At 69.0% G+C, this 56,025-nt stretch carries 53 protein-coding genes (2 of these 53 only partly in view); 25 read left to right on the top strand and 28 right to left on the bottom strand.

The genetic code is table 11. The annotated features are described in order from the left end of the window. Positions 1–252, bottom strand: partial view of a L,D-transpeptidase gene (locus tag OHA61_RS14060; protein ID WP_406303337.1) — the 5' portion only. The gene continues 327 nt to the left of window position 1, outside the view; the window shows 252 of its 579 coding nt (coding positions 1–252); it begins with the start codon at positions 250–252; its stop codon lies off the left edge, out of view. Between the two features lie 61 nt (positions 253–313). Between OHA61_RS14060 and OHA61_RS14065 the strand changes: the two genes are divergently transcribed. Next, positions 314–598, top strand: a complete 285-nt coding sequence (locus OHA61_RS14065) for a hypothetical protein (RefSeq protein ID WP_406303338.1) — start codon at positions 314–316, stop codon at positions 596–598. 196 nt (positions 599–794) lie between these two features. Here OHA61_RS14065 and OHA61_RS14070 read toward each other — a convergent pair whose 3' ends face one another. The 4 genes from OHA61_RS14070 to OHA61_RS14085 are packed head-to-tail and all read right to left on the bottom strand — an operon-like array spanning position 795 to position 2,225. Then, on the bottom strand, positions 795–1,244 hold the full coding sequence (locus tag OHA61_RS14070) for a hypothetical protein (RefSeq protein WP_406303339.1): 450 nt from the start codon (positions 1,242–1,244) through the stop codon (positions 795–797). After that, entirely contained in the window at positions 1,241–1,555 is a 315-nt protein-coding gene (locus OHA61_RS14075) for a hypothetical protein (protein ID WP_406303340.1), read from the bottom strand. Before OHA61_RS14075 ends, OHA61_RS14070 begins: the two co-directional genes overlap by 4 nt. A 56-nt stretch (positions 1,556–1,611) precedes the next feature. Then, positions 1,612–2,022, bottom strand: a complete 411-nt coding sequence (locus tag OHA61_RS14080; RefSeq protein WP_406303341.1) for an ATP-binding protein — start codon at positions 2,020–2,022, stop codon at positions 1,612–1,614. Next, complete coding sequence (locus OHA61_RS14085) at positions 2,022–2,225, bottom strand: hypothetical protein (protein WP_406303342.1); 204 nt, start codon at positions 2,223–2,225, stop codon at positions 2,022–2,024. The genes OHA61_RS14080 and OHA61_RS14085 overlap by 1 nt, the downstream gene beginning before the upstream one ends. A 176-nt stretch (positions 2,226–2,401) precedes the next feature. On the opposite strand from OHA61_RS14085, the gene OHA61_RS14090 reads away from it, so the two are divergent. Together OHA61_RS14090 and OHA61_RS14095 are read left to right on the top strand one after the other, a co-directional pair. Continuing rightward, a complete protein-coding gene (locus OHA61_RS14090; protein ID WP_406303343.1) occupies positions 2,402–3,256 on the top strand; it encodes a helix-turn-helix domain-containing protein in 855 nt (284 codons plus the stop codon). Then, positions 3,237–3,536 carry a DUF397 domain-containing protein gene (locus OHA61_RS14095; protein ID WP_406303344.1) on the top strand — a complete coding sequence of 100 codons (300 nt, stop codon included), beginning with the start codon at positions 3,237–3,239 and terminating at the stop codon, positions 3,534–3,536. Before OHA61_RS14090 ends, OHA61_RS14095 begins: the two co-directional genes overlap by 20 nt. Before the next feature lie 68 nt (positions 3,537–3,604). Here the strand turns inward: OHA61_RS14095 and OHA61_RS14100 are convergent, their stop codons facing one another. The 4 genes from OHA61_RS14100 to OHA61_RS14115 form a co-directional block, all read right to left on the bottom strand. Further along, positions 3,605–4,147 carry a hypothetical protein gene (locus OHA61_RS14100; protein ID WP_406303345.1) on the bottom strand — a complete coding sequence of 181 codons (543 nt, stop codon included), beginning with the start codon at positions 4,145–4,147 and terminating at the stop codon, positions 3,605–3,607. Between the two features lie 127 nt (positions 4,148–4,274). After that, a complete protein-coding gene (locus tag OHA61_RS14105) occupies positions 4,275–4,817 on the bottom strand; it encodes an SMI1/KNR4 family protein (protein WP_406303346.1) in 543 nt (180 codons plus the stop codon). 472 nt (positions 4,818–5,289) lie between these two features. Next, on the bottom strand, positions 5,290–5,937 hold the full coding sequence (locus OHA61_RS14110) for a response regulator (protein WP_406303347.1): 648 nt from the start codon (positions 5,935–5,937) through the stop codon (positions 5,290–5,292). Beyond that, a complete protein-coding gene (locus tag OHA61_RS14115; RefSeq protein ID WP_406303348.1) occupies positions 5,934–7,079 on the bottom strand; it encodes a sensor histidine kinase in 1,146 nt (381 codons plus the stop codon). The genes OHA61_RS14110 and OHA61_RS14115 overlap by 4 nt, the downstream gene beginning before the upstream one ends. A gap of 230 nt (positions 7,080–7,309) precedes the next feature. Here OHA61_RS14115 and OHA61_RS14120 point away from each other — a divergent pair, with 230 nt between their 5' ends. After that, positions 7,310–7,756, top strand: a complete 447-nt coding sequence (locus tag OHA61_RS14120; RefSeq protein WP_406303349.1) for a DUF6326 family protein — start codon at positions 7,310–7,312, stop codon at positions 7,754–7,756. A gap of 83 nt (positions 7,757–7,839) precedes the next feature. On the opposite strand, the gene OHA61_RS14125 is transcribed toward OHA61_RS14120, so the two are convergent. The 3 genes from OHA61_RS14125 to OHA61_RS14135 form a co-directional block, all read right to left on the bottom strand. Next, positions 7,840–8,238: a transposase gene (locus OHA61_RS14125; protein ID WP_406303350.1), complete on the bottom strand. Its 399-nt coding sequence runs from the start codon at positions 8,236–8,238 to the stop codon at positions 7,840–7,842. Positions 8,239–8,625: 387 nt separating this feature from the next. Next, positions 8,626–8,820: a hypothetical protein gene (locus OHA61_RS14130; protein WP_406303351.1), complete on the bottom strand. Its 195-nt coding sequence runs from the start codon at positions 8,818–8,820 to the stop codon at positions 8,626–8,628. 338 nt (positions 8,821–9,158) lie between these two features. Then, positions 9,159–18,287 carry a DNRLRE domain-containing protein gene (locus tag OHA61_RS14135; protein ID WP_406303352.1) on the bottom strand — a complete coding sequence of 3,043 codons (9,129 nt, stop codon included), beginning with the start codon at positions 18,285–18,287 and terminating at the stop codon, positions 9,159–9,161. Between the two features lie 359 nt (positions 18,288–18,646). Here OHA61_RS14135 and OHA61_RS14140 point away from each other — a divergent pair, with 359 nt between their 5' ends. Then, positions 18,647–19,144, top strand: coding sequence for a hypothetical protein (locus OHA61_RS14140; protein ID WP_406303353.1), 498 nt, complete (start codon positions 18,647–18,649; stop codon positions 19,142–19,144). A gap of 28 nt (positions 19,145–19,172) precedes the next feature. Here OHA61_RS14140 and OHA61_RS14145 read toward each other — a convergent pair whose 3' ends face one another. Then, on the bottom strand, positions 19,173–19,757 hold the full coding sequence (locus OHA61_RS14145) for a hypothetical protein (RefSeq protein WP_406303354.1): 585 nt from the start codon (positions 19,755–19,757) through the stop codon (positions 19,173–19,175). 330 nt (positions 19,758–20,087) lie between these two features. Continuing rightward, entirely contained in the window at positions 20,088–20,852 is a 765-nt protein-coding gene (locus OHA61_RS14150; protein ID WP_406303355.1) for a DUF4328 domain-containing protein, read from the bottom strand. 179 nt (positions 20,853–21,031) lie between these two features. Here OHA61_RS14150 and OHA61_RS14155 point away from each other — a divergent pair, with 179 nt between their 5' ends. Further along, on the top strand, positions 21,032–21,274 hold the full coding sequence (locus tag OHA61_RS14155; RefSeq protein ID WP_406303356.1) for a FitA-like ribbon-helix-helix domain-containing protein: 243 nt from the start codon (positions 21,032–21,034) through the stop codon (positions 21,272–21,274). A gap of 46 nt (positions 21,275–21,320) precedes the next feature. On the opposite strand, the gene OHA61_RS14160 is transcribed toward OHA61_RS14155, so the two are convergent. Beyond that, a complete protein-coding gene (locus OHA61_RS14160; RefSeq protein ID WP_406307355.1) occupies positions 21,321–22,868 on the bottom strand; it encodes a beta-N-acetylhexosaminidase in 1,548 nt (515 codons plus the stop codon). A gap of 338 nt (positions 22,869–23,206) precedes the next feature. On the opposite strand from OHA61_RS14160, the gene OHA61_RS14165 reads away from it, so the two are divergent. From OHA61_RS14165 to OHA61_RS14190, 6 genes are all read left to right on the top strand, one after another. Next, a complete protein-coding gene (locus OHA61_RS14165) occupies positions 23,207–23,743 on the top strand; it encodes a 2-oxo-4-hydroxy-4-carboxy-5-ureidoimidazoline decarboxylase (protein WP_406307356.1) in 537 nt (178 codons plus the stop codon). 167 nt (positions 23,744–23,910) lie between these two features. Beyond that, positions 23,911–24,291, top strand: a complete 381-nt coding sequence (gene sdhC, locus OHA61_RS14170; RefSeq protein WP_324972748.1) for a succinate dehydrogenase, cytochrome b556 subunit — start codon at positions 23,911–23,913, stop codon at positions 24,289–24,291. Between the two features lie 8 nt (positions 24,292–24,299). Next, positions 24,300–24,791 carry a succinate dehydrogenase hydrophobic membrane anchor subunit gene (locus OHA61_RS14175; protein WP_266486806.1) on the top strand — a complete coding sequence of 164 codons (492 nt, stop codon included), beginning with the start codon at positions 24,300–24,302 and terminating at the stop codon, positions 24,789–24,791. 20 nt (positions 24,792–24,811) lie between these two features. Further along, on the top strand, positions 24,812–26,566 hold the full coding sequence (gene sdhA / locus OHA61_RS14180) for a succinate dehydrogenase flavoprotein subunit (RefSeq protein WP_324972753.1): 1,755 nt from the start codon (positions 24,812–24,814) through the stop codon (positions 26,564–26,566). Further along, positions 26,566–27,324, top strand: a complete 759-nt coding sequence (locus OHA61_RS14185) for a succinate dehydrogenase iron-sulfur subunit (RefSeq protein ID WP_361902513.1) — start codon at positions 26,566–26,568, stop codon at positions 27,322–27,324. Before sdhA ends, OHA61_RS14185 begins: the two co-directional genes overlap by 1 nt. Before the next feature lie 134 nt (positions 27,325–27,458). After that, the gene (locus OHA61_RS14190; RefSeq protein ID WP_266486803.1) at positions 27,459–27,998 is read left to right on the top strand and encodes a hypothetical protein; all 540 of its coding nucleotides are present in this window, start codon (positions 27,459–27,461) and stop codon (positions 27,996–27,998) included. A 75-nt stretch (positions 27,999–28,073) separates the two neighbouring features. Here the strand turns inward: OHA61_RS14190 and OHA61_RS14195 are convergent, their stop codons facing one another. Further along, positions 28,074–28,517, bottom strand: coding sequence for an Lrp/AsnC family transcriptional regulator (locus tag OHA61_RS14195; protein ID WP_406303357.1), 444 nt, complete (start codon positions 28,515–28,517; stop codon positions 28,074–28,076). A 77-nt stretch (positions 28,518–28,594) separates the two neighbouring features. Here OHA61_RS14195 and OHA61_RS14200 point away from each other — a divergent pair, with 77 nt between their 5' ends. Next, positions 28,595–29,524 (top strand): SMP-30/gluconolactonase/LRE family protein, encoded by a 930-nt coding sequence (locus OHA61_RS14200; RefSeq protein WP_406303358.1) that lies wholly within the window; start codon positions 28,595–28,597, stop codon positions 29,522–29,524. Here OHA61_RS14200 and OHA61_RS14205 read toward each other — a convergent pair. Next, entirely contained in the window at positions 29,454–30,008 is a 555-nt protein-coding gene (locus OHA61_RS14205) for a MarR family winged helix-turn-helix transcriptional regulator (RefSeq protein WP_406303359.1), read from the bottom strand. The genes OHA61_RS14200 and OHA61_RS14205 overlap by 71 nt on opposite strands. Before the next feature lie 93 nt (positions 30,009–30,101). On the opposite strand from OHA61_RS14205, the gene OHA61_RS14210 reads away from it, so the two are divergent. The 5 genes from OHA61_RS14210 (at position 30,102) to OHA61_RS14230 (ending at position 35,583) form a co-directional block, all read left to right on the top strand. Further along, positions 30,102–31,358, top strand: a complete 1,257-nt coding sequence (locus OHA61_RS14210) for an MFS transporter (protein WP_406303360.1) — start codon at positions 30,102–30,104, stop codon at positions 31,356–31,358. Continuing rightward, complete coding sequence (locus OHA61_RS14215; RefSeq protein WP_406303361.1) at positions 31,355–33,868, top strand: DUF4132 domain-containing protein; 2,514 nt, start codon at positions 31,355–31,357, stop codon at positions 33,866–33,868. The genes OHA61_RS14210 and OHA61_RS14215 overlap by 4 nt, the downstream gene beginning before the upstream one ends. A 142-nt stretch (positions 33,869–34,010) precedes the next feature. Continuing rightward, positions 34,011–34,454 carry a hypothetical protein gene (locus tag OHA61_RS14220; protein ID WP_389372569.1) on the top strand — a complete coding sequence of 148 codons (444 nt, stop codon included), beginning with the start codon at positions 34,011–34,013 and terminating at the stop codon, positions 34,452–34,454. 5 nt (positions 34,455–34,459) lie between these two features. Next, positions 34,460–34,867, top strand: coding sequence for a thiol-disulfide oxidoreductase DCC family protein (locus tag OHA61_RS14225; protein WP_406307357.1), 408 nt, complete (start codon positions 34,460–34,462; stop codon positions 34,865–34,867). 11 nt (positions 34,868–34,878) lie between these two features. Next, entirely contained in the window at positions 34,879–35,583 is a 705-nt protein-coding gene (locus OHA61_RS14230) for a TetR family transcriptional regulator (protein ID WP_406303362.1), read from the top strand. Positions 35,584–35,629: 46 nt separating this feature from the next. On the opposite strand, the gene OHA61_RS14235 is transcribed toward OHA61_RS14230, so the two are convergent. Next, entirely contained in the window at positions 35,630–38,083 is a 2,454-nt protein-coding gene (locus OHA61_RS14235) for an MMPL family transporter (RefSeq protein WP_406307358.1), read from the bottom strand. Between the two features lie 159 nt (positions 38,084–38,242). Here OHA61_RS14235 and OHA61_RS14240 point away from each other — a divergent pair, with 159 nt between their 5' ends. Continuing rightward, the gene (locus OHA61_RS14240) at positions 38,243–38,929 is read left to right on the top strand and encodes a response regulator transcription factor (protein ID WP_361902498.1); all 687 of its coding nucleotides are present in this window, start codon (positions 38,243–38,245) and stop codon (positions 38,927–38,929) included. Then, positions 38,926–40,446: an ATP-binding protein gene (locus tag OHA61_RS14245; protein ID WP_406303363.1), complete on the top strand. Its 1,521-nt coding sequence runs from the start codon at positions 38,926–38,928 to the stop codon at positions 40,444–40,446. The genes OHA61_RS14240 and OHA61_RS14245 overlap by 4 nt, the downstream gene beginning before the upstream one ends. A gap of 15 nt (positions 40,447–40,461) precedes the next feature. Here the strand turns inward: OHA61_RS14245 and OHA61_RS14250 are convergent, their stop codons facing one another. From OHA61_RS14250 to OHA61_RS14260, 3 genes are all read right to left on the bottom strand, one after another. Further along, entirely contained in the window at positions 40,462–42,015 is a 1,554-nt protein-coding gene (locus tag OHA61_RS14250) for an ABC transporter substrate-binding protein (protein ID WP_406303364.1), read from the bottom strand. Positions 42,016–42,183: 168 nt separating this feature from the next. Beyond that, entirely contained in the window at positions 42,184–43,596 is a 1,413-nt protein-coding gene (locus OHA61_RS14255) for a metallophosphoesterase (protein WP_406303365.1), read from the bottom strand. Positions 43,597–43,607: 11 nt separating this feature from the next. Continuing rightward, positions 43,608–43,859 (bottom strand): SCO4848 family membrane protein, encoded by a 252-nt coding sequence (locus tag OHA61_RS14260; RefSeq protein ID WP_361902486.1) that lies wholly within the window; start codon positions 43,857–43,859, stop codon positions 43,608–43,610. A 121-nt stretch (positions 43,860–43,980) separates the two neighbouring features. Between OHA61_RS14260 and OHA61_RS14265 the strand changes: the two genes are divergently transcribed. Continuing rightward, positions 43,981–45,189 carry a D-alanyl-D-alanine carboxypeptidase family protein gene (locus OHA61_RS14265; RefSeq protein WP_406303366.1) on the top strand — a complete coding sequence of 403 codons (1,209 nt, stop codon included), beginning with the start codon at positions 43,981–43,983 and terminating at the stop codon, positions 45,187–45,189. Here the strand turns inward: OHA61_RS14265 and OHA61_RS14270 are convergent. Continuing rightward, the gene (locus OHA61_RS14270; protein ID WP_406303367.1) at positions 45,085–46,092 is read right to left on the bottom strand and encodes a YihY/virulence factor BrkB family protein; all 1,008 of its coding nucleotides are present in this window, start codon (positions 46,090–46,092) and stop codon (positions 45,085–45,087) included. The two genes, OHA61_RS14265 and OHA61_RS14270, sit on opposite strands and share 105 nt — an antisense overlap. Positions 46,093–46,318: 226 nt before the next feature. On the opposite strand from OHA61_RS14270, the gene OHA61_RS14275 reads away from it, so the two are divergent. Further along, on the top strand, positions 46,319–47,074 hold the full coding sequence (locus OHA61_RS14275; RefSeq protein WP_406303368.1) for a decaprenylphospho-beta-D-erythro-pentofuranosid-2-ulose 2-reductase: 756 nt from the start codon (positions 46,319–46,321) through the stop codon (positions 47,072–47,074). A gap of 15 nt (positions 47,075–47,089) precedes the next feature. On the opposite strand, the gene OHA61_RS14280 is transcribed toward OHA61_RS14275, so the two are convergent. The 3 genes from OHA61_RS14280 to glyA all read right to left on the bottom strand — a co-directional run bounded on the left by OHA61_RS14280 (position 47,090) and on the right by glyA (position 50,225). Beyond that, a complete protein-coding gene (locus OHA61_RS14280; protein ID WP_406303369.1) occupies positions 47,090–47,671 on the bottom strand; it encodes a 2'-5' RNA ligase family protein in 582 nt (193 codons plus the stop codon). Positions 47,672–47,797: 126 nt separating this feature from the next. Continuing rightward, positions 47,798–48,811, bottom strand: a complete 1,014-nt coding sequence (gene trpS / locus OHA61_RS14285; protein WP_406303370.1) for a tryptophan--tRNA ligase — start codon at positions 48,809–48,811, stop codon at positions 47,798–47,800. Positions 48,812–48,956: 145 nt separating this feature from the next. Beyond that, positions 48,957–50,225, bottom strand: a complete 1,269-nt coding sequence (gene glyA / locus OHA61_RS14290; RefSeq protein ID WP_406303371.1) for a serine hydroxymethyltransferase — start codon at positions 50,223–50,225, stop codon at positions 48,957–48,959. A 326-nt stretch (positions 50,226–50,551) separates the two neighbouring features. Between glyA and rocD the strand changes: the two genes are divergently transcribed. Beyond that, positions 50,552–51,757, top strand: coding sequence for an ornithine--oxo-acid transaminase (rocD, locus tag OHA61_RS14295; protein WP_328670297.1), 1,206 nt, complete (start codon positions 50,552–50,554; stop codon positions 51,755–51,757). A gap of 7 nt (positions 51,758–51,764) precedes the next feature. On the opposite strand, the gene OHA61_RS14300 is transcribed toward rocD, so the two are convergent. Together OHA61_RS14300 and OHA61_RS14305 are read right to left on the bottom strand one after the other, a co-directional pair. Continuing rightward, complete coding sequence (locus tag OHA61_RS14300) at positions 51,765–52,946, bottom strand: glutathionylspermidine synthase family protein (protein WP_406303372.1); 1,182 nt, start codon at positions 52,944–52,946, stop codon at positions 51,765–51,767. Positions 52,947–52,962: 16 nt separating this feature from the next. Continuing rightward, positions 52,963–53,268 carry a hypothetical protein gene (locus OHA61_RS14305; protein ID WP_324972811.1) on the bottom strand — a complete coding sequence of 102 codons (306 nt, stop codon included), beginning with the start codon at positions 53,266–53,268 and terminating at the stop codon, positions 52,963–52,965. Positions 53,269–53,392: 124 nt separating this feature from the next. Here OHA61_RS14305 and OHA61_RS14310 point away from each other — a divergent pair, with 124 nt between their 5' ends. Beyond that, the gene (locus tag OHA61_RS14310) at positions 53,393–54,247 is read left to right on the top strand and encodes a hypothetical protein (RefSeq protein ID WP_406307359.1); all 855 of its coding nucleotides are present in this window, start codon (positions 53,393–53,395) and stop codon (positions 54,245–54,247) included. A gap of 248 nt (positions 54,248–54,495) precedes the next feature. Here OHA61_RS14310 and OHA61_RS14315 read toward each other — a convergent pair whose 3' ends face one another. After that, positions 54,496–55,896, bottom strand: a complete 1,401-nt coding sequence (locus OHA61_RS14315; protein WP_406303373.1) for a PLP-dependent aminotransferase family protein — start codon at positions 55,894–55,896, stop codon at positions 54,496–54,498. A 47-nt stretch (positions 55,897–55,943) separates the two neighbouring features. Between OHA61_RS14315 and OHA61_RS14320 the strand changes: the two genes are divergently transcribed. Next, positions 55,944–56,025 carry the beginning of a carboxymuconolactone decarboxylase family protein gene (locus OHA61_RS14320; RefSeq protein WP_406303374.1) on the top strand. 419 nt of this gene lie beyond the right edge of the window, so the window shows 82 of its 501 coding nt (coding positions 1–82); it begins with the start codon at positions 55,944–55,946; the stop codon falls past the right edge of the window.

Consider the following 56,025-nt stretch of genomic DNA (forward strand, 5'->3'; position numbering starts at 1 on the left):
CGTGTACGGCATGCTCGTGCCGCCGGACTCGACGCCGAAGCCCTCGGTGATGGTGTACGTGCCCGAGGGCGTGGTGTACGTGCCCTGCCTGCGGGTGGATCCGTCGACGATGCCGTTCGACCCGACCCGCCCGCTGGCGGAGATGACGGACTTCCAGCCGGACGAACCCTTCGCCCAGGCCGTGACGGTTGCGTAGGAGCCGCTGGCCTTGACGGTGATGACCTGGGTGGCATTGCTTACGTCGACGCGCACGGGGAAGTTGGGGGCGTGGGCCGTCGGGGCCGCCTGAGCCGTCCCCGTACCGCCGTTCCCGGTGGCACTTGAGCCGCTGGCCGCCGGCTTCACGCTGCCGGACGGCTTCGAGGAAGCGGAGGCGGAGTTGGAGGGCGAAGCAGACGCCGAGGCGGACGCGGATGCGGACCCGCTCGGCGACGCGGACGAGGCGGGCGCGTCCGACGTCACGCTGGTGGAGGTGGCCGCGGCGGCGTCGGCGGCCGGGGCCTCCTGGCCCTGGTGCCCGCAAGCCGTGGCCAGGAATATCGCGCCGGTGGCAGCCAGTGCGGCGGAGAAGTTACGGGACGAGGGCAGCACGAAGTAACCCTTCAGGGTGACGGGCAGGACGCGACGGCCGGAACGGCACGGCGAAGTATGGCCGGTTTATATCAGGTCGACGCCGGAATGCGAACTGGCGGACCATTCCGACGAATCACCCTGGGGGCCTCGTCGTCGGGGCGGCCTGGCACGTCCGTAGCGCCCGCCGACGCCCTCGACCAGCCCGGCAGTTGTCGCTTGGTTCAGATACGTACGGGAATGATCGACGCCGCGCCCGGTAGCTGATCCAGATACGCCTGGATGTCCCCGGGGTCGGATGTAGCGACGATCGCCGCACCGATCTGCAGCGCGGTGAGCGCGACCAGCCCGTCGACAGGATCGGGCCGCTTCTTGGCAGGAAGCTCCGCCCTCCCGATGAGCTCGCCCACGCGCCGCCATTCCGTGTCCGTGTAGCAGCACACCACCGCACACTCCTTGAGCGCTCTGGCGAGATGAGCCCGTGCAGCCCCGCCCCGCCAGGCTTGCGCGACCACAGGCGCCGGCACCACAGGGAGCCCGTTCCGGCTGAACGCCCGGTGCCTGGCGAGAGCAGGTCCGGGCCTTTTGTCGGCGAGAGCGATGAGCATCCCGGCGTCGTAGACGACATCGCCGAGGCCGCCAAGGTCAGGACAGGTGGGACAGCCCAGGTTCACGCAGCGGCCCCGCGTCGGCGCGCGGCGGACGCGGCACGGGCCGCCGCGATCTCGGCCTCGATACGGGCCAGCTCCTCCGCATCGACGTCCCCGTCGGGCGGCCAGGGAAGCTCGTCAGCCTCCGCCTCTACCTCGGCGATCGCGGCATCGATGTCGGCGAAGGACTCCGCTATCCGCGCCAGCCGGACAGCCTCCTTGCGGCCCGCCATGACCAGAAACGCGGAGACGTCGAGGCCATTCTCGGCGGCGACCGCCCTGATGCGCTCGGCGTCCTCGGGGTCGAGGCTGATCGAAATCCGGGTCTTCGCCATACGACGACAGTATCACGACGTATTACGCCTGCGCCTGCGGGGACTGCCGGCAGCGATCAGCTTCCGATCACCCCGACGACCATTCCTCGCGAACCATCATGAATGCCCTGTAACTCGCACCACACGGTCTTGCTGCCGGGCCCCTGCTCCACACCCCACCTCAGGGTCACGGCGTCGAGCAGGGCGAGGCCGCGGCCGGTCTCATCGTCGGCGGCGGCCTTGGGCAGGAGAGGCAGGGCCCGGGGGTCGGGGTCCGTGACCTCCAGTCGCGTACGGCCCTGCTCACAGACCACACGGACGGTCACGGGGACGCCCTCCCCGAGATGGCGGACGACGTTCGTGAGCAGCTCGCTGGCGTACAGCTGGAGGTCGGCGCAAGGACCGCCCATGTACGCACGCAGGGCCCGGCGGACCTCGGGCACGTCCTTCGGGGTGGCGAGTAGGTCCAGGGTGAGCGGTAGTCGCATTACGCAACTCCCTTGCGCAGGGCGGCGACCAGGCCGCGCGCGGTGGCCAGGTTGCAGTTGCCCAGCGCGATGAGGGGCGGGGTGCGATAGCTGGCGGCGAAGTTCGGCAGGTCGACGCCAAGGGACGGCAGCGTGATGCCGTGGGCGGCGAGGGCGGCCCGCAGCTCCTCGGCGCAGTCCTGAACGTCGGGGTGGTCGTGCATGGGTGTCACACCTTCCAGTGCGCTCTGTGACGAACTCCTCACACTCTGACGCCGGTCCGCGTACCGTGAAAGAGGTCCGGGCTCCCGGCCCTGAACTGCGGTAATGCGCACCGGGGTTGGTATCGGCCGGGGAAACGCCGGGAAGCGGACGGTAACGGCACCAGGGGCGGTGAACGATGGGACAGCGCAAGGACATCGACGGGTCGGCAAGCGTCCCCACCTTCTACGGCAAGGAGTTGCGCTGGAAACGGGAGGAGGCGGGTCTCACCCTCACGCAGCTGGTCGAGGGCAGCTTCTACGGCCCAAGCCACCTGAGCGAGATCGAGCGGGGCGAACGCCGCATGCCGGCGGAACTGGCCGAGCACGTGGACAAAGCGCTGGGGACGGACGGCTTCTTCAAGCGCCGCTGCGAGGACGTACGGAAGGCGAAGAGGCGAGGCCACGCCAGCTACTTCGAGCGCGTGCTGGAGGCGGAGAAGCACGCGGAGACCATCGAGGAGTGGTGTCCGACGCTGATTCCGGGCCTGTTACAGACGGATACGTACGCGCGGGCGGTCGTGCGGTCGGCGCACCCGCTGGCGCCCGACGACGAGGTGGAGGAGAAGGTCAGCGCGCGGATGGCCCGCGCCCGGCTCTTCGAGGACGACCACAAGACCCCGGAGTATTGGGCGATCCTTCCCGAGTCGCTACTGCGCCAGCCGATCCTTCCGCCGGAGCAGACGACCGAACAGTTGGAGCGGATCGTGGCCTTGGCGAGGCGCCGCCGGATCGTTCCACAGATCCTTCCGTGGAACCGTGGACCGCATCCCCTCATGCTCGGCACGGCCATGATCATGACCTTCCCTGATGCCCCGCCCCTCGTCTACACAGAGGCTCAGTACAGCGGTGACACCATCGACGATCCGGCCCTCGTGAAGCAGTACCGCAAGGCATACGATCGGCTCAGGGCCGCCGCACTGCCGCCGGAGGCGTCCCTCGACCTGATCGAGCAAGCGGCTGAGGATGACCGAAATGGCAAGCAACGGGATTGACTTGAGCACCGCTGTCTGGCGCAAGAGCAGCCACAGCAACGGCGACGGCGGGAACTGTGTCGAGGTCGCCGAGGCGTTCCCCGGGGCCGCCCACTGGCGCAAGAGCAGCCACAGCAACGGCGACGGCGGGGACTGCGTCGAGGTGTGCGACGCCCACACTGGCATCGTCCCCGTCCGCGACTCCAAGGTCCCGAGCGGCCCGGTCCTCACGATCACGGCCCCGGCCTGGACGTCCTTCGTCACGTCCCTCAAGTCCGCCGCGGCCGCGCAGGCATCGTAGGACCTGCCCCGCACCGAAAATGGACGGGCCGCCAGACACTCTGGCGGCCCGCCGCATCGAAGTCCGGTTCAGAAGGTCCGGTAATAGGGCGTCTCGATCGTCGCCGCGACACTGAATGCGGAGAACTCGGCTTCCGTGAGTACACGGTAAACAAATTCCGAGGCGGTCATGCCAAAACGCTGGAAAGGCTCCAGCGGGTCCACTCGCGCCACCACGGGCCACGTCGACGGATCCTGCGACGTGTCGGCCAGCCAGTAGTACTCCTCCTCGATGAAGGAGTAACCCCACTGCACAAGGCCCTTGCCCTTGCCCTTGCTCTCGTCATTCGCCCCGAGGATCCCAAACGGTTCGAAAATCCGTCCGTTGTCGGGATTTCCCCGAACGGACCTGCGCAAGGACTCGTAGTTTGCGAGCACCGACTCCGTATCCCCTTGTGCTTCCAGCACCAGAACATGGTCACTGAAGGCGCCCCACTCCGCGAAGCGCCGACGTAGTTCCTTGAAATCAGCCGGCAGACGGGCGCCCAGGGCCCGTTCGGTACCGGACCAGTCGAATTCGACGGGTTCGGCGCTCCAACCAGTCACCGCCACGAGGGGATCAACCCACTCCATGTGCACCCCTTCGCATGACGGACCAACCGACGACGCTTTCGAACCTTCTCCGCGGCAAGAGCCCACCGCGCCGATGGCGCGATGGGTACCTGATTCACCGGTCGACGGGGACCCGGGGTCGCACCGCTCAGTCGATGCGGTCGCTCAGTCCCAGCACCTTCGGGTCGTCACTCGGGAAGTCCCTTGGCATGCCCGGCACGTCGATATTGCGCCCGTACACGCCGGCCAGAAATTCGACGGCACCTACCGGGAACTCCGACCAGTCGCCGTTGTCTCCGCGGACGACCACCGGCCATGCGTCCGGGTCCGCGGGGCTCGTCCTCCAGTAGAAGGAGTCCCCCGAATTGGACGCCGCCCAGCCGATCAGGCCTCCCGGCTGCGGGAAGGGAACGTAGCCCTCGGTGTCGCCCATCTCGTACAGATCCTGAAGGATTTCGTCCCCCCTGGACGCGGACGCCCACCTCACCTCGGCACCGGGCGTCGGAACGGACACCGTGAGGAAGTCATCGATGACCAGCACCGGGTACGCATCCGCCAGGGACCTGTAGTCGGAGGGCAGCGCCGTCCCCAGGTCCGCTTCGAGGGCGGCCCAGTCCACGCTGCGGCGCACTGTCGCACGCCACTGCGTCATCGATGGGAGCGTCGCCTCCAGCTCTTCGACCCTCAGCATGTCGCCTGCCAATCCCTGATGTTCTCGACCACAAACGTTCTCGAACAATAATCCGCCCTCGCACTTGCCCCCGGGCATGTGGGGCTACGGGGGCGAACCCAGCTCCGGCGATATCCGCGCAGTACGGTCGGCCGATTGCCTGCGCGCCCCTGCCACCGGGTAGTCGAACTCGACCCGATCAAATAGCGGTTCCAGCTCGGCCTGTGACACCCGTTCCACGTTCAGGAGCACCTCGGCCCAGCCCGTCGGACGCCTCCGGCGGATATCCCTCTGCATGGCCTCGTCGACCCGCCCGCCATTGACCAAAGCAGCCTGGGTCTTCCGGCAGAAACCAGCACCCGGAGCCGGGCAATTCAAAGGTACCGAAATCATTCCAAGCTATAGCCCTCAAGGACCGGCTCCGCCCATGCCGCGTAATCCAGGATCGGCCGGTGAGTGACTGCGGCAAACGGCGGCGGGAGCCTTTGCGGCGTCAGATGCGGCCGGTCTCGTGGGCCCACATGGCGACCTCGACGCGGTTTCGGGCGCCGAGCTTTCGCATGAGGCTGGCGAGGTGGGCTTTGACGGTGCTTGGGGTGATATGGAGCTCGTTGGCGATCTCATTGTTGGTGCGGCCTTGGGCTACAGGCACGAGGACTTCCTCCTCGCGGGCGGTGAGCGGTTCTATCGGCTGCCTTGGTGGTGGGGTCTGTGCGTGGGCGAACGCTGCGAGCAGTCGGACAGTCACGCTGGGTGCGATCAGTGCGTCTCCGTCGGCGGCGGCGTGGATGGCCTGGGTCAGCAGGGCGGGTCCGGCGTCCTTGAGCAGGAACCCGCGGGCGCCGGCTTTGAGCGCCCCGTGGACATACTCGTCGAGATCGAAGGTGGTGATGACCACGATCGGCAGGGGATCGGTGACGTCGGGGCCGGCGAGGCGTCGGGTGGCTTCGATGCCGTCCATCAGCGGCATTCGGATGTCGAACAGGCCGACGTCGGGGCGCAGCTGGAGCGCCAGGCGGACTGCCTCGCGCCCGTCGGCGGCCGCGCCGACCACTTCGATGTCGGGTTGGGCGCCGAGCAGCATCGTCAGCCCGGTGCGCACGATGGGCTGGTCGTCGGCGATGAGGACCCTGATGCTCATCGTGGCGTCCCGGTTCGGGGCAGGACCGCCTCTACCCGCCAGCCCCGCTCGGCGGCGGGGCCTGCGTGGAAGGTGCCGCCGAGCAGTGAGGCGCGTTCCCGCATGCCCACCAGGCCGTAGCCTGCTGGGGCGCGGCCGCCAGCGGCGGAGCCGTCGTCGTCGATGGTCAGCCTTACCTGGTCGGCGTCGCCTGTGACCGCGACGGTGACCTGGGTCGCGTGGCGGGCGTGCCGTCGAGCGTTGGTGATGGACTCCTGGGCCAGGCGGTAGATCGCGGCCCCGACCGCCGGGCTGAGGTCGTCGAACTCGCCGAATAGCGTCACCTCGACGCAGGGACGCGTCTGGCCATCGGTGGCGAGCTGCTCGACCTCGGCCACGCCGGGCTGCGGCGCGAACTCGGTGTCCTGTGTGGCGCGGAGCACGCCGACGATGGCGCGCAGCTCGGTGAGGGTGCGGGTCGCTGCGTCCTCGATGATGGCCAGGGCCTCGATGGCACGCTCGGGGTGGGAGGCCGCGATGGCACGTCCTGCTTGGGCCTGGATGGCGATGCCCGAGACGTGGTGGGCGACGGTGTCGTGGAGTTCACGAGCGAGCTGTTCGCGTTCGCGGGCCTTGGCTTGGTCGATGTCGCGGATGAGGATCTTCGTGTGATAGCGGATCGCGGCGCCGAGCGCGGCGGCGAGCAGGAAGAACCCGTATGCTGCGACCGAATCCGCCAGGCTGGTGGTGTCGGCGACGTTGGTGATGGCCAGCCAGAGCAGGATGACGCCGAGGCCGCTTGCGGCTTCCCGACCGGAGCCCCACCGGAACAGGGCGTAGGCCAGGATCAGCGCCGCGGAGATGCTGTTCAGCAGGGCGCCTTGCGACCCGGTGAGGATTCTGACGATGTCGACGATCGTCAACGTGCCGAAGGAGACCGCAACCGCGACGAGCGGGTGCGTGCGTCGCCACAGCAGGGGGCCGAGGACCGCGAGCACCGCGAGTAGCAGCAGCGGGCGTGGCGCCAGGTCCTGGCGAAGCACCACTTCCAGCAGGGACCAGCAGATCAGTACTGCGACCAAGGCCCAGTCCCGCGGCCTCCGGTCCGGGGCATTCGTGGGTCGAGGTTCGGCCCACAGCGAGCGGAGTGCGTTGGTCGCCATCTGATCAGCCTAGGCGGCCCGCGTGCTCGGTGTATCCGCCGAAAGTACAAGAGCTCGGCTGTGCCAACGGCCAGGTCGAATCAGGCTCCGCGGCTGATGTGCCCGCCGCCGGCATCCGTGAAGGTGGAAGCACCCACCCAATCAAGCCAGGGAGCATTGTGATGAGAACGCCTCAATCCCATACCGCACTAGAGAATCCGCCGTCCCAGGGCACGCTGGAAGATCTGCGCATGCCCGTGCAGGCCAAGCTCGCAGCAGCATGGACCAGCTTCATGTTCCTCTACATCTACGTCGACTACCTCGCCCTGTACAAGCCCGGCTTCGTCGACGACATCCTGGCCGGCATCGTCCACGAGTTCGACATCGGTCCAACCTTTGTCGCCATTGCGCTCACGCTCATGGCCATCCCGATCCTCATGATCCTGCTCTCCGCGACACTGCCCGCCCGTGTCAACCGGACCATCAACCTCGTCGTAGCAACGCTCTACATCCCCGTCTCGATGTTCAACGCGGTAGGGGAGTCTTGGACCTACTTCTACTTCTACGGCCTCTCCATCGGACTCGAGGTGCTGCTCCTGGCCTTCATCCTGCGCTCCGCCTGGACCTGGCCACGCCGCATCGCATCACCGGCGACCCTGGGAGCCAGCCTCGACAGCGAGCCACTCCGCAGGCCGTAGCAGGCGTGACTGCCCGCCCCGCGCCCGACCATCCTTCGCTCGCGCCACCCGCGGGCACGGTCCATTCAGCGGTGACCTGGTGGTCATGCTGGTGTGGCGATGCTCCAGGGATCGCCCAGAAAGGCGTTGCGTAGGGCTGTGAAGACCTCGACGCCGTGGGCTTTGGCCGTGGCGATGTAGGAACGGACGCGGCAGAACGCGGTGAGTCCTCGCATGCTGCGCCAGCTCCCGCTGATCTTGGCTTGGAGCTTGGCCATCCTGATCGCCTGCTCGGCTGGGTTGTTGGTCCACTCGACGTGGAAGTCCAGGGTGAAGTTGAGGACTTGATCGTGTGCGCGGCGAACGCCCGCACGTTCGGGCCGTAACAGACCGGCCCGGACACCCCCGCCGGAGCCGGCGCCTGGGTGAGGTGCCCGGCCGAGCACCGCCGCCGCATCAGATCGAACTGGACCTTGCGCAGCGTCACCGGCGGGACGTCCCACTGCTGGACCGGGGTGAACCCCTCACCAGGGGCGTTCGAATCCAGACACTCGCCGCAGGTCGAGCACTCGGCGGGCTCGACTGGCACTGTGTCAGCCAACTCCGAGACCGGCGCGAACTCCAGGCCCGAGCCCGGGTGTCCCCGCTGCCCACCGGGCTTGCGGTCCTTGGACCGTCGCGTACACCGGCGAGTCCGATACATTCACCCCAGAGAAGCTCGCTCGATGCAACAGGAACTGCGTTTCCTCGTCTCGCGGCGGATCAGCTCACCCGGAACGTAGTAGAAATCCGCATCTCTGAATTTCGGCTCTCTGATGTCAAGCGCCCATTCCACCTTCTGGTAGGCGACTCGCATCGCATACATTGAGCGAAGAGGCGCGCCCAAGCCCTCAGTCCTCGACTGGCTCCACACGAATGGGTTCAGCACCACCCATATAGAGCATGCAGCCCGCGTCCTCCTCGTCCATGTTCTCCGGTGGGACCACATAGATTCCCGCGGTGGGCGCGGGAACCCAGCCGAGGTTGCGCGGAGGGTCATACGCCTCGTAATGCCCCACGTAGAGCCGCGTCGGCGGGATGGACACCGTACAAACGTCTCCTGCACGGAGTTCGGAAACTGCCGGTTCGATGCGATATGGGGCCCATTCCGGGTCGGAGTCATCGCACGGGAGGGAGAATCTCCCGTCCCACCGGAAATTCGAGGAGTGGTCGATCACTCCCCATGGCCATTCGAGTGTGATGTGACGCGAATCCACTGCGGCCACCCGAGCGCTTGCCGGCTCACAGGAGACTATGACTTCGTCGCCGATCTGAGGAACCATATCTCGTCACCATTTGTTCTGGCCGTGAACGGAGCTGGTGCGCGCGGAGGTCCGCGCGCACCAGCGAATACTACCTGCCTAGAGGAGCACTGGCCTTGTCACTATTGCCGCCAGAACATCCGGAATGGCGAGGCTAGTGGACCGCCACGGAACCGTGGTCCACCGATGACGATCCCCGGGTCCGACGACAACGACCCGTGACAACCCCAGCAGACGTTGCGGGACGCCGCGCCGAACAGGACCTCTTCGTTGTCGGCGAGGCTGGAGAGGATGGTCGTCTCGGCGTGACCTTCACCCTGCACGAAGGCATTCTGCGCCCACTGCGGCCAGCTGTTGGGAGCGTCTCCACCGTGGTTTACCGCAGTACGGATCGAGATGTCCCCAGTGGTCGTGTTGCGAACCCCTACGACGGCCGTCGTCCCGTACTGCCCCTGCGCTCCCCTGACCCCGGGAATGCTCTCGTTCGTGGCCCGGTAGCGTGCTTGCTGGAGGACGTCGGCGGCTATGTAAGCGTGCTGCGCCTCTTCCTCGTTGCCGCAATTGTGCACAAGGACCGGTGTGGCCCCAGCTTGCACGTAGTAGGTGTGCTGGCCGTCAACCGTGAGGTTGAAGACCCGCTGCGTGCGATGCGACTCGTCGACGGCCGTTACCTGGACCCAGGTGCCGGCTGAGGTCTGGAGCCACATGCCGGGCTCCAGGTCCTCCGCGTTGACCCACTTGCCGAAGTCCGGCAGCCAGAACGGGTGCTCGTCCGTGGCCGTGATGGTCGCGGGCTTCGCATCACCGTCCTTGCCGTCGGGGTCGACGGTGAGGGTGATCAGGTGCTTGACACCGCTGTGGTTGCGGGTGTCGGTGATCTGGCGGGCCTGGAGTTCGCCGGTCTCCGGGTCGGAGGCCAGGACGTACTCGCCCTCCTTCAGGTCCTCGATGTTCTTCGTGGACCCGTCGGCCATGGCGACCTTGGTGCCGGGGACGAAACTGTTCTTCTTCTTACAGACGCCACCCTTCTTGCCCTTGGGGGCGCGGTGCTTACCCGTGCCCTTGCTGACCGTCTGCTTGGCCTTCTTGGCACCGGCCTTGGCCTTGCCGGCGACCTTCTTGCCACCGGACTTGGCCGCGCTCTTGACCGCGTCGACGGCCTTCGCGCCCTTCTTGGCCCACTTCGCCGCCGTGACCGCGTTGCCCACACCCGGAACAGCCGAGGCAAACGACATGGCAGCATCCGCGTAATTGCCCTCGGCCGCGTACCAAATGCCGTTCGCGACGTCCGCCGCCTCGCCGATCACCGGCACCATGCCCGCCACATCGAGCGCGGCATGGCCGACGTCCGAGAGCGAGATGTCCATGCCGAAGAGGTGGCCGTCCAGCTCCACGAAGGAGATGGGGTTGCCGCCGGCGAAGGCGTAGCGGTTGCCGGTGTACGGGTCGGTCGCCAGGGACATGTCGTCCAGGGCGCCGCCGTACATGTCTCGCGTCAGGAACCGGTTCAGACCGGGGCTGTAGTTGCGGAAGCCCATGTCGTACGTACCGGAGCCGTCGTCGTACCGGTGCGCGTTGTACCGGTAGTCGTTGTACTGCTCCTTGTCCGGGTTCGCCGCGTCGGGCTTGTCCGCGCCGGTGAACTGCGCGTCGTCGTCCGAGCCGTAGGCCGTGTAGCCGTAGGTGGCCCGGGTGTTGCCGTCCTCCTTCGTGATCGCCTCGACATCACCCTTGGGGTGGTAGAGGAACTGCGAGTACTCGTGCGGACCGGTGTCCTTGTGCTTGATCTGGGTCAGCTTCTGACCCCACGGCGAGTACTGGTAGGACTTGGTCGCCTTGCCGGCGACCTCCTCCCGCAGCACCTTGGACTCCATGCCCAGGTAGGTGAACGCCGTGGTCTTCCCGTTCGTCCCGGACGTGGTCTCCGATGCCGTGCGGTCGAAGGCGTCGTACACGTACGACGTCGTCTTGGCCGACGCACCCGTACCCGCCGTGTGCTTGGCGATCCGGTCGAAACCGTCGTACGAGTACTTCTCCTGCACGGACCCGTTCGACGAGACCGTGTCCAGACGACCCAGCGGGTCGTAGTTGTACGTCGACGCGACACCGCCGGCCGCCGTCTTCAGCAGACGGTTGCGGTCGTACGTCGACGTCGACGTGATCCCGCCCGACTTCTGCTCGACGATGTTGGAGTTGCCGTCGTAGACGTACTCCTCCGTGCCCGCACCGCTACCGGTCTTGGTGACCTTGGAGATGCGGTCCTGCGGGTCGTAGTCGAACGTCGAGACGGTGTCCAGATACGCCGCCGTGTTGTCGGCGTTCATCAGCTTCGCCGTGTCCTTGGAGCGGTTCCCGTTCGGGTCGTACTCCAGGTCGTGCGAGGCGACGACGGTGCCGCTGCTCTTCTTCTCCACCTGCGACTTGACCGCACCGTTGAGCCAGTACGCGTAGTCGACGGTGTTCCCGTTCGGCTTCGTCTGCTTCAGCGGCTGGCCGCGGTCGGTGTAGCTGAGGGTGGTGATCTGCTGGTTGCCCGCCGTCGGCGTGTCTGCGTTCGTGATCTTGTTGATCATGTCGCGGACGTCGTACTCCGCCTTCGACCACGTCACGTCGTGCGTGGTCTCCAGCGGGTTGCCGTTGACGTCATAGGTCAGCGAGGTCGTGTTCTTGACCGTGCTGCCCAGCTTCTCCTCGACCTTCGACAGCTGGTTCAGCTCGTCGTAGGCCATCGCGTACGCGTCCGCCTTCGCGCCCGGCGAGAGGTCCTTGACCTCCGACAGCAGCCCGTTGGCGTCGTACTTGTAGGTGAAGTCCTTCTTCTCGTTGTCGGTCTCGCCCGTGTTGGCGCGCACCAGCTTGATGCCGTCGGCGACGACCGTGCCGTTGGCGGCGTCGGTCAGGGTGACCTTCTGGCTGCCCGACTCGGTGAAGGAGTACGAACCCAGCGAGACCCACGTGCCCGAGCCCGTCGACTGGTTGACGGTCCGGGTGGTCTCCCCGGTCGAGTGGGTGATCTTGAACGGGGCGTCCGTGGCCGCGCCGGTCACGTCACCGTGCCGGGCGAAGACCTCGTACGTACCGTCCTGCGGGATGTTCAGCTGCCAGGTGAAGGACTCCGTGCCGGTGCCCTTGGCGTTCGTGCGGACGTCGTAGCCCCACTGGCCGAGCGCCTGGGAAGCGTCCCAGTTGCCCTGCGTGGCCGTGTTGTGGATGTCCGTCGAGTCGACGACCACGACCTGCTTGCCGACCGGAACACCGTCGTCCGAGCGGGCCTTCTGGTTGCCCGACGGGTAGAAGTCCCACGTCATCGTCCGCTGCGACGAGCCACCGGCAGAGGTCAGCGTGTTCTTGGTCTGCTGGCCCAGCGTGTTGTAGTCGTACGCCGTGGTGATGTCGAAGGCGTCCTTGGCCGACTTGGTCCAGCCGTTGTCGTAGTACTCGTAGTCGGTGTCGTTACGGACCGTCTGGCCCTGCGACGGCGGCGCGGAGACCTTGGACAGCTGGCCGACCGTGTCGTAGAAGTAGTGCGTCCGGTCCGGGCTGCCGTAGTTGGCGTCGCCCTGCTTGAACGGAGACAGCGTCTCCTTGACCCGGTTCAGCTCGTCATACACGGTCTCCGAGGTGAAGTCCGTGGCATCCGAGGTCGTCTCGACACCGCGCGGGCTGATCGTCTTGGTCTTGTTGCCGACCTCGTCGTACTCGAACTTGGTCGCCCGGTACGTGATGACGCCCGAGCCGTCCTTCGAGTACGGGACCTTCACCTCCTTGGTCAGGCCACGCCGGTCGAAGCTGGTCTCGGAGGTGTTGCCCTCGGCGTCCGTCGCCTTGTCGGTGCGGCCGTCGAGGTCGTAGTGGACGGTGGTGAACTTGCCCGCCGCGTCCGTCGTCTTCACGACCCGGTTGTCCAGGTCGTAGTCGTACTTCGAGGTGAAGTCCGACGAGTCGGGGGTGGCGTTCTTCTTCGGGTCGACGACCGTGATCAGGTTGCCGACGCTGTCGTAGGTGCTGGAGACCTTGTCGCCCTTGGCGTTGACCACCGAGACGGGCCGGTAGACCTCGTCCAGGGTGTACGTGGTCGTGTAGTCGCCGACCGTCGGCGTCAGGTTGCCCTTCGGCTCGGTGACGGTCTTGACGTTGCCGACCTTGTCGTACGTGGTGGTCGTGCGCCGCTCGGAGTCGGTCGCCTCGTCCTTCGGGGCGAGGGAGTCGGTGACCTGGTCCGCCGCGTCGTACACCGACGAGGTCTCGGCGCCGTTCGGCCCGAACGCCTTCAGCGTGTTGTTGTTGGCGTCGTAGACCGGAGCCGGCGTGGTGATGTAGACACCGGCGGCCTGGTCCTTGGGCTGCTTCTGATCCAGCGGACGGCCGAAGTAGTCATAGTTCTGGGTGACCTTGGCGCCCTTGGCGTTGACGACCTCCTTGGTGTTGCCGCGGTCGTCGTAGACGAAGGTCGTGGGGTTGTTCAGCGCGTCCTTGATCGTCGCCGGGTACCCGTGCGGGCCGTAGTCCGCGTAGGTGGTGGCGTGGCCGTTCGCGTCGGTGTCCGTCAGGGGCTGGCCGTAGGCGTCGTACGTGGTGGTCGACTGGTAGTCGCCCGCCGTCGCCGAGGCGACACCCTCCGGGTCCGTGACCGAGGTCTGGTTACCGAAGGCGTCGTAGCCGAACTCCCAGACGTTGCCCAGTGGGCTGGTCTTCCGGAACAGGTCGGCGGAGTAGCCGTCGAGGCGGGTCTGGTACTCGAACTTGGTCGCGCCGGACGGGTACTTGGCCGGGTCGCAGTAGTCGGTCTGGTTGAACGACGACCACGACTTGGTGGTCTCCGGGTCCCACTGGCGCAGCGGGTAGCCGGTCTTGGAGTCGTAGCAGGACGCGGCCTTGGCCCCGTTCGCCGCCTCCATGTAGGTGACGTTGTTGTCCGCGTCCCAGGACATCTTGGTGGTCTGGGACTTGGCGTCGGTGATCTGAACCGGACGGAAGAAGTCGTCCGTCACATGGTCCGTGGCGTGGCTCTCGGCATCCGTCACCTTGGTGTCGGTGAAGTTGGTGTTCGCCGTGTTCGCCTTGTACGCGAAGCCGGTGGTGAAGGCCAGACGGTCGGTGATCGTCTTGGTCCACCAGTGGTACTTCGGGTCGTCGCCGGTCTGCGGGGCGTAGTACGCGAACTGCGTGTTGTTGCCGCGCGGGTCGGTGGCCTTGACCAGCTTGACGTTCTTGTTCCCCTGCGTGGCGTCGTAGGTGAACTTGAACACCTTGGGCTGGGAGGACGTCTCGCCGTCCCCGATCTGCCCGAGCAGGCCCTTGTCGGTGTAGTAGAAGGAGATCTTGCGGGTCGAGATGTCCGTAATGGACTTCACGTGGTCGTAGATCTTGGAGTTGGTCAGGTTGGTGCCGGAGACCTTGGCGCCCGAGTCGTTGATGTACTCGTAGGTGGCGTCACCCTTGCCGTAGTAGTCGATCGTGAGCGACTGTCGGCCGGCCGGGTCGGTGATGTACTTGAGGAACTTGGTCGGCTTGTTGTTGGACTTGCGCTCCTCGTACGTGTACGTCTGCGTGTTGCCGTCGTTGTCGACGGCAGACGTCATGTAGCCGTCGCAGCCGAACAGGAACCGTGTGCCGTCCGGGCGCGTGAGCGTCCAGGCGTCCGGGACCGGGTCCTTGGTCGGCTTGCAGTCCAGGCCGGCCTTCATCGTCAGCTTGTAGTGGACACCGGCCGGTGCCTTCCACACGCTGTTCGTGGCGTCCCAGCGGAAGACGTGCGTGGTGCCGTCGCCGTCCGGCAGACGGATCTCCGTCGGGCTCGGCTTGGGGTGGAACTCCAGGGGCGCGCCCAGGCGCGTCGGTCCGGAGATCTGCGCCGACCAGCCGTGGCCGAGGACCGTGTCCGAGGTGTCGAGCGAGTTGTACGCGACACGGGCGAAGGTGTTGAGTCCGCGGCCCGGGTTGTTGATGGCGTTGTACGACCACACGCTGTTGCCCGAGGCCAGGTTGTTCATGACCGTCGAGCCGGCGCCGGTGTTCTTACCCGCGTAGTCGTAGAACTTCTCCAGACCCAGCGTGTTGGACGTGGGGTCCTCGACCGTGACGTTCTGCTTCAGCGGTGGGATGGCGCCGGTCCCGGCGGACAGCCAGGTCCCGTCGGCGACCTTCTTGACGTCCCAGCCGAGCACGTAGTCCAGGCGCTTGTTGCCCTCATCGGAGTTGATGGGGGTCTTGACCTGCGCCTGGATCGTCGCGGACTTGCCCGGCAGCAGAGCCGGAATCGCGGTCGACAGCTGGTTGCCACCGGTGGTGACATCGGTGCCGTCGGGGAGCTTCCAGGTGTACGAAAGCACCCGCTCACCCGCCGCCCACGCGGTCGCGGTCGTGTTCGTGACCGTGAACTCGACCGTGTACTGCGAGTTCGGGGTCATCCGGGCCGGGGTGGTCGGCGCGTAGTACGTGTCCTCGGTCGTCGAGTCGACGTAGATGACCTGCATGTACGGACGCAGCTGCGGGTCGGAGGCCTCGGACGACAGGAACAGGGTGCGCTCCTGCGGGCCGGTGGTGGTCTCGTCCTTCAGCTTGACCGCGACGCCCTTGTTGTTGGCGGGGGTCTTGACCCAGGACTGCATCAGGCCAGTGGCGTCCCACCAGTGGCGGCCGACCTCGTCGGTGATCTGCGGGACGGTGTCCGCGACCGTGGCGGACATGTCGCCGCCCGGCGTCGTCCACGGCGTCGTCGAGGTCGCGTTGTTCCAGGTGGCCTGGGTCTCGGTGAAGTCCCGGGTCAGCGAGTGGAGTTCGTAGATCGCACCATTGGTGGTGCTGGTGGTCTCCGCTCCCCACATGTACATCTTGTTCTCCAGCACCGTGGCGGTGGTGGGGATCGAGCTGGTGGGGAACTTCACCACGGCGCGCGTCTTGCCGTACGTGGGCGAGTTGTTGCCAACGCTCAGCCAGGTCTGGCCCACACCCAGGGACTGGATGGCGTCCTGGTTGGTGGTCGGCTGCAGCGAGGACAGCGTGGTGTCCGTCTGACCCGCCTGGATGATCTTCATCGTCCGGCCGGCCTTGGGAATGCCCACCACCCGGGTCGGAGACCCGAGCAGCTCCCCGCCCTTCGTCTTGACCGCGAGCTGGTAGAAGTACGACTTCCCGATCTCGCTGGAGCTGGAGTCCGGGGTCGGCACCGCGGTGGTGTCCGTGTAGGTGGTCGCCGTGGAGGCGATCGGGGCGATCAGGGTCGCGGCGGAGGGCGTGAAGACCTGCTGCGTGGAACGGTGCAGCTGGTACTCGACGATGTCGTCGTTCGCCGCGCCAGCTGCGTTGACATACGCCGGCCAGGACAGCTCCGGGCCCGTGCCGTGCACCACGGTCGGCGAGTTCAGCGCGGTGCCGACCTTGCCATAGGTGACCGTCAGTCGCGGAATGGTGGAGGTCTCGCCGCCGTAGTCGCCGTCCCCCGCCTCGTAGCGAGGACCACCGGTCAGTGTCCCGGCCAGGGTGTCGTCCTTGGCCTGCAGCACGAACCCGTAGTTGGGATTGACCCCGGACACCCAGCGCTGGACGGTGTCGGTGACCGGGAAGTCGTGCCACAGGTTGTACTTGCCGGCCGGCTTCACGATCTGCGCCGGGTTCACCAGCCGGACCGAGTCCGCCAGCGTGCGCGTCGTCGAGCTGCCCGTGTCGCCCAGCACCACCTTGCCGGTGTTGCCCTTGACGAAGCTGTACTCAGCGGCATCCAGGGTCTTCCAGACCCCGCCCGTACCAGTCTGGTTGACCGTGTAGTTCTTCGTGCCGCCGTTGTAATTCACGGTGTACGGAGCCGCCGTGGCCGCATCCGAGGCCGCCGGGTAGTGCACATCCACCCGGTAGCTGTCGGTCTCCGCCACCTGCGGCTGCCAGGAGTACGTCTCACCCGTCAGCGCGTTCTTGTTGTACGCGAAGTCGTCGTACGTCGCCGCACCACCGGTCGTGGTGCCTCCGGGCCACTCGCCGACCGCCGCCGTCCCCACAGCCCCGTCATCGATCATGACAGTCGTCGCGGACAGCTCACCCACCAGCGCACTGGTGTTGGACCAGGTCGCCGTCGACTCGTCCCACGCACCGGTCGCCCGGTGCGCCTCGATGGTCACCGCGTTGCTGTTGGTGGTGTGGGCCTGGTCGTAGTACATGCCCAGCCGCGCGGCATCGACCTTCACGCCCGCCGGGATCTCCGTCAGCGGGAACTTGATCAGCGAACGCGCGATACCGGTGTCCGTCTTACCGGCGGACATCTTCCAGGTGGAGTTGAAGTTCACCGACGGCTGATCCGAGAGGACCATCGTGTCCTGCGAGGTGGCCGCGTTCGGCGCGACGGTGATCGTCGGGTCGATCACCACCGGGTACTGACGCTCCTTCGCCGCCAGCCACTTCGCGTCCGGCGCGACGGTCAGCTTCCAGTTCTTCCCGTCCCGGGTGAGCTTCTGGCTGACCTTCGTGGAGTACGTACCGCCGGTCGGCGACAGGCGCGCCTTCTTGGCGTCCGTCATGTACGGAGCGGGGATCACCATCACCGGGGTGCCCGGCGCCTCACCGTAGAAAGCGACCGAGCCGTCCTTGCGCGCCTTCGGTGTCAGGCCCTCGGTGTTCAGGGTGAAGGTGAACGACACCGGTCCGGCCGGGCGTTCGGCAAGGACGATGTTCTCCTTCACCTGCCCGCGGCCGACCTTGTACTGCAGATCGGCGCCCGAAGCGGCGTCCTTGTACGTGACCGTGTCGCCGTCGGCCTGCGGCTTCAGGGTGTTCGCGGCCGCGCCCGTCAGGCCCATCCTGATGGCCCCGCCGCCCGCGGACTCGAAACGCAGCAGCTTGTCCGGATCAGAACCGAACCAGCTCCGGCCGGTGTTGGCCGTGTTGGCGAAGTCGAAGCCCTTGTCCTCGGTGGCGCGCACCGAGGTGTCGATCGGCTTCCAGGACTTCCCGGCCTTGTACGAGACCGGAACGGCCGACAGCTCGGCCTCGACCCGGCCGTCCGACAGCTCGAAGAACCGCGCCTGCGACGTACGCCGCTCCGTCAGCTCCTTGACCCGCTTGGCCTTCGGGAGCTTCTTGCCCTTCGGCAGCTTCTCGCGGCTCGGTATCTCCAGCTTCCCGCCGACCGGCGGCTTGTCCGCCTCCTCGTCGTCGTCGGAGAACCAGCCCTTGACGGTGTCGACGATCCCCTTACCGCCGTCATCCGACGACGACGCAGGAGCCGCATACGCGACCTGCGGCAGCAGCGTTCCCGCCACAGCCGATACCACTAGACAGGAGATATATCTCCTGTACGGAACTTTCACCTCTATGCCCTTTCGCATCGGCGGGCCAATTCGCCGCATGCGAAATGGGCACGCCGAATGAGCCGACCCGGAGGTTTCCGGTCGGCGTGACTCATTGCTCCACGAACCGCGAATTGCCAGTTCACGGACGTGGCGGCGTGTTTTCTAGTCACTGGAGTGACGCCCAGTCAACCCCCTGGACAATCGGGACAGTTGACCCCTGAAAAGAGCGTCGATTCGCCCGTTTCTTCCGCTCGCTCGCGCCGGGCGGGCCGCGTCGTGTATAAACGCCCGGTTCCGAAGAGAGTCAATTCCTTGAAAGCCGGTGCGTCATGCCATCCACGGAATCGCCTGAATCCGCCGAGTCCGCCGAGTCCGCTGAATCAACTGAAGCCACGAACCCGGCGGACGCCGGAAAGAGCGGCGGGCCGGACCGCCGCGGACTGGCCATCGCCGCCGTGGCGCTGCTCGCGTGTGGCGGGCTCATCGGGTACGGCTTCCTCAACACCGACGAGAAGCCCGAGCCACGCGCCATCCCGACCGCGGAGGTGACCTACGAGGTGACCGGACAGGGCACGGCCGAGCTCTCGTACCTCGCGCGTAGCGAGTCGGGCAAGGCAACAGTGGAGAAGCGCGTTGCGCTGCCCTGGAAGAAGACGGTCCAGGTACCGCTCGGCAAGGCGCCGACCATCGGCCTCGTCCTGGACGACAAGGGCGGCCAGGCCAGCTGCTCGCTCGCCATCCGCGGCAAGCACGTACAACTCGCCACCGCGTCAGGCAGCTACGGACGAGCCACCTGCACCGGTCAACTACCGGCCGGGCAGCACTGACCCCCGGGCTCGCCCCCGATCCGGCGCCTCAGCGCTTGACGCGCGCCCGTCGCGAGACGACCGCGCGCAGCACGCGCTGGCCCTCGATCGAGACATCGAGCGCCTGGCGCAGCCCGACGCCGCCCTGCGCGTCGGCCAGGATCTCCAGGATCTGGATCTGGCGGCGCAGTTCACCGGCGACGAGTGGTCCCGCTCCGTCCGGCTCGCCCTCGCGGCAGCGCTTGAGTACGTCGACGACTTCGGCAGCGGCGGGTTCGTCGGCGCCCGAGCCCGCGTCGAAGCGGTTGTGGAGTTCGAGCGCGGCGACGGAGCAGTCGTCCGCCCATTCCCGCAGGGGGTCCGCCTCCCACTCCGAGGGCGCGGCACCGAGCATCTGACGTACGAGGGCTGCGGCTTCGTCCTCGACGGCGGCGCTCTCCATGGTCGCTCTGGCTTCGGCGAGCCGCCCCGACCAGTCCTCCTCGCCTTCCACCAGGCCGGCCCAGAGCGGACGCAGCGCGTCGGCCTCGGATGCGAGCACGGGCAGACAGCGGTCCAGGCAGGCGAGCCCGCTCGCGGCCAGGCCTCGCTCATCCGCCTGTGCGATCAGTTCCCTCAGGCTCTTCGACGCCACGGACGCCTCCCATCGCGGACGCAGTACTTCCTCTTACTGCGCCCCGTGGCTCGAATGCGTCACTGCGCCGGCCAGGAATACCCATTCCTTCCAGGAATCAGAAGAAAGGTCCCCGGTTCAGCCGCGGGCCGCTTGGCGAAAAGTACTCCCTTCGGCACCCCGGCCGCCACCGTATCGGCGACCTGATCCGGAACACTTTCGCGTGCCGGGCACACACATATGCGCCACAACTCTGTTACATTCTGGCCACCTGGAACTCGGCCTGCAGAGCGCCCTGTTGGGACCGCCGCGACCCAAGACTGGTGTGGGCCCGCACACCCCCGGGCGGGCTCACACCGCGGCCTCCTTCGAGACCTGCTTCGCCCTGAGCGCCGCCTTGACGTACTGCATGCGCGTCAGCCTGCGGACGACGACGATCGCCAGGAGGGCGGCAGCGATGTCGAGGATTCCCGCGAGGACGAAGGCGTCCGCGCCCGCGCTGAAGGCGTCCGGAGTGTCGGCCGAGTCGATCTGGCTGCCCGCGACCGGATTGATCAGGGTCGTGGCGAGCCACGCGGTCCACCAGACGTTGACGACGGTGTGCGGCTCCTGCTTCCCCGTTCCGTACGGGTCGCGCCGGCTCGCCGCCCAGATGTCGGCGGTGATCGCGCGGGGGATGTAGAGATTCCCGAACGGGACGAACCAGCCGCCGGTCGCCCACCCCGCACCGCGCCGCTGGAGATCCGGCGCGAAGACACCTGCGTTGTTCCGGGCCCGCTGGAACCAGGTGAGGAAGACGAACAGGGTGGCGAGCTGCGCGATCCCCTGAGTGACTCCCGCGGTGTCCAACAGCGACGTGGCTTGCTCCAGATCCGCGTCGGAGTAGGCCGTGGCCGTCAGGTTCCCCAGACCCACCGCGGCCACGACGGAGAAGAGGTCGGTCGCGATGACGAGGCAGAGCAGCGCCACGACGGCGTACGAGATGCCCACCGGAGAACGCAGAACACCCCGGGCCCGCGGCCCGGGCGGCGTGATGTCGACCGCGGCGACCGAGCAGGCCTGGCAGAGTCCTTCGGCGGTCGCCGCCTCGTCGGTCCGGCAATTCGAGCAGAGCATGGCCGAGCGGCCCCCCACGGGTGAGAAGACGCCCCTCCCCAGAGACGTCGCGAAGACCGGGCTGTACGGCGCGCGGTCGCCCGCGGACAATATGCCTCGGCGGCTGGTGCCGTCCACCATGAATCCCCAGTTCAGCCCAGCTTCCGCGCCAGCTCCTGCCCCGCTGCCATTCTTGTTGCATGGCCACTCTCTACGTGCGGGACCTGTCCGAGGATGCACTCACCGAGCTGAAGGCAAGGGCTGCACGCAAACGGCAGTCCTTGCAGGCGTACGCGAGGACCCTGCTTGAGGAAGAGGCTGCCGGCCCGGCGCTCGAGGACGTGGTTGCCCGCATCAGGGAGCGGGCTACGGCTCAGCTGTCCACGGGCGATGCGCTGAACGAGAAGACCGTTCCCCCGGCGTCCCCGCCCGAGAGCAACTGAACGGCCCGCGAAGGACGCAGGGACCCGGCGGGCGCCCGGCCGCGCTTCAGCCCAGCTTCCGCGCCAGCTCCTGGAACTGCTGCCAGCTCCGCCCCGGTGTCCGCGGGTCCCACAGTTTCTGGGACGTCGCCCGCAGCGGCATCGCGATGCCGCGTGCCACCTGTTCCTGGGTCTGGGAGTTGGCGAGGTCGCACCAGACCGCGAAGCGGCCGCCCAGGATCTGGGACGAGTACTTACGGGGCACCGGCTGGGTGCCGCGGATCACGAACGGTGTCCACCGCTCGTAGATCCGGCGGCCCGTCGGATAGACGAAGGTCTGCGGCTGGCCGAGCACGTAGTACAGGTACTCGTCGTTGACGTTGACCAGCCGCCGGCCCTCGCGAAGGTACTCCAGCGGCGGCCGGGCCCCGATCTCCTTGCCCGTCCAGTACTCGACCTCGAGGTCCTTGTCCGCCCTCACCACGCCGCCGCGGAAGAAGCCGTCGTTCCAGGCCTTGGGCTTCTTGCCCAGCGGGCGCACCACCGCCGCGCGGTCGTTCACCCAGGCCGTCGCCAGGTCCTGAACCCGTGCCTGCGGGCCGTACTTCTGGCGGGCGAGTGCTGCCAGCTGCGGGAAGGACGCCTCCGGGTTCCGCCGGACCAGCGCCTGGTACTCGTCTCCGCCGAGATGCCAGTACGCGCCGGGGAACAGCTCCGCGTACTCCTTCAGCAGCTCGTCCACGATCTCGGCCGAGGCGGGCTGTCCGATGTCGATCGCCCCGCGCACCGGCCTGCCCGCGGCGTCCCGCAGCTGGAGCTGGGGATGGGCGGCGAGCACCGCGCCGAGGTGTCCCGGGGAGTCGATCTCCGGGATGACCGTGATGTGCAGCCGCGCGGCGAGGTCGATGATCCGGCGGACCTCGGCCTTGGTCAGGTGCCGGCTCGAGACGATCTCGGGGTGCGAGTCCGATTCGATGCGGAAGCCCTGGTCGTCGGAGAAGTGCAGGCCGAGCTGGTTGAGCTTGAGGTCGGCCATCTCGCGCAGCCGGGCCTCGATCCAGGCGGCGGAGAAGTGCTTGCGCGCGATATCGACCATCAGGCCGCGCTGCGGCCGGTCGGGCCGGTCGCGTATGACGCCCTCCGGCATCGCGCCGCCCGATTTCACCGCCTGCTTGAGGGTCCGGGTCCCGTAGAAGACACCCGCCTCGTCGGGTCCGGTGATTCTGACCCGGCCGCCGCTGGTGAGGGCGGTGTACGACTCGCGCGCACCCCCGGCCCCGAGCGCCAGCTCGACGTCGCCGGCGCGGGCGGCGACCGCGCCGCGGTAGCCGAGCTTCAGCTCGTCGGCGAGCAGCCGCGCCTCGTCGGCGAGCGCCTCGCTGCCCTTGGCGATGACGACGCCGCCGCCGGGCCCCGGCCGCCAGCCCGGCCCGCGCGCCGCCTCGTGGCTGCGTACGGCGGGGATGGTGGCGGGCGCCCGGGAGAGGGGGTAGGTCCTGGAGGGTGTCGGTGTCGGTTTCGGTGACGGGCTCACGGCGGCGGGGGCCTTGGTTCCGCCCCGCGTCTCGCCGGCCGCCGTGGGCGGCTCGTCGCTCGAGCAGCCGGTCAGCGTCATCGAGAAGGCCGCTGCCGCGGCGAGGAAGGCGCCCGTGAACCTGGCACACCCAAAGTGCCGTACCACCCGGATACCTCCAATATCTGGCGTAACTACCGCGAACCTCCCCCACCATCGTCCATCACACGAGTCGAAACTCTCCCGTCCGGGTGAAAATCGCGCATCCGTCGGACAGCTTCCGGCAGCCCCGGATAGCGTTAGGACTCATCCACCCCACACTTCCCAGCCGTCCTGCTGTCCCTTTCGAGGAGCCCACGCTGTCCAGCGAATCCCACGCCGGCCTCCCGAAGCGACCGCCGACACTCCACCACACCCAGCATGCGCTCGCCTCTTCGGCCATACCTGCCACGCTCTCGCCCCAGCTTCCCGGCCAGCGCGGCGGCGAACCCGGTCTCGATCGCTTCAACACCGCGGCCGCCGACGCGGCCGAAGCGACCCTGCTCGCCTGCTGCGGCAGCCACCGCTGGGCCCAGCGGCTGGTCGCCCATCGCCCCTACCCCGATGTCGACGCCCTCCTCGCCGCCGCCGACGAGGCCAGCTACGACCTCTCGCACGCCGACCTCTCCGAGGCCCTCGCCGACGAGTCCTCCGCCGGTCTCCACCCGGGCGCGCCCCAGGCGGCGCACACCGCGCTGGGCGCCGCCCACGCCGCGTACGAGAGCCGCTTCGGTCACGCCTTCGTGATCAGCCTCGACGGATACCGCCCCGAGGAGTACCTCGACCAGGTGCTGGCCGGAATCCGCACCCGGCTCGGCCACGAACGGGACGAGGAGCGGGCCGTTTCGGCCGAGCAGTTGCGCGGCCTCGCCCGCTCCCGACTGGCGCATGTAGTGGCCAACCATCCGGAATCAGACGTCGCGGGGGCTTCCCGATAGCCCGTCCGAGGCTGTTTGATTGCCTGTTTGATCACACCTATGGACCCCGGGCGAGCGAACCGACAAGTCGTCGCTACGATGGCCGGGGCCGGTGGACCGTACCCGGCCGGGCCAGACCGACACAGAAGCCGGCATGGCCCCAATCCCCGCTTTCGGAGGGTTCTTCCGTGCCGGCTGGAACGCTGTACCGCGGCCGGGAAGGAATGTGGTCCTGGGTGGCTCATCGAGTCACCGGCGTCCTCATCTTCTTCTTCCTGTTCGTACACGTGCTGGACACCGCTCTCGTCCGCGTCTCCCCCGAGGCGTATGACGACGTCGTTGCCACGTACAAGACGCCGATCGTCGCGCTGCTCGAATACGGCCTCGTGGCCGCGATTCTCTTCCACGCGCTCAACGGCCTGCGTGTCATCGCCGTGGACTTCTGGTCCAAGGGCGCGCGCTACCAGAAGCGGATGTTCTGGATCGTGATGTCCATCTGGTTCGTGCTGATGGTGGGCGCCCTGTACCCGGTGCTCGGCCACGCTGTTCGTGAACTGTTCGGGAGCTGAGCCACACAATGTCTTCGAACAACACAGTCGCCGACACCACCTCCGCCGTCGGTCCCGTCGAGGGCACGAGCCCCTACGACGTCGACCACCCGGCCCCGTACATCGAGGCCCCGCGCAGGCGCACCGGCAAGACCCCGAAGGCGACCCGCGGCAACTTCGAGATGGCCGCATGGCTCTTCATGCGCCTGTCCGGTGTCGTCCTGGTCGTCCTGGTCATCGGCCACCTGCTGATCCAGCTGGTGCTGGACGGCGGCGTCTCCAAGATCGGCTTCGCCTTCGTGGCCGGCCGCTGGGCGTCCCCGTTCTGGCAGGTCTGGGATCTGCTGATGCTGTGGCTCGCGATGCTGCACGGCGCCAATGGCCTGCGTACCGTCATCAATGACTACGCCGAGCGCGCCAACACGCGCCTGTGGCTCAAGGGCCTGCTGTACACCGCCACGGTGTTCACCATCCTTCTGGGCACGCTGGTGATCTTCACCTTCGACCCGAACATCCGCTAAAGCCGGGGCTGACGAGACCAATGAAGATCCACAAGTACGACACCGTCATCGTCGGCGCCGGTGGCGCGGGCATGCGCGCGGCCATCGAGTCGACCAAGCGCAGCCGTACCGCCGTGCTGACGAAGCTCTACCCCACCCGCTCCCACACGGGCGCCGCGCAGGGCGGCATGGCCGCCGCGCTCGCCAACGTGGAGGAGGACAACTGGGAGTGGCACACCTTCGACACGGTCAAGGGCGGTGACTACCTGGTCGACCAGGACGCCGCCGAGATCCTGGCGAAGGAGGCCATCGACGCGGTCCTGGACCTCGAGAAGATGGGCCTGCCGTTCAACCGCACCCCGAACGGCACCATCGACCAGCGCCGCTTCGGCGGCCACTCGCGCAACCACGGCGAGGCCCCGGTCCGCCGGTCCTGCTACGCCGCGGACCGCACCGGCCACATGATCCTCCAGACGCTGTACCAGAACTGCGTCAAGGAAGGCGTGGAGTTCTTCAACGAGTTCTACGTCCTGGACCAGCTGATCACCGAGGTCGACGGCGTCAAGAAGTCGGCGGGCGTGGTCGCGTTCGAGCTGGCCACCGGCGAGATCCACATCTTCCAGGCGAAGGCCGTCATCTACGCCTCGGGCGGCACCGGCAAGTTCTTCAAGGTGACCTCCAACGCGCACACGCTGACCGGTGACGGGCAGGCCGCCTGCTACCGGCGCGGACTGCCGCTGGAGGACATGGAGTTCTTCCAGTTCCACCCGACGGGCATCTGGCGCATGGGCATCCTGCTCACCGAGGGCGCCCGCGGCGAGGGCGGCATCCTGCGCAACAAGGACGGTGAGCGCTTCATGGAGAAGTACGCGCCCGTCATGAAGGACCTCGCCTCGCGCGACGTCGTCTCGCGCTCCATCTACACGGAGATCCGCGAGGGCCGCGGCTGCGGTCCCGAGGGAGACCACGTCTACCTGGACCTCACCCACCTGCCGCCGGAGCAGCTGGACGCGAAGCTCCCGGACATCACCGAGTTCGCGCGTACGTACCTCGGTATCGAGCCGTACACGGACCCGATCCCGATCCAGCCGACCGCGCACTACGCCATGGGCGGCATCCCGACCAACGTCGAGGGTGAGGTCCTTCGCGACAACACCACCGTCGTGCCGGGTCTGTACGCCGCCGGTGAGGTCGCCTGCGTGTCGGTGCACGGCGCCAACCGCCTGGGCACCAACTCGCTGCTCGACATCAATGTCTTCGGCAAGCGTGCCGGTATCGCCGCCGCCGAGTACTCGGCGAAGAACGACTACGTCGACCTGCCTGAGAACCCGGCCTCCCTGGTCGAGGCGCAGGTCGAGCGGCTGCGCAACTCCACCGGCAAGGAGCGGGTCGCGGACATCCGCCGCGAGCTGCAGGAGACCATGGACGCCAATGTCATGGTGTTCCGCACCGAGCAGACGATCAAGACCGCGGTCGAGAAGATCGGCGAGCTGCGCGAGCGCTACCTGAACGTGTCCATCCAGGACAAGGGCAAGCGCTTCAACACGGACCTGCTGGAGGCCGTCGAGCTGGGCAACCTGCTCGACCTGGCCGAGGTCATGGCCGTTTCGGCACTGGCCCGCAAGGAGTCCCGCGGCGGTCACTACCGCGAGGACTTCCCCAACCGCGACGACGTCAACTTCATGCGCCACACCATGGCGTACCGCGAGGTGGGCGACGACGGCGTCGAGTCGATCCGTCTCGACTACAAGCCGGTCGTCCAGACCCGCTACCAGCCGATGGAGCGTAAGTACTGATGGCTACCCCGACTCTGGACAAGGTGGAGGCGGAAGCCGCCGCCTCGCCCTACATCACGGTCACCTTCCGGATCCGCCGCTTCAACCCCGAGGTCTCCGACGAGGCCCAGTGGCAGGACTTCCAGATCGAGATCGACCCGAAGGAGCGTGTGCTCGACGGTCTCCACAAGATCAAGTGGGACGTCGACGGCTCGCTGACCTTCCGGCGCTCCTGCGCGCACGGCATCTGCGGCTCCGACGCGATGCGGATCAACGGCAAGAACAGGCTCGCCTGCAAGACGCTGATCAAGGACATCAACCCGGAGAAGCCGATCACGGTCGAGGCCATCAAGGGCCTGACGGTCCTCAAGGACCTGGTCGTGGACATGGAGCCGTTCTTCCAGGCGTACCGCGATGTGATGCCCTTCCTGATCACGTCCGGCAACGAGCCGACGCGCGAGCGTCTGCAGTCCGCCGAGGACCGCGAGCGCTTCGACGACACCACCAAGTGCATCCTGTGCGCCGCGTGCACGTCCTCGTGCCCGGTGTTCTGGAACGACGGCCAGTACTTCGGCCCGGCGGCGATCGTAAACGCGCACCGCTTCATCTTCGACTCGCGTGACGAGGGCGGGGAGCAGCGGCTGGAGATCCTCAACGACAAGGACGGCGTGTGGCGTTGCCGCACGACGTTCAACTGCACGGACGCCTGCCCGCGCGGTATCGAGGTCACCAAGGCGATCCAGGAAGTCAAGCGCGCGCTGATCACGCGTCGCTTCTGACCGACCTGTACCGGGGCCCCGTCTCAACTTCGTGTGAGGCGGGGCCCTTTGGTGCCCGGGGTTCACCGGGCGAGGCGATACCTGGCAGGATCGGGGACGTCTGACATGAGCAGCAGGAAAGCGGGGACGAGACCATGAGCGAGCCCAATCCGTACGCGGCTGACGGAGAGCCCGAGTACAAGTGGGGGCCGACGCAGCCTCCGGGGACGCCGGCCTACGGCTACCCGAACCAGGCGCCGGGGTACGGGTACCCGAACCAGGCTCCCGACTACAGCCAGACGCAGCCCGCTCTCCCCGTACCGGCCGGGGCTCCGGCCGCGATGGGCGGGGCGCCGCTGGTGTCGATCGGTGACATCAGTGTCATGGGCGACTCGATCGTGACTCCCGCGGGCACGCTGCCGTTGCGGGGCTCGGTGTGGAACGCCACCGACATGTCGCACACCGAGGAGAAGATGCCGACCCACGCCATCGTGCTCGCGGTCATCTTCTTCATCTTCTGTCTGCTGGGGCTGCTGTTCCTGCTGATGAAGGAGAAGAAGACCACGGGCTTCATCCAGGTCACGGTGACGAGCGGCGGCAAGCACCACTCGACGATGATCCCGGCCCGAGGCCCGGAGACGTTCCAGCAGGTCATGGGTCAGATCAATTACGCGCGTTCGCTCGCCAGCATGTAGCGGTCACGCGTTGTGGGTCAGCCCCGGTACGCCAAGGGGTAGATGCCGCCACTGACGGGCGGGCTGGGAGTCGGGTCAGCCCGCCCGTGGGGAGACGGGACGCTCGAAGAACGTCTCCAGGGAAACCGTGGCCTGCGTGCCACTGACGCCGTCGATCGCGTACAACCGCCGCAGCACGTCCTGCAGTTGCTCCGTCGTGGCCGTGCGCACCTTCACCAGCACCGACGCACTGCCCGCGATGATGTGCGCTTCCTGGATCTCCGGGATGGCGGCGAACGCGGCCCCCGACTCACCCATCCACGCCGACGACTCCACCATGACGAAGGCCAGCACGCCCTGCCCGAGCGCGGCCACGTCCACCTCCACAGTCGTACGGCGGATGACTCCGCGTTCACGCAGTTTCCTCACCCGCTCGTGCGCTGCGCCCGCCGAGAGGCCAACGGCCTTGCCCAGCGCGGCGTATGCCTGAGTGGCGTCCTCCTGTAGCAGGGCTACGAGCTCACGATCAATGTCATCCACGCTTGCGACCATACCCCATTCCGGGATATGCATGTCAGGCCGAAGCTCATTCAGTTGAATGCCTGGAGGGCCTGACCGTGTCTACCATCGACGACGCCTCGATATACGAGATCCTGGACGACCGCTTCCGAACCGGACGCTGCGCCAACGGCGATGCGCGCCTGGAGCAGCTCCACGGCGACTGCCGCTGGGCCGAAGGCCCGCTCTATCTGCCCGCCTGGCGGCAGCTGATCTGGAGCGACATCCCCAACGACCGCATGCTGCGCTGGGACGAGATCACCGGCGCGACCAGCCTCTTCCGCTCCCCCGCCGGGCACAGCAACGGCAACACGCTCGACCGCGAGGGCCGGCTGATCTCCTGCGAGCAGGGCAACCGCCGCGTCACCCGCACCGAACCCGACGGCAGGCTTACCGTCCTCGCCGACCGTTTCGAGGGCAAGCGCCTCAACAGCCCGAACGACGCGGCCGTACGGTCCGACGGCTCCGTCTGGTTCTCCGACCCCGACTTCGGAATCACGAGCGACTACGAGGGCTTCCGCGCCGAGAGCGAGATCCGCGCGTGCAACGTCTACCGCGCCGACCCGGCGACGGGCGAGGTCCGTCTGGTCGCCGACGGCTTCGACGGTCCGAACGGCCTGGTCTTCTCGCTCGACGAGCGGCAGTTGTACGTCTCCGACACCCGCGCCGGCCAGATCCGCGTCTTCGGTGTCCGCGAGAACGGCACCCTCTCCGACGGCAAGGTCTTCGCCGAAGTGATGGACGACGTCAGCCGTTTCGACAACATCCGCTTCGACGACGAGGGCCGCCTGTGGGCGGCGGCCATGGACGGCGGAGTGCACTGCTACGACCCGGACGGCACGCTGATCGGCAGGCTCCGCGTCCCCGAAGCGGTCTCCAACATCGCCTTCGGTGGCCCGAAGAACAACCGCCTGTTCATCACGGCGACGACGGGTCTGTACTCGCTGGTGATGTCGGTGACGGGGGCTCCGCGGATCCGCCGCCCGTAGCTTCGGCGGCCAGCATGACGCGGCGGAGCATGTCGTTGAGCTGACGGCGCTCGTCCTCATCGAGGACGCCGAGCAGGCGGTACTCCTCGTTGCCGAGGACATCCATCGCGCCCAGCCAGGTCGCGCGCCCCGCCTCGGTGAGTTCGACGTCGACGCGGCGGCGGTCGGAGGCGGAGGGCGTACGGCGGACGAAGCCGCGGCGTTCGAGTGCGTCCAGGCGGCCGGTGACGGACGCGGGGGCGAGGTCGAGGTCGGCGGCGAGTTCGGAGGGGGCCGCCTTGCCGCCGCGGCCCGCGAGTTTGTGGAGTGTGTCGTACTCGGGGCGGTCCAGGTCGAAGACGACCAGCGACTGCTCGCGGACGCGCCGCAGATGGACGGTGAGCCTCATCATCCGGGTGACCGCACCCTCGATGTCGGGGTCGAGGTCGGGCAGTACGGGCTTCCAGCGCGCCACATGCTCGTCGGTCCAGTCGCGGTGCTCCATGGCGACGATGGTACGCAGACCCTTCGGTGCAGGATATTTCGGCGGGAGATATTTCGTTGCCAAGTTATTCGGTATCGAAATACTCTTCCGGCCATGGCTCACCCCCTGCGCACGCGCGCCTTCCGGCTGCTCTTCCTCGGCCGCACGCTCTCCCTCCTCGGCGACTCCGCGATCCCCGCCGCGCTCGCCCTCGCCGTGTACGAGGCCACCGGCTCGACCGGCGCGCTCGCCCTCGTCCTGGGCTGCGCGATGCTGCCCAGGCTCCTGCTGCTGCCGCTCGGCGGCGTGTTCGGCGACCGCTTCAACGCCCGTACGGTCGCACTGACCACCGATGTCGTGCGGGGCCTGACCCAGCTCCTGGTGGCTGCCGAACTCCTCGGTGGTGAGCCGAGGTTGTGGCACATCGCCGTCGCGGAGGCGGTCGGCGGCGCGGCCGGAGCATTCGCGATGCCGACCGTCTCACCACTGATCACCGGCACGGTGACCAAGGACGAACTCCCGAAGGCGAACGCCCTGATGGGGGTCGCCCAGAGCGCCACGCGGCTCGGCGGGCCCGCGCTCGCAGGCGTGCTCATCTACGCCGTCGGGCCGGGCTGGGCCTTCGTGCTCGACGGAGCGAGCTTCGCGGTCAGCGCGCTGCTGCTCGCGGCGATCCGGGTCCGGCATCTGCCGATACCGCGCCGCCCGCTGGTCGCCGACCTCAAGGAGGGCTGGAGCGAGGTCCGCTCCCGTGACTGGTACTGGACCAGCCTGGTCGCGCACGCCGCGTGGAACGGCGCGGCCGCGGTGCTGATGACGCTTGGACCTGCCATCGCCGTACGGGAATTGGGCGGTCAGGGAACCTGGGTCGTGCTGTTGCAGACCGGCGCCGTCGGACTGCTGCTGGGCTCGATCGCCGCGGGCCGGGCGCGGCCCCGGCGGCCGGTGCTGATGGCCAACCTGGGGCTCGCCACCTATGTGCTGCCGCTCGCACTTCTCGCCCTCTCCGCGCCCGCCCCGCTGACCATCGCGGCGTACGGCATCGCCCAGGCCGGGCTCGGCTTCCTCTCCCCCATCTGGGAGACCTCGGTCCAGCGAGCGATCCCGGCGCACACGCTGGCCCGGGTGACCTCGTACGACTGGCTGCTCTCGCTCGCGGCGATGCCGGTCGGGTACGCGCTCGCGCCCCTGGCGGCCGCGGCCTGGGGCCCTGCGGTGCCGCTCGCAGTCGCGGCGGTCGTGGTGGGCGCGGCCTGCCTGGGCACGGCGGCGGTGCCGGGAGTGCGGCGATTCGGGTCCGCCGAGCCGACTGTCAGTGGCGGCCCGTACCGTCAGGAGGAGTTGAGCTCGGGGAGGGGACCGGCACGATGACGGTGACGACGGACGGCCTGGAGACCAGGCTGTACGAGGCGGGGGTGCGCCAGCGCACCCGAGGTGGTACGCCGGTGCGGGAGCTGCTGGAGTCCCTGACCCTCGGCCAACGGCGGCGTGCCGCGCTGTGGATACACCGCAATCTGTGCCACGGCGGTGCGGACCGGGCCGACGACTGGGCGGTGCCCTGGCTCTCGGAGCAGCGCCTCGGCTGGAGTGCCGCGGAGGCCGACACGCTGCTGCGGCGCCTGGTGGGAGCGGACGCGCTGGTCGATCCGGGGCAGCTGCTGCGGCAGTTCGGGGCGCTCGCCCGGCTGCCTCTCGCCGCGGCGAAGGAGGCGGGCGGCTACGACCGGCGGCTGCTGCGGGCCGCGCGTCAGGTGTCCCTGTCGGCCTGGGGAGGGCAGGACGAGGGATCCGAGAACTTCGCGATGCGGGCGCGGCTGGACGCCCTCATCGGGCCGGAGGCTTCCGACGACACGGGGCTGCCGCCGGTCCTGCTCGACGACGAGGACGAGTTCGGGCCGCGGATGCGCACAGAGCACGCGAAGCTGCTCGCCGGGCCGGGCGTCGCCGCGTTCCTGGAGCACTCTGCGGCCCAGGGCCAGGTGCGCGCCACCAAGCGGTGGCGCAGGCAGGCCGGGGCTCTCCTGGCGGGCACGGAGCAGGGCGAGGAGACCGTGCGGGCGCTGCTGGAAGGGATGGGCGACCAGCGTGAGCACCGGGTCGCGGCTCCCGCCTGGGTGAGTGGCAGCACCTGGCCGGGGATCGCCTCGGACGGCAACACCCGGCTGGTGCGCGGGCTGCTGTGGGCCGCGGCGGACATCGGGGCGGAGTGGGTGGTGCCCGCCGTCGGCGCGGTCGCACTCAACTCCGGTACGGGGACGGGTGGTTCAGGCGGCTACTGCCGCAACGGCAAGATGGCCACGACCGCGGTCGCGGTCCTCGGCGACTTCGGCGGCACACAGGGCGAGCAGGCAGTGGACTGGCTCGGCCGCCTGCAGCGCACCATCCGCAACCGCACCGTGCTCAAGGGCATCACCGCCGCCCTGCAGGCCGTGGCCGAGCGCGGCGGGATCACCCCGTCGATGCTCAGGGAGCGGGCCGTGCCGTCCGTGGGCCTCGATGCGCGCGGTATGCGCGAACAGGCGCTGGGCGACTACACGGCGGTCCTGTCGGTCACCGCGTCCGGGACACCCGCGCTGTCCTTCCGGGGGCCGCAGGGCCAGGTGCTGAAGTCCGCGCCGAAAGCGGTCCGCGAGGAGTACGGCGAGCAACTGACCGACATCCGGACCGCGTTGAAGCAGGTGCGCACACTGATGCCGGTCGAGCGCGCGCGGCTGGAAGAGCATCTGATGGCGGGCACCCGATGGGCGGCAGCCGACTGGGAGCGGTACTACATCGACCATCCGGTGACCGGCACCCTGGCGCGCACGCTGATCTGGGAGGCGAGCGCGGACGACGGCGAGCAGTGGGTGGCCGGACTGCCGGAGCGTACGGCGGGCGGCTGGGCACTGGCCGGGGCGGACGGTACCGCCGTGCCCGTGACGGACAGGGCCGTGCTGCGGCTGTGGCATCCGGTCCGGGCCGACGCCGAGGAGATACGGACCTGGCGCGAGGAGCTCACCGAGCGCGAGCTGCGCCAGCCCTTCAAGCAGGGTTTCCGGGAGGTCTATCCGCTCACCCCAGCCGAGGAGGAGACCCGCACCTACTCCAACCGCTTCGCCGGCCACATCCTGCGCTACAACCAGGCGAAGGCGCTGCTGGTGGAGCGCGGCTGGGCCGGAAACCATCTGGGGTACTTCAGCGACGGATACGCCGCCGAGATGGTGCGGGAGCTGCCGCGCGCCGGTGAACTGACCTTGGGCGAGGGCGAGTTCTGGCGTGCCAGGTTCCATCTCGGACTGGTCGAGCAGCAGTCGGACGGCGGACTGGCTTCCCTGTGCTCCACGGACCGGCTGCGCTTCGAGCGGCGAGGCGGGGCGCGCGGTCCGTGGGAGCCCGCCGAGCTCGCCGCCGTACCGCGGCTGGTGCTGACCGAGGCGATGCGGGACGCCGACCTGTTCGTGACAGTCGCGTCGATCGGGGCGGATCCGCAGTGGCAGGGCGGCGGCGAGGATCGGGCGCACGACGGGTACTGGGAGCGATGGGCGTTCGGCGAACTCACCGAGTCGGCGCGGATACGCCGCCAGTCGCTGGCCCGGCTGCTGCCGCGGACCCGGATCGCCGAGCGCGTGGAGCTCACCGACCGGTTCCTGAGGGTGCGCGGCGAGCTGCACACGTACAAGATCCATCTGGGCTCGGGGAGCATCCTGCGGGAGCCCGATGACGCGTATCTGCGCATCCCGGTGGACCGTTCGGCGGCGGGCGCGGGCGGGGAGCGGCTCTTTCTGCCCTTCGAGGAGGACGGCGGACTGCTGTCGCTGATCCTGTCGACGGCGTTTGTGCTGGCGGACGACGCCAGGATCACCGACCGCACGATCACGGCCCAACTGCGGCGCGACGCGTAGGCGAAGCCGACCGGACCGACCGGACCGGACCGACCAGACCCACCAACTCCCTACCCCGCCACGCCCATCGCTTGAACATGTTCAAAAGGAGGTCTACAGTCATGACTGCCAGCTTTTGAACACGTTCAATGGAGGGTGGGGGATGGACCTCACCGTTGTTGCGTATGTCGTCTACCTGCTGATCAGCGTCGCGCTCACCATCTGGGTCGCGCGGACCCTGAGCCGCAACGGACGCATCTTCATCGCCAGTGTCCTTCAGGGGGACGAGAAGCTGGCCGACGCCGTCAACCACCTTCTGGTGGTCGGCTTCTACCTCGTGAACCTCGGCTTCGTCGCCCTCTACCTCAAGGCGGCCGATGCCGTCGAGGACGCCCGCGGGCTCTTCGAGGCGCTCTCGGTCAAGCTCGGCGTCGTGCTCCTCGTCCTCGGCGTCATGCACCTCGGCAATGTCTGGGTCCTCAACAAGATCCGCCGGCGCGGAGTGATGGAGCGCCAGCAGACTCCGCCGGTCGGGCCGCAGGGCTGGACGACCCAGGCGGGCCCCGGCCCGTGGGCCGCGCCGGCCACCGGTCCCACCGGGGCGTGAGCGCGATGGGCACCCCGGTCCGGGGACTGACCGTCCTGTACGACGCCCAGTGCTCCCTCTGCGTCCACCTGCGCAGCTGGCTGCTGCGGCAGAGGCAGCTCGTACCGCTGGACCTGGTGCCCGCGGGGTCAGCCGAGGCGCGGCGCAGATATCCGCGCCTCGACCACACCGCGACCCTGCGGGAGATCACCGTCATCGGCGACAGGGGCCAGATCTACACCGGCCCCGCCGCCTGGATCGTCTGCCTCTGGGCGCTGGCCGAGTACCGGCCAAGAGCCCACTGGCTCGCGACCCCGGCAGGCCTGCCGTTCGTACGGGTGACGATGCTCGCGGCGTCCAAGTACCGCGAGGCGACCGCGGCGGGAGCGGCCGGCCCTGCGCCCTGCGACGACCGGTGCTCCGTTCCCGGTTAGGCTCGGACACCGTGACAGAAGTGAAGGCGGCCCCCAAGAGCGAGCAGACCCGCACGCTCATCCTCGAGACCGCGCTCCGTCTCTTCCAGGAGCGCGGTTACGACAGGACCACGATGCGGGCCATCGCCAAAGAGGCCGGTGTCTCGGTGGGGAACGCGTACTACTACTTCGCCTCCAAGGAACATCTCGTCCAGGGCTTCTACGACCGGATCGGCGCCGAGCACCAGGCGGCGGTCCGGCCCATCCTGGACCGGGAGACGGACCTGGAGACCCGGCTCGCCGGGGTGCTGACGTCCTGGCTGGAGATCGCCGAGCCGTACCACGAGTTCGCGGCCCAGTTCTTCAAGAACGCCGCCGACCCTGAGAGCCCGCTCAGCCCGTTCTCCCCCGAGTCGGAGCACGCCCGCGAGGCGGCCCTGTCCATCCACCGCGAGGTGCTGGCCGGTTCCAAGGCCAAGGTCGCCGACGAACTCGCGGACGCCCTGCCCGAGTTGATGTGGCTGTCCCAGATGGGACTCGTCCTGTACTGGGTCTTCGACCGCTCGGAGGGCCGCGAGCGCACCAGGCGGCTGGCTGAACGCGGCGCCCGGCTGACCACCCGCGGTGTCGCGCTCTCCCGCTTCCGGGTGCTGCGACCGCTCGTACACGAAGTGCACGATCTGTTCACGGACTTCCTGCCCGGGATGGCGGAGACGGTCGCCGCCCGCAAGAAGTAGCCGGCCGGGCGCGGGGCTCCTGCCCGGAGCCCCGGACCCGGATCGCTCAGCGGCTCACGCCCAGGTCCGACAGGACCACGTCGTGGACCAGCGGATCGCCGCCGATCATGATGTGGCGTACCCAGGGCTCGTGGATGCCCGCCGTCGCGGCCAGCATGTACGCGCCACCGGCCGGAGCGGACAGGATGTACGAGCCGTCGGCCAGCGACTCCACGCGGTCCACCTGGCTGCCGCCCGGCGAGACGAGGGTGAGGATCGCTTCCCCGACCGGCTCGCCCGACTCCGTACGGACGAAGCCGTGCACGGCGGACCCGCCCGCCCCTGAACCTGCCCCGGCTCCCGGCTCGGAGCCCGGACCCGGCACGGACAGCGCGAGCTCCGGCGCATCCTCCTTCGGCTCCACGGCCAGATGCGGCAGCCGCTTCTCCAGACCCGCCGGCAGCCACCAGTTGGACTTCCCGAGCAGATGCATCGCCGCAGGCACCAAAGCCGTACGCAGGATGAACGCGTCCAGCGCCACCGCCGCCGCGAGCCCGATGCCCGCCATCGCGCCCTCCATGTCACCGCTCAGCACAAAGGCGCTGAAGACACAGATCATGATCAGGGCTGCGCTGTTGATGACCCGGCTGGTCTCGGCGAGACCGACGCGAACCGCCCGCGCGTTGTCCTTCGTATGCACCCACTCCTCGTGCATCCGGCTGACCAGGAAGACCTGGTAGTCCATCGAGAGGCCGAACAGCAGCGACAGCATGATGACCGGCAGGAAGGCGGTGATCGGGCCCTCCTTGCCGAGGCCCAGCGCCTCCGCTCCCCAGCCCCACTGGAAGATCGCGACCAGTACGCCGAAGGAGGCCGCGGCCGCGATCAGGTTCATCAGGGCGGCGGTCAGCGGGACGACGAGCGAGCGGAACGCGATCAGGAGCAGCAGGAAGCCGAGCGCGATGATCGTCCCGACGAAGTAGGGCAGCCGGTCGCCGGTCACCGCCGCGAAGTCCTTGAAGATCGCGGTGACTCCGCCGACATGGACTTCCTCGCCAGACTGCGGGATGACCTCACCGCGCAGGGTGTCGATCAGCTGGTCAGTCTGCTCGGACTGCGGCGATGTCGTGGGGACGACCTGGATCACGGTGATGCCGGAGCCCGGCTTCGAGGGCAGCGCGACGACCTGTGCCACACCTTCCGTGGCACGCACCTTGCTCACCAGGCTCTGGACGGCGGCCGGTTCGGCATCCTTCGCGACCAGCTGCAGCGGCCCGTTGAAGCCGGGGCCGAAGCCCTCGGCGAGCAGGTCGTACGCCTGCCGGGTCGTGGTGTCCTTGCGGTGGTTGCCCTGATCGGTCGCGCCGAGCCGCAGGGACAGCACGGGGATCGCGAGCGCGGCCATCACCACGAGCGCGACCAGCGCGATGGACCTGGGACGCTTGTGCACGGTCACGGACCAGCGGGCGGCGGCGCCGCCGGGCTCGACGGACTCGGGACCGTTCGCGGCGAGCCTGCGCCGCTGGCGCCTGCTCAGTACGCGCATGCCCAGGACACCGAGGAGCGCGGGCAGCAGCGTGATCGCGGCGAGCACGCTCAGGACGACCGTCAGCGAGGTGGCGATCACCACGCCGTCGAGGAACCGCATGTTCATCACGAGCATTCCGGCGAGTGCGATGCACACGGTGCCGCCCGCGAACAGCACCGCGCGTCCCGAGGTGTTCAGCGCGGCGACCGCCGAGTCCTCGGGCGCCATGCCCCGCAGAATGCCCTTGCGGTGACGTGTGACGATGAACAGCGCGTAGTCGATGCCGACGCCCAGGCCGATCAGCGAACCGAGCAGCGGAGCCACTTCGGGCACATCCGTCGCGTGGCTGAGCAGAATCGTCGACAGCATTCCGGTGCCGACCCCGAAGATGGCGATCACCAGCGGAAGCACCATCGCGAAGAACGAGCCGAAGGCCAGGAACAGCACGACCGCCGCGGCGGCGATGCCGACCAGCTCGGCCGTGCCGGTCGGCGGCTCCTGGATGCGTGCGATCGCCTGCCCGCCCAGCTCGACCTGGAGGCCCGCCCGCCCGGCGTCCTGCGCGGTGTCGACGACGTCCTCGACCAGCTCCTTGGGCACCCCGTTGGCCTGCTCGGCGAAGGTGACCTGGGCGTAGGCGATACGCCCGTCCTTGCTGATCTGCGTCCCGCCCGCCGGGACGTAGGGACTCGCGACGTCGCCCACGCCCTTCATGCCCGCGATCTCCTTGAGCGCGGGCTCTATCCGCTCCCGTACCGCCGTGTCACGCACGGAGCCCTCGGAGACCCGCCACACCACCGTGTCGGTGTCGCCCGAGCTCTGTGGGAATGCCGTGACCATCAGGTCGTACGCGTGTGTGGAGTCGGTGTCCGGAAGGCTGAAGCTGTTGGAGTAGTTGGTGCCCGCCGAACTGCCCGCGGCCCCCAGGCCGAACAGCGCCCCCACCCACAGCACCAGGACCACCAGCCGGTGCCGATAGCACCAGCGTGCCAATGCCGCCACGATTCCTGCCCCTTCGTCGATCCGTCTCCCCCGGGCCGGTCTTCAGAATCGGCCGTGGACAGGGTTCGTGGCGTGGCGCGGCCATGACTCTCAAGGAACTCCCAGACAGTGACCGGTTCCGCGCGCGGGGATCACACCGATACTGAGGACATGGACCACGAGGGAGCGACCGTGCTGGTCGTCGAGGACGAGCCGAGCATCGCCGACGTCCTTGCCATCGCCCTGCGCTATCACCGTTTTGAGGTGATTACGGCGGGAAGCGTACGGCAGGCGCGACAGCTGGCCGGGCAGACGCGTCCCGATGTCGCGCTGCTGGATGTCATGCTCCCGGACGGCGACGGACGCGCCCTGGGGCGTGAACTGCGCGACACGCGGCCCGAGACGGCCCTGGTCTTCCTCACCGCGCGCGACGCGCCCGCCGAGATCGTGGGCGCGCTCGGCTTCGGCGACGACTACATCACCAAGCCCTTCAATGTCGACGAGGTGGTGGCCCGTATCAGGGCGGTGCTGCGCCGCACCCGGCCCGCCGATGTGCTGCCCGCACGGCCGCCGCTGCGCTACGGCGATCTCGAACTGGACGACGCGACCTACGCGGCGCGCCGCGCCGGCCGCTCGGTGCAGCTCACCCCCACCGAGTACGCGCTGCTGCGCTTCCTCGTACGCAACGGCGGGCGCATCGTCCCCAAGGAGCAGCTGCTGCGCCATGTCTGGCAGTACGAGCACCAGATCGAGTCGACCGTCGTCGAGACCTACATCAGCTATCTGCGACGCAAGTTGGATCCCCTGGGGCCGCCGCTGATCACCACCCGGCGGGGCTTCGGATACGGGCTGGCATGAGGTGCTGGAAGGGCACCAAACGCTGGGTACGGGCCCGCGCGAGGCACCACCACCGAGCGATCCACTCCCTGCGCGCCAAACTCACCCTGGTGAACGTCTGCGTGCTGGCCCTCGGCATCGTCGCGGCCACCGCGGTGAGCCTGATGGGCATGCGGCACTATCTGCTGGACCGCGTGGACACCGAGCTGATGGGCAGCCGCACCGCGCTGCAGCGGACGGGGTTCACGCAGAAGGAGATCGAGACGATCACCGCCATCAGTGAGCTGGCCGCGCAGTTCGGCAAGACGGGCGCGGGCGGTCTTCCGCGCTCCGACACGATCATGGTGGCCGTCGACGCGAACCGTGAGCCGATCTCCCTCGCGGGCATCGCCCCCACCGGGCGCCAGCGTGAACTCGCCGCCGCGGTCGGTGATCCGGCCGCGCTCGCGCACTCCCCCGGGCCGCGGGACGTGAGCGTGGCGGGAGATCCCTACCGCACGGTCGCGACCGGTCTCGGCGACGGCACGGTGGTCGTCCTGGCGACCGACACCGGGTCCGTGCACTCCTCGCTGAAGAAGGCGCTCAAACTCGATCTCGCCTTCGGCACCGTCCTGTTGGCGCTGCTCGCGCTGCTCACCATGCTCGGCGCCAAGCACCGGCTGCGGCCGCTGGAGGACATGGTGGAGACGGCATCCGCCATCGCGGAGGGCGATCTGACCCGGCGCGTGCCCGCCGGGCGGGATCCGGTCACCGAGATCGAGCAGCTGCGGACCGCCCTCAACTCCATGCTGCACCAGGTCGAGTCGGCCTTCGAGACCCGCGAGCACAGCGCCGCCCAGCTGCGCAGGTTCGTCGCGGACGCCTCGCACGAGCTGCGTACACCGCTGTCCGCGATACGCGGCTATCTCCAGCTGTACGACAAGGGGATGCTGCGCGAGCCCGCCGACCGGGCCCGCGCGCTGGCCCGGATGACGGCGGAGGCCGACCGGATGGGACGGCTCGTCGAGGAGCTGCTGACCCTGGCCCGCCTCGACCAGCAGCCCGAACTGGGGGTGTGCGCGGTCGATCTGAGCCGTCTGGTGCGGGACGCGGTGGACGATCTGCGGGCCCAGCAGCCGCAGCGCCCGCTCGCGGTCTCGGCCGACGGCGCGATGATCGTGCAGGGCGACGAGTCGGGGCTGCGGCAGGTGGTCGGCAATCTGCTGGGCAACGTCCGCGCCCACACCCCGGCGGACGCGCCGCTGCGGGTGGAGCTGGAGCGCGAGGACGGCGAGGGTCGCGGTCCCGGCGCGGTCCGGCTGCGGGTCGCGGACGAGGGGCCCGGCATGACCCCCGAGGACGCCGACCGCATCTTCGACCGCTTCTTCCGCGCGGGCGGGGAAGGCAGCGGGCCCGCGGGCAGCGGCCTCGGGATGGCGATCGTGCAGGCCGTGGTCGCCTCGCACGCCGGCGAGGTGGCCGTCAGGACGGCGCCGGGAGACGGCCTCGCGGTGACGGTCACGCTCCCGGCCGCCGCCGCCCGTACGGTCAAGACGTAGGGGCCGGTCGGGCCCTCAGATCCAGCCCAGCTCCCACAGCCGCCAGACACCCGTGCCGTCCGACAGATACTGCGCGCCGCTGATGTCCTCGCTGCTCAGTACGTAGTCCTTCCCCTGCCACAGCGGCACCAGCGGCACATCGACGGCGATCTCCCGCTGGATCGACTTGAAGTCGTTGGTGGCGCGGGGGCGTTCGCCGTACTGCTGGGTGGAGGCGATCAGACTGTCGACGGTCTTGCTCTCGTAGCCGCTGTGCAGAGTGGAGTCCTTGCCGACGAGGGGCTGGGTGAAGTTGTCGGGGTCCGGGAAGTCCGGGATCCAGCCGAGCGTGTACGCGTCGTACTTGCCGGCCCCGTAGCCCTTCTGGAAGACCTTCCAGTCCACGGCGACGACCTTCACCTTGAACAGCCCGGTCGCCTCCAGCTGGCGACGCAGCTCGGCCGCCTCCTGCGCCGGGCCGCTGTCGGCGCGGTGCACCAGGGTGAAGCTCACCGGTGTCCGGATCCCGGCGTCGTCGAGCAGCTCCCGGGCCTGCTTCGCGCTGGGCTGCGGATACGCGTCGAAGAAGGGGTTGGTGTGCCCCAGGGTCCCCTGCGGGATCAGCGAGTACAGCGGCTGCACGGTGGCGTGGTAGACCGAAGTGACCACCTTGGGGCGGTCGATGACCCACGCGACCGCCTGCCGTACGGCCTTCTTCGCCATCGGGGAGCCGGGCCGTACGTTGAAGACGAGATTGCGGATCTCCGCGGTGTCCGCCACGCTGACGCGCATGCCCGAATCGCCCGGGTCGAGACCGGCGATCAGCTTCGCGGGGAGCTGCCGGTGGGTCACATCGACCTGTCCCGCCTTCCATGCCTCCGCGAGCTGATCGGCCCCCTCGAAGTAGCGGATCAGTACCGGCCCGCCGGTCTTTGTCAGTGCGCCCTTGTACCTGGGGTTCGGCACGAGCCGCGCCCTGACCCCGGGCTCGTACTGCTTCAGCAGGTACGGTCCCGAACCGTCCACGCTCTCGCCCTCGCGCAGGCTCTGGTCCGGGTACTGGCTGCGGTCGACGATCGAACCCGCGCCGGTGGCGACCTTCTGGGGGAAGGTCGCGTCGCGCGTACGGAGGTTGAAGGTGACCGTCTGCCCCCGGGCCCTGACGTTCTTGAGCGTGGAGAAGAGTGGCTGCGGGCCGACGTCCGTCTTGATGCGCAGCATCCGCTCGAAGGAGTACTTGACGTCCTCGCCGGTGATTTTGCGGCCGTTGGCGAAGGTGAGGTCGTCGCGCAGCTCGCACTGGAACGTCTGGAGCGTCAACCCGACGAAGTCGCAGTCCCGGGCGGCGTCGGGGACCGGCGTGACGCCATTTGGCTTGAAGGTCAGCAGCGACTGGTAGACGTTGCTGTACATGGCCCACGAGCCCGCGTCGTACGCCCCCGCGGGATCGAGCGATGTGACCACATCAGTGGTGCCGACAGTGATCGTTGCTTTGCTTTCCTCCTCGGACGGCAATAACTGCCAGCCTCCGACGGCCGCGGCCAGGACCACCGCACAAGTGACGAGTATCCGCAGACGGATCGACTGCATCGCCAAGCTCCTCTTCACGCCCACCCCTGTTCGTGATAAGGCGTTCAGCCAACCACAGGGGCGTTCACAAGAGGAAGGATGGATTTATGGCTCACAGACAACTGTGACAACGGCTATGCCTGGGCTATGCCAAAGCCATTCCTGCGCCATGTGGAAGACATGCGGCGGTTATGCGTGGCGGGATGCGAGTTGTACGACGGTGATGTCCGAGGGCGCACCGACGCGTACCGGCGGGCCCCATGCGCCCGCTCCCCTCGACACGTACAACTGGGTGTCTCCGTACCGCTCCAGCCCGGCGACGGTCGGATTGGCGAGTGCGGCAAGATAGTTGCCCGGCCAGAGCTGGCCGCCGTGGGTGTGGCCGGAAAGCTGGAGGTCGACGCCGTGCTCGACAGCGTCGTGGATGACGACGGGCTGATGCGCGAGAAGCACGGACGCCCGGGAACGGTCCCGGTCGCCGAGCGCCTTCCCGAAATCGGGGCCGTCGCCCTCGCTCTCGCCCGCGATGTCGTTGACACCGGCGAGATCGAAGGCGCCGATCTCGACGCGTTCGTTCTGGAGCGGCTTGAGCCCGAGCTCACGGACGTGGTCGACCCACTCGTCGGCGCCGGAGAAGTACTCGTGATTTCCGGTCACGAAGAAGGAGCCGTAGCGCGAGGTGAGCCGCGCGAGCGGCTCGGCGGCGGGCCCGAGGTCCGCCACGCTGCCGTCGACGAGGTCCCCGACGACGGCGACGAGGTCGGGGGAGGTGGCGTTGATGGTGTCGACGATCCGCTGGGTGTGCCCACGCCCGAGGATCGGCCCGAGGTGAATATCGCTGACGACGGCGATCCGGAACCCGTGGGCGGCACGGGGAAGCCGGGCCAGCGGTACGGTGACGCGCTTCACCCTGGGCCCGCGCAGGACGCCGTAGGTCCCGTGGGCGACGGTCCCCAGGGCGGCGGAGGCGGCTGCGCCGCCGACGACACGCGAGACGAACAGTCGCCGCGAGAGCGTTCGTTGCCCGTCGGCACCGGGGCCCGCGGCCGCGTCGGTACGGGCCGCCCCGGCGGACGCCTCGGTCGCGTCGGTGGCGAGGGTCCCGGCGGACGCCTCGGCGGAAGCCGTCGCGGTCGCACCCGCGCGTGCTTCGGCGGGAACTGTCCCCGCGGACGCCTCGGCCACATCGGTACGGGTCGAACCGGTGGAGCCGGCGGGCAGCGACGGCTCAGGGGTCCGAGTGACCTGGCCCCCGGTTTCGGGGAGCGGCGGGGCGGGGGAAGTTATTCTGCCCCGGCGCAGCAGCAGCGGCCGCACAAGCTCCCCCACCACGAGCCCCAGCACCAGATACAGCAGCACCGCCAGCCACAGATAGCCGGGCCACGCCACCACCCGCTCCAGCCAGAACGGCGCCCCGGCCCGTCCCGAGACCAGCGCCGCCACCGACAGCAGCGGCAGCGCCCACATCGCCGCCGTGCCCACCCGGCGCGCAACGCCCCCGGGCGCCGTCGTGTCGCGGACCAGACGCCGCCAGACGTACCAGTGCACGCCCGCCAACAGGGCGACGACCCCGATCACCACAAGCAGGACGACCACCAGCACGGACCGCTCCCCTATTCCTGAGGCGTTTCTCGGCGCAACGCCCGAACGCCACGCAACCCGATCCCCCCGACGACCGTCCCCAGAACAAAGGACGTAATGGCGAGCAGCAGATGGACCCAGAAATACCCGGTCGGGTCACCCGCGTCGTCGAAGGCGAGCCCGCTGCCGTCCTTCCACAGGTTCTTGACGAAAGTGATCCAGATGAACCAGCTCCACACCCCGAACGCGAGCAGGAACCAGGAGACGGGGCGGCTGAGCTTCATGGACTCAGTATCGCGCCCGTCCTCCGACCGGGTTCTTCGGGGTGGGCTGTCCCGGCGGTCCCCTCGGCGGGTCATCGACCTGATGAGCATATTTTCTTCAGCGCCCTGTACGTTCTCGTCCGTGTCTGCTCTGAAGAAGACCGCGCTGACGGTCACCGCCGCCACGTTGCTGCCCGCACTCGCCGTCGCGCCCGCGTCGGCCCACAGCCCTGGCAACAAGGCAGGCAGACAACACCCGAATCCACCGGCTTCCATGTCCACCGTCGGCGGGACCCAACTGGGTCGGGCGGGCACCCAGGTCAGCCTCGGCCCCGGCGCGCCCGTGCTGCCCAAGGATCTGAGCGGCCGGTCCTGGATCGTCGCGGACGCGGAGAGCGGCGAGGTGCTGGCCTCCCACAACGCGCACTGGCGGCTGCCGCCCGCGTCCACGCTCAAGATGCTGTTCGCGGACACCGTGCTGCCCCGGCTGCCCAAGACCGAGATCCACAAGGTGGCCCCCAAGGAGCTCGCGAGCGTCGGCGAGGGCAGCAGCCTGGTCGGGGTCAAGGAGAACCAGACGTACTCCGTCCACGATCTGTGGCTCGGCGTCTTCCTGCGTTCCGGCAACGACGCGGTGCATGTGCTGTCCGAGATGAACGGCGGCGTTCGCAAGACCGTCCAGGACATGCAGGCGCACGCCGACGAGCTCCAGGCGCTCGACACGCATGTCGTTTCTCCCGACGGGTACGACGCCCCCGGCCAGGTCTCCTCCGCGTACGACCTGACCGTCATCGCCCGCAGCGGCATGCAGAAGAAGGACTTCCGCGAGTACTGCGCGACGGCGAGCGCCAAGTTCCCCGGCGAGCAGAAGCCGGGCAAGGCGCGCGCGACCTTCGAGATCCAGAACACCAACCGCCTGCTCACCGGCGACTACGGCATCTCCCCGTACAAGGGCATCGCGGGCGTCAAGAACGGCAACACCACCAACGCCGGCGCGACCTTCACCGGTGTCGCCGAGCGAAACGGCAAGGTGCTGCTCGTCACCGTCATGAACCCGGACTCCGGCGAGGGCCAGGCCGTCTACAAGGAGGCGGGGCGGCTGCTCGACTGGGGCTTCGCGGCGGCCGGGAAGGTGACTCCGGTCGGCGAGCTGGTCGCGCCGAGGTCCGCGACAACGCCTGCCTCGGGCGGCAACGAACAGGCCAACAACGGCGCACCGGCCAAGACGGTCGCCGCGAAGGACAGCTCAGGGGGCATCGGCATCGCGCTCGCCGTCACGGGCGGGGCGCTGGTGGTGCTGGCGGCCGGGGTCTACCTCGTCAACCGCCGCTGGCCGCTGCGCCGTCGCTAGAGCGTCCCCGCCCGCCTCGTCGACGGCGTCGTCGCTCGCCTCGTCGACGGCTTCTCTGCTCTGCGTCGCCGTCCACGCGGCGCAGAACAGCAGCAGTTTCGCCGAGAGGTTGATCCACAGCAGCAGGGCGACCGGGACGCCGAAGGCGCCGTACATGCTCTTCGAGGCGACGTCCCGCATATAGCCGCCGAGCAGCAGCTTGAGCAGCTCGAAGCCGACCGCGCCGAGCATTGCCGCCACCATCAGGCGCCGGCGCGGCGGCTGCACACCCGGCAGCAGTGTCAGCAGATACAGCAGCAGCAGGAAGTCGGCGACGACGGCGATCGAGATGCCCGCGACCTGGAGCAGTACGCCACCGGCTCCGCCCTTGTCGATGCCGAGCCGGTCGGCGCTCCAGCCGACGGCGGTCGAGCCGAGGCCCGACGCGGCGATCGAGGCGAGCGCGGTCGCGCCGAGACCGAGCAGGACGATCCCGTCCTTGAGCTTGCGCAGTACGGGGTTGCCCTCCTCCTCGTCGTCCAGCCCCCAGACGACCCGCAGGCAGTCCCTCATCGAGCCGACCCAGCCGATGCCGGTGACAAGGAGCAGCGCGCCCGCGACCAGTCCGATCGTGCCCGCGTTGTCGACCAGGGAGTTGATGTCGAGCTGGTCGGAGATGCCCGGTACCTGTTCGGCGATCTTGTTCTCGAGCTTGGTCAGCTGCTGCTGGTCGAGCAGCGCCGCACCGACCGCCGCGGCCACGGTGATCAGCGGGAAGAGCGCGAGAAAGCTGATGAAGGTGATCGCGGCGGCCAACCGCGTCCAGTGCACCCGGTCGAGCGTCTCGTACGAACGCCAGGCGTGGGTGCGCATCAGCCGGACGGCGAGCGGTCCGACGACGGGGAGCTTGATCAGCCAGTCCATGTCGTACGCGTACCCTCCACGCGGCAACACGAGCGCCCGGGTCCCCGGAATCGTTTAATCACCCATTTCCGGCGGACCCGTGAGGCATTGCCGAATTGGGGCATACGCGGCGATACGGTCAGCGCCATGGCCGCCGACACCCGCCACAGGACCGGCGCCATCGCCGCCCCCGCTCCCCGCGCGACGCACCCCCCGAGCCGCCCCTCCCTCCAAGGAGACACCAGCCATGAAGGACGCCTTCGGCCCCCCGCAGTCCCTGCTCGTCCTCGGCGGCACGTCGGAGATCGGGCTGGCCACCGCCCGGCGCCTCATCGCCCGCCGCACCCGCACGGTCTGGCTGGCGGGCCGCCACGCGCCGTCCCTGGAGGACGCGGCGGCCGCGCTCCGCGCCCTCGGGCCCGATGTCCGCACCGTCGCCTTCGACGCCCTGGACCCCGGTTCCCACGAGGAGGTGCTGGGCAAGGTCTTCGCGGAGGGCGACATCGACATGGTGCTGCTCGCCTTCGGCGTACTCGGCGACCAGGCGAATGACGAGTCCGATCCCCCGGCGGCCGTCCGCGTCGCCCAGACCAACTACACGGGGGCTCTCTCGGCCTCTCTGGTGTGCGCGGCGGCACTGCAGCAGCAGGGGCACGGCTCGCTGGTGGTGCTCTCCTCGGTCGCCGGTGAGCGCGCCCGCCGCGCGAACTTCATCTACGGATCGAGCAAGGCCGGCCTGGACGCCTTCGCGCAGGGCCTGGGCGACGCGATGCACGGGACGGGTGTGCACGTGATGGTCGTGCGCCCCGGATTCGTGCGGACGAAGATGACGGCCGGGCTGCCCGCCGCCTCGCTCACCACCACGCCCGAGGCGGTCGCCGCGGCCATTGAGCTCGGGCTGCGGCGCAGGTCGGAGACGGTGTGGGTGCCGGGGGCGATGCGCGTGGTGATGTCCGGGCTGCGGCATCTGCCGCGTCCGCTGTTCCGCCGACTGCCGCTCTGATCAGGGCAGCAGGGGTCAGGGGGTGGCGGCTCGCTCGTCCACCGGGGCGCCTTGGGAGGGGACGGCCGCGATGCCGCCCCCGAAGGCGTACTCGTGCAGCTGGCGCCACACGCCGTCCGCGCCCTGCTCGTACAGCGCGAAGGAGGCGCACGTCCAGGCCGCCTCGTACTCGGACAGCTCCTCGTACGCCCGGTCCATCGCCTCCTCGGCGATGCCGTGCGCCACGGTCACATGCGGGTGGTACGGAAAGTGCAGCTCCCGCACCAGCGGACCGGAGGCGTCCCGCACCCGCTTCTGCAGCCAGGAGCATGCCGCCGCGCCCTCGACGACCTGGACGAAGACGACGGGCGAGAGCGGCCGGAAGGTCCCGGTGCCGGACAGCCGCATCGGGAACGGACGGCCGGTCGTCGCGACCGCGGCGAGATGCGCCTCGATGGCGGGCAGCGCCTCGCCGTCGACCTCGGTGGGCGGAAGGAGGGTGACATGCGTGGGGATGCCGTGCGCGGCGGGATCACCGAAGCCCGCGCGCCGCTCCTGGAGCAGGCTGCCATAGGGCTCCGGGACCGCGATCGAAACGCCGAGCGTTACGGTCCCCACGTCGTTCTCCTCAGTCGTCGGTAGCTAGGTGTGCAGCCGCCAGTGTGGCGGCTGCACCGCCGGTGTGGCCAGAGGCCTTGGACACAGTGCTGATTCGGTGATGAATCGGTACGCAACTGTGCGTACTCAGTGCTTCGCGGGCAGGAACCCCACCTTGTCGAAGGCCGAGGCCAGGGTCTCGGCGGCCACGGCGCGGGCCTTCTCCGCGCCCTTGGCAAGGATCGAGTCCAGCGTCTCGGGGTCGTCCAGATATTCCTGCGTACGGGTGCGGAACGGAGTGACGAAGTCCACCATGATCTCGGCGAGGTCCGTCTTCAGTGCCCCGTACATTTTGCCCTCGTACCCCGCCTCCAGCTCGGCGATGGTCCTGCCGGTGAGGGTGGACTGGATGGTCAGCAGGTTGGAGATTCCCGGCTTCCCGGCGGGGTCGAAGCGGATGACGGTGTCGGTGTCCGTGACCGCGCTCTTGACCTTCTTGGCGGTCGCCTTCGGATCGTCGAGCAGGTTGATCAGGCCCTTGGGCGTGGACGCCGACTTGCTCATCTTGATCGTCGGGTCTTGGAGGTCGTAGATCTTCGCGACCTCCTTGACGATGTGCGGCGCCGGGATGGTGAAGGTCTGGCCGAAACGGGTGTTGAAGCGCTCGGCGAGGTCACGGGTGAGCTCGATGTGCTGGCGCTGGTCCTCGCCGACCGGGACGGCGTTGGCCTGGTAGAGCAGGATGTCCGCGACCTGCAGGATCGGGTACGTGAACAGGCCGACGGTGGCGCGGTCGGTGCCTTGCTTGGCGGACTTGTCCTTGAACTGGGTCATCCGGGAGGCCTCGCCGAAGCCGGTGAGGCAGTTCATGATCCAGCCGAGCTGGGCGTGCTCGGGGACATGGCTCTGGATGAAGAGCGTGCAGCGCTCGGGGTCGAGACCGGCGGCCAGCAGCTGGGCGGCGGCGAGCCGGGTGTTGGCGCGCAGCTCGGCCGGGTCCTGCGGCACGGTGATCGCATGCAGGTCCACGACCATGTAGAACGCGTCGTGGGTCTCTTGCAGCGCCACGTACTGGCGGATGGCACCGAGGTAGTTCCCGAGGTGGAACGAGCCTGCGGTGGGCTGGATACCGGAGAGCGCGCGGGGTCGGTCTGAGGCCATGCTCATCATTCTCTCAGGTGCGGAACCGATTTCCGGCCGCCGGAGGTGACCCTTCGGGGCGGTCGCGGTCAATGAGACGAGGAACACAGCGCGCCCCGGCGGCCACCCCGCCGTTCGGGCGGGGCGGCCGCACAAGTCAGAGCAATCAGGCGCTCAGCCCCGGCGCCGGGAAGGCCGCCATCAGCTCGGCCACCTCCGCGCGGATCGCGGCCAGCGCGTCCTCGTCGCCCGCACCGGCCGCTCTCACGCCCCGGTCGATCCACTCGGCGACCGCCGCCATGTGCTGCGTACCGAGACCGCGGGAGGTGAGGGAGGGGGTGCCGATGCGGACGCCGGAGGGGTCGAAGGGCTTCCTCGGGTCGTACGGGACGGTGTTGTAGTTGACGACGATCCCCGCCCGGTCGAGCGCCTTGGCCGCCACCTTGCCGGGCACGTCCTTGGGGGTGAGGTCCATCAGGATCAGGTGGTTGTCGGTGCCTCCGGAGACCAGGTCGAAGCCGCGGGCGAGCAGTTCGTCGGCGAGAGCCCCGGCGTTGGCGACGACCGCGTGGGCGTAGTCGCGGAAGGAGGGCTGGGCCGCCTCGTGGAGGGCAACCGCGATGGCGGCGGTGGTCTGGTTGTGCGGGCCGCCCTGGAGGCCGGGGAAGACCGCCTTGTCGAGGGCCTTGGCGTGCTCCTCGCGGGACATCAGCATCGCGCCGCGGGGCCCGCGCAGGGTCTTGTGGGTGGTCGTGGAGATCACGTCCGCGTGCGGGACCGGTGAGGGGTGGGCGCCGCCCGCGATCAGGCCGGCGATATGGGCGACGTCGGCGACCAGCACGGCGCCGGACTCGCGGGCGATCTCGGCGAAGGCCGCGAAGTCGATGGTGCGGGGCAGTGCGGTGCCTCCGCAGAAAATGATCTTCGGGCGTTCCTTGAGGGCGAGTTCGCGCACCTCGTCGAAGTCGATGAGGCCGGTGTCGTGGCGTACGCCGTACTGGACGCCGCGGAACCACCGGCCGGTGGCGGACACGCCCCAGCCGTGGGTGAGGTGGCCGCCCATGGGCAGGGCCATGCCCATCACGGTGTCGCCGGGATCGGCGAAGGCGAGATAGACGGCGAGGTTGGCCGGGGAGCCGGAGTAGGGCTGGACATTGGCGTGCTCGACACCGAAGAGGGCCTTGGCGCGGTCGATGGCGAGCCGTTCGACCTTGTCGATGTTCTGCTGGCCCTCATAGTAACGGCGGCCCGGGTAGCCCTCGCTGTACTTGTTCTGCAGGACCGTGCCGGAGGCTTCGAGGACGGCGCGCGAGACATAGTTCTCGCTGGGGATCAGGCGCAGGGTGTCGGCCTGAAGTTGTTCCTCGGCACCGACGAGAGCCGCCAGTTCGGGGTCCGTGGCGGCCAGGGCGGGGTGCGGCAGGGGAAGAGTCATCGTGTCCTCCGGGGCGATCCGTGCTCGGTCGAGGTCCCGGGGTGCGCTCGGGGGTCCCTGGCCAGAGGCGGATCACCCATGGCAGGGGGCGTGCGGCACCACACGGGACGTGTCCCGGGGTACCCAGGCGGGCGGCACCTCGTGTGATCTTCCGCGCGCGGTTCCCTCGGGGTCACTTCCCCGTACGCCAGTCGCCGTGCGTACTCTCCAGCCTAAGGGGTCGGCCTGACATGAAGGTTTCTTCGTCCACCATTCGAGCGACGATAGAAACAGGGGCACACCCCGCCCCACGCCGGATGCCTTGTCACTACGTGAACGGAGATCCCGTGTCTGCAACGGAGAGCGCCATCGCCTCTGCGGAGGCCCACAGCGCGCACAACTACCACCCGCTCCCCGTGGTCGTCGCCTCGGCGGACGGCGCGTGGATGACCGATGTCGAGGGGCGCCGCTACCTCGACATGCTTGCCGGGTACTCGGCACTCAACTTCGGCCACGGGAACCGCCGGCTGATCGACGCCGCCAAGGCGCAGCTGGAGAGGGTCACGCTCACCTCCCGCGCGTTCCACCACGACCGGTTCGCGGACTTCTGTACGCAGCTCGCCGAGTTGTGCGGCATGGAGATGGTGCTGCCGATGAACACCGGGGCGGAGGCGGTGGAGACGGCCGTGAAGACCGCCCGGAAGTGGGGCTACAAGGTCAAGGGCGTCCCCCAGAACCAGGCGAAGATCGTCGTCGCCGCCAACAACTTCCACGGCCGTACGACCACCATCATCAGCTTCTCGACGGACCATGAGGCACGCGCGGACTTCGGCCCTTACACGCCCGGCTTCGAGATCGTTCCGTACGGGGACCTGACCGCGCTCGAGACGGCGATGAGCGCGAACACCGTGGCCGTGCTGCTGGAGCCGATCCAGGGCGAGGCCGGTGTGCTGGTGCCGCCGGCCGGGTATCTGCCGCGGGTCCGTGAGCTGACCCGCGAGCGGAACGTCCTCTTCATCGCGGACGAGATCCAGTCGGGCCTCGGGCGGACCGGCAAGACCTTCGCCTGCGAGCACGAGGGCGTCGTGCCCGACATGTACGTGCTGGGCAAGGCGCTCGGCGGAGGTGTCGTCCCCGTGTCGGCGGTCGTCTCCTCCAGCGAGGTGCTCGGCATCTACCGTCCCGGCGAGCACGGCTCGACCTTCGGCGGCAATCCGCTGGCCTGCGCGGTGGCGCTCGAGGTGATCGCGATGCTGCGCACCGGCGAGTTCCAGCAGCGCGCCACAGAGCTGGGCGAGCATCTCCACCACGAGCTGGGCCTGTTGACGGGCGGCGGCGCGGTCGAGGCGGTTCGCGGCCGCGGGCTGTGGGCGGGCGTCGACATCGTGCCGAGTCATGGCACCGGCCGGGAGATCTCCGAGAAGCTGATGGACCGCGGGGTCCTGGTCAAGGACACCCACGGCTCGACGATCCGGATCGCGCCGCCGCTGGTGATCAGCAAGGAGGACCTGGACTGGGGTCTGGACCAGCTCAGGGCCGTCCTGGGCGCGTAGGTAGCGGTCAGAGGATGACGTGGGGCAGGAAGCGGGCGTACTCGTCCGTGACCGGCCCCGCCGATTCCCTGATGCCGAGCCCCGCCGCCTCGTCCTCGACGACCCATGCGCCGAGCACCACGCGGTTGCCGTCGAAGTCCGGCAGCGGGGCCAGCTCCTGGTAGCAGCACGGCTCGTCACGCAGTACGGGAGCGGCGCCCGGCTCGTGGATCGTGACCCCCGCGCCCTCGCGGCCGAGCAGCGGTTTGGCGACATAGCCCCGCTCGGCGGCGAGTTCGCGGGGGCCGTCGAGATAGGCGGGGAGCAGGTTCGGGTGGCCCGGGTTCAGCTCCCACAGGATGGCCAGCAGCGCCTTGTTGGACAGCAGCATCTTCCAGGCGGGCTCGATCCAGCAGGTGCTGCCGGTGCCGCCGCCGTTGTCCAGGGTGTCCAGCACGTACGGCCCGAAGCGGTCGGTGGCCAGCCACTCCCACGGATAGAGCTTGAAGCAGCTGCGGATGAACCGCAGCCGGTCGTCGACGAAGCGTCCGGAGAGCCGGTCCCAGCCGATCCGTTCGACGGACAGCGCCTCGGTGGCGAGCCCCGCCTGCTCGGCCGTCTCGCGCAGATACGCCACGGTCATCAGGTCCTCGCCCAGCTCGTCCCCGTCGGAGTGGACGAAGTGCAGCGGCCCGGGAGGCAGCAGGGGCGCCTGCCGTTTCCAGGCGCCGACGAGGCGTTCGTGGAGGGAGTTCCACTGGTCGGCGCCGGGGAAGCGGTCCTCCATCCAGAACCACTGCGGGCTGGCGGCCTCGACCAGGGAGGTGGGGGTGTCGGCGTTGTACTCCAGCATCTTGGCCGGGCCCGTGCCGTCGTAGCGCAGATCGAACCGGCCGTAGACGGAAGGGAGTTCGGCCCGGCGCCGCCAGGAATCGGCGATCAGCGAGGCGAGCCTGGGGTCGGTGATGCCGAGGTCGGCGAAGCGGTCGTGCTCGACGATGTACGCGGCCGCGGCAAGGCACAGGGCGTGCAGTTCCTCGACTACCTCTTCCAGCGCCTCCACCTCGGGCAGCGTGAACGCGTAGTAGGCGCTCTCGTCCCAGTAGGGGCGCAGCGAGTCGTCCGGGTAGCGGGTGAGCGGATAGACGAGGCCCTGCTCCTCGACGGTCTCCTGCCAGCCGGGGCGGGGGGCGATGGTGTGACGCTTCATGCGGGCAGGTTCCGGCTCAGCCGCCGCCGGATCCGGAGCAGCCGAAGCCGCCGCGGTCGACGGCGGTCTTGTCGAAGCTGCCGCCCTCGACCTTGCCGTCGCTGACCTGGCCGCCGTAGTAGTACGAGCCGCGGGTGCCACTGCTGCCACTGGTGCTGCCACCGCCGCTGCTGCTCTCGCACTCGTAACTGGGCAGCTTCTCCCGGGTCACCGGGTCGACGCAGCGCTTGTCCGGGTCGGAGCCGCAGGAGGTGATCGTCGCCGCGAGCACCCCCATACCGCCGAGCACCACCGTGCTCGACCTCAGCCTGCGTCGCGCCATCAGCCGGTCGCCCCCGTTCGAATTCATGCCTGTAGGCCGTCGAACAGACTAGATGGCCGCCTCGCGCCCCCGTGATCCCGGTCCGCCAACCGTCCTCCTCTAGAGTCGCTTTGTGCTCTTCGGGATGATCTGCGCGCTCGGTTCAGCGGTCTGCTACGGCACGGCCTCGGTTCTCCAGGCCATGGCCGCCCGCGCCGCGGAGCCGGGCACCGGCTCCGGGGTCGACCCGGGGCTGCTGCTGCGCTCGCTGCGCCAGTGGCGTTATGTCGCCGGACTCGGCCTGGACGGCCTGGGCTTCGTCCTCCAGATCGTCGCCCTGCTCTCCATCCCCATCTACGCGGTCGGCGCGGCGCTCGCGGCCAGCCTCGCGGTCACCGCCGTCGTTGCCGCGCCGCTGCTCCACGTCCGACTCAGCGGAATCGAATGGGCGGCGGTCGCGGTGGTCTGCGGCGGTCTGGCGATGCTGGGCCTCGCCTCCGGCGAAGAGGGCGACCGCGCGGGAACGGACGCGCTGCGCTGGTCGATGCTCGGCGTCGCGCTCGGCGTGCTCCTTCTCGGCGCGGCGGCGGGCCGCCTGCCCGACAAGTCGCGCGCCCTGGTACTCGGCCTCGGCGCGGGCTTCGGCTTCGGCGTGGTCGAGGTCTCGGTCCGCCTGATCGACTCGCTCGCGCTGCCGGGCGTACTGGCCAATCCGGCCCTGTACGCGCTGCTGCTGGGCGGCGGCGCGGCGTTTCTGCTGCTCACCTCGGCGCTGCAGCGCGGCTCCGTGACGACCGCCACGGCGGGCATGGTGCTCGGCGAGACGATCGGCCCGGCGCTGGTGGGGGTGGTGTGGCTGGGCGACCGGACCCGGGAGGGGCTGGCGTGGCTGGGGATCACGGGGTTCGCGGTGGCGGTGGCGGGCGCGCTGGCGCTGGCGCGCTTCGGTGAGCCTCCGGCACCGGCGCGGGTGGAGGAGCCGGTGGCGCGGGGGGCGTGAGCGGGTCGCCTGCGGCGGGCTGTTCCCCTACCCGCCCCTTCCCGAACTGGGGCTCCGCCCCAGACCCCGCGCCTCAAACGCCGGCGGGGCTGGATTGTGCGGCTGGGCCGCACATTCAGCCCGTCCGGCGTTTGAGGACATGCGGCCGAAGGTCGCATTCGGGGGTCTGGGGGCTTGCCCCCAGTTCGGGAAGGGGCGGGTAGGGGACAAGGCCCGCCGCAGGCGCTCCGGGCCGCCCCGATGAGATGTCACGGCAGCGCGCGGCACAGCGCGTCCAGCGTGCCCGTCCACGCGCTGTCCGGCGGCGTGCCGTACCCCACTACCAGCGCATCCCGCCCCCGCGCCGCGTCCCCGTGGCGGAAGCGTGAGACGCCCTCCACCGCCAGGTTCTGCCATGCCGCCGCCTGGATCACCGAGCGTTCCGTGCCCGGCGGGAGTTCGAGTACCGCGTGGAGTCCCGCCGCGATCCCGCTGACCCGGATGTGCGGCGCCCGCTCCGCCAGTGCGGCGACGAGCTGGTCGCGCCGTCGGCGGTAGCGCAGCCGCATCCCCCGTACATGACGGTCGTACGCGCCGGACGCGATGAACTCCGCGAGCGTCAGCTGGTCCAGCGCACTGGACACCCAGTCGACGGAGCCCTTCGCCTCCAGCACGTCCCCCACTAGTTCCCCGGGCAGCACCATCCAGGCGAGCCGCAGCCCCGGCGCGAGCGATTTGCTCGCGGTCCCCATGTAGACCACGCGGTCCGGGTCGAGTCCCTGGAGCGCGCCGACCGGCTGGCGGTCGTAGCGGAACTCCCCGTCGTAGTCGTCCTCCAGGATCAGCCCGCCCGTCCCGCGCGCCCAGTCGACCGCCGCCGCGCGCCGGTCGGGGTGCAGTGCGCCGCCCGTCGGGAACTGGTGCGCCGGTGTCAGCAGCACCGCACCGGCTCCGCCCCGCCCGCCCAACTCGTCCGTATGGGTGCCCAGTTCGTCGTACGGGAGCACGGACGTGCGCAGCCCCGCCTCGGTCAGCAGATTCCAGTGCACGTCGAGTCCGTACGACTCGACCGCCACCTCGCGCACGCGCCGCCGCCTGAGCACCTTTCCCATCAGCATCAACCCGTGGACGAAACCGGAGCAGATGACGATCCGCTCGGGATCCGCGTACACGCCGCGCGCCCGCGCCAGATAGTCGGCCAGTACGGTCCGCAGCTCGATGCGCCCGCGCGCGTCTCCGTATCCGAAGGCCTCGTGCGGCGCCGCGGTCAGCGCGCGGCGGGCCGCCTTCAGCCATTCGGCGCGGGGGAAGGAGGCGAGGTCGGGGCTGCCGGCCATCAGGCTGTACTGGGGTCCGCCGCGGGCCGGCCGGGTCCGCGGCGCACCCGCCGTCGGCTTCCTCGGCGCGGCCCGCCGGGCGACCTGCGTGCCCGAGCCCTGCTGCGCGGTGAGCCACCCCTCGGCGACGAGCTCGGCGTACGCGTCGGCGACCGTATTGCGGGCGATCCTCAGGTCGGCGGCGAGCGAACGCGAGGACGGCAGCCGCGTCCCGGGCGCCAGCCGTCCCGTGCGCACGGCCTCCCGCAAGGCGTCCATGAGTCCCGCGCGCAGCCCGGAACCCCGCAGTTCAAGATGCAGGTCGGCGCCGAAAGTGGCCCAGGAATCCGTCATGGAGATGGACCATACTCCTGCGCCGCATACGCACTAGATTCCTCCGCATGACTCCGAACGAGAGCCAGTCCCACGCCCCCGAGCACACCCCCCGACTGCCATGGGCGGAGCTCGCCCCCGAGGTCTACA

This window comes from Streptomyces sp. NBC_00885 (assembly GCF_045207475.1).
In the GTDB taxonomy this organism is placed as follows: Bacteria; Actinomycetota; Actinomycetes; order Streptomycetales; family Streptomycetaceae; genus Streptomyces.

Excerpts from the sequence above, each read along its gene's own strand:
- OHA61_RS14305 (WP_324972811.1), bottom strand. The coding sequence starts at position 53,268 with ATGGCGCGACGCAGGCTGAGGTCGAGCACGGTGGTGCTCGGCGGTATG.
- OHA61_RS14155 (WP_406303356.1), top strand. The coding sequence starts at position 21,032 with ATGGCCACTCTCTACGTGCGGGACCTGTCCGAGGATGCACTCACCGAG.
- OHA61_RS14310 (WP_406307359.1), top strand. The coding sequence starts at position 53,393 with ATGATCTGCGCGCTCGGTTCAGCGGTCTGCTACGGCACGGCCTCGGTT.
- OHA61_RS14080 (WP_406303341.1), bottom strand. The coding sequence starts at position 2,022 with ATGCGACTACCGCTCACCCTGGACCTACTCGCCACCCCGAAGGACGTG.
- OHA61_RS14075 (WP_406303340.1), bottom strand. The coding sequence starts at position 1,555 with ATGGCGAAGACCCGGATTTCGATCAGCCTCGACCCCGAGGACGCCGAG.
- OHA61_RS14240 (WP_361902498.1), top strand. The coding sequence starts at position 38,243 with ATGGACCACGAGGGAGCGACCGTGCTGGTCGTCGAGGACGAGCCGAGC.
- glyA (WP_406303371.1), bottom strand. The coding sequence starts at position 50,225 with ATGACTCTTCCCCTGCCGCACCCCGCCCTGGCCGCCACGGACCCCGAA.
- OHA61_RS14120 (WP_406303349.1), top strand. The coding sequence starts at position 7,310 with ATGCCCGTGCAGGCCAAGCTCGCAGCAGCATGGACCAGCTTCATGTTC.
- OHA61_RS14210 (WP_406303360.1), top strand. The coding sequence starts at position 30,102 with ATGGCTCACCCCCTGCGCACGCGCGCCTTCCGGCTGCTCTTCCTCGGC.
- OHA61_RS14160 (WP_406307355.1), bottom strand. The coding sequence starts at position 22,868 with ATGACGCTGACCGGCTGCTCGAGCGACGAGCCGCCCACGGCGGCCGGC.
- OHA61_RS14260 (WP_361902486.1), bottom strand. The coding sequence starts at position 43,859 with ATGAAGCTCAGCCGCCCCGTCTCCTGGTTCCTGCTCGCGTTCGGGGTG.
- OHA61_RS14300 (WP_406303372.1), bottom strand. The coding sequence starts at position 52,946 with ATGAAGCGTCACACCATCGCCCCCCGCCCCGGCTGGCAGGAGACCGTC.
- OHA61_RS14150 (WP_406303355.1), bottom strand. The coding sequence starts at position 20,852 with ATGCTCTGCTCGAATTGCCGGACCGACGAGGCGGCGACCGCCGAAGGA.
- OHA61_RS14205 (WP_406303359.1), bottom strand. The coding sequence starts at position 30,008 with ATGGAGCACCGCGACTGGACCGACGAGCATGTGGCGCGCTGGAAGCCC.
- OHA61_RS14190 (WP_266486803.1), top strand. The coding sequence starts at position 27,459 with ATGAGCGAGCCCAATCCGTACGCGGCTGACGGAGAGCCCGAGTACAAG.
- OHA61_RS14220 (WP_389372569.1), top strand. The coding sequence starts at position 34,011 with ATGGACCTCACCGTTGTTGCGTATGTCGTCTACCTGCTGATCAGCGTC.
- OHA61_RS14245 (WP_406303363.1), top strand. The coding sequence starts at position 38,926 with ATGAGGTGCTGGAAGGGCACCAAACGCTGGGTACGGGCCCGCGCGAGG.
- OHA61_RS14270 (WP_406303367.1), bottom strand. The coding sequence starts at position 46,092 with ATGGACTGGCTGATCAAGCTCCCCGTCGTCGGACCGCTCGCCGTCCGG.
- OHA61_RS14315 (WP_406303373.1), bottom strand. The coding sequence starts at position 55,896 with ATGACGGATTCCTGGGCCACTTTCGGCGCCGACCTGCATCTTGAACTG.
- trpS (WP_406303370.1), bottom strand. The coding sequence starts at position 48,811 with ATGGCCTCAGACCGACCCCGCGCGCTCTCCGGTATCCAGCCCACCGCA.
- OHA61_RS14175 (WP_266486806.1), top strand. The coding sequence starts at position 24,300 with ATGTCTTCGAACAACACAGTCGCCGACACCACCTCCGCCGTCGGTCCC.
- OHA61_RS14085 (WP_406303342.1), bottom strand. The coding sequence starts at position 2,225 with ATGCACGACCACCCCGACGTTCAGGACTGCGCCGAGGAGCTGCGGGCC.
- OHA61_RS14225 (WP_406307357.1), top strand. The coding sequence starts at position 34,460 with ATGGGCACCCCGGTCCGGGGACTGACCGTCCTGTACGACGCCCAGTGC.
- OHA61_RS14095 (WP_406303344.1), top strand. The coding sequence starts at position 3,237 with ATGGCAAGCAACGGGATTGACTTGAGCACCGCTGTCTGGCGCAAGAGC.
- OHA61_RS14275 (WP_406303368.1), top strand. The coding sequence starts at position 46,319 with ATGAAGGACGCCTTCGGCCCCCCGCAGTCCCTGCTCGTCCTCGGCGGC.
- OHA61_RS14090 (WP_406303343.1), top strand. The coding sequence starts at position 2,402 with ATGGGACAGCGCAAGGACATCGACGGGTCGGCAAGCGTCCCCACCTTC.
- OHA61_RS14100 (WP_406303345.1), bottom strand. The coding sequence starts at position 4,147 with ATGGAGTGGGTTGATCCCCTCGTGGCGGTGACTGGTTGGAGCGCCGAA.
- OHA61_RS14215 (WP_406303361.1), top strand. The coding sequence starts at position 31,355 with ATGACGGTGACGACGGACGGCCTGGAGACCAGGCTGTACGAGGCGGGG.
- sdhA (WP_324972753.1), top strand. The coding sequence starts at position 24,812 with ATGAAGATCCACAAGTACGACACCGTCATCGTCGGCGCCGGTGGCGCG.
- OHA61_RS14115 (WP_406303348.1), bottom strand. The coding sequence starts at position 7,079 with ATGGCGACCAACGCACTCCGCTCGCTGTGGGCCGAACCTCGACCCACG.
- OHA61_RS14250 (WP_406303364.1), bottom strand. The coding sequence starts at position 42,015 with ATGCAGTCGATCCGTCTGCGGATACTCGTCACTTGTGCGGTGGTCCTG.
- OHA61_RS14105 (WP_406303346.1), bottom strand. The coding sequence starts at position 4,817 with ATGCTGAGGGTCGAAGAGCTGGAGGCGACGCTCCCATCGATGACGCAG.
- OHA61_RS14185 (WP_361902513.1), top strand. The coding sequence starts at position 26,566 with ATGGCTACCCCGACTCTGGACAAGGTGGAGGCGGAAGCCGCCGCCTCG.
- OHA61_RS14110 (WP_406303347.1), bottom strand. The coding sequence starts at position 5,937 with ATGAGCATCAGGGTCCTCATCGCCGACGACCAGCCCATCGTGCGCACC.
- OHA61_RS14140 (WP_406303353.1), top strand. The coding sequence starts at position 18,647 with ATGCCATCCACGGAATCGCCTGAATCCGCCGAGTCCGCCGAGTCCGCT.